Origin of the sequence: Pseudomonas sp. W22_MBD1_FP4 (assembly GCF_052113765.1) — a bacterium.
Lineage (GTDB): Bacteria > Pseudomonadota > Gammaproteobacteria > Pseudomonadales > Pseudomonadaceae > Aquipseudomonas > Aquipseudomonas sivasensis.
The window spans coordinates 113628-170797 of record NZ_JBGQOI010000016.1; the positions used below are offsets into that span (position 1 = coordinate 113628).

General features: G+C 60.6%; 50 protein-coding genes and 1 pseudogene (2 of these 51 cut by a window edge). 28 read left to right on the plus strand and 23 right to left on the minus strand.

Features of this window, described 5'->3' with window-relative positions:
• The 8 genes from ACEN2T_RS20520 to ACEN2T_RS20555 form a co-directional block, all read right to left on the minus strand.
• A protein-coding gene (locus tag ACEN2T_RS20520; RefSeq protein WP_032885523.1) for an alpha/beta fold hydrolase crosses the window boundary here: on the minus strand, positions 1 to 677 show its 5' portion. 394 nt of this gene lie to the left of the window's left edge; only the first 677 of its 1071 coding nucleotides appear in the window; its start codon is at positions 675 to 677; its stop codon lies beyond the left edge, outside the window.
• Between the two features lie 65 nt (positions 678 to 742).
• Positions 743 to 1525 carry a 2-oxo-tetronate isomerase gene (gene otnI, locus ACEN2T_RS20525; RefSeq protein ID WP_099603318.1) on the minus strand — a complete coding sequence of 261 codons (783 nt, stop codon included), beginning with the start codon at positions 1523 to 1525 and terminating at the stop codon, positions 743 to 745.
• A 22-nt stretch (positions 1526 to 1547) separates the two neighbouring features.
• A complete protein-coding gene (locus tag ACEN2T_RS20530) occupies positions 1548 to 3008 on the minus strand; it encodes a GntT/GntP/DsdX family permease (RefSeq protein WP_442117432.1) in 1461 nt (486 codons plus the stop codon).
• A 131-nt stretch (positions 3009 to 3139) separates the two neighbouring features.
• On the minus strand, positions 3140 to 3778 hold the full coding sequence (gene otnC / locus ACEN2T_RS20535) for a 3-oxo-tetronate 4-phosphate decarboxylase (RefSeq protein ID WP_032885517.1): 639 nt from the start codon (positions 3776 to 3778) through the stop codon (positions 3140 to 3142).
• Entirely contained in the window at positions 3775 to 5067 is a 1293-nt protein-coding gene (gene otnK / locus ACEN2T_RS20540) for a 3-oxo-tetronate kinase (protein WP_442117433.1), read from the minus strand. The genes otnC and otnK overlap by 4 nt, the downstream gene beginning before the upstream one ends.
• Positions 5068 to 5076: 9 nt before the next feature.
• Entirely contained in the window at positions 5077 to 6036 is a 960-nt protein-coding gene (gene ltnD / locus ACEN2T_RS20545; RefSeq protein WP_256997329.1) for an L-threonate dehydrogenase, read from the minus strand.
• 1051 nt (positions 6037 to 7087) lie between these two features.
• On the minus strand, positions 7088 to 7951 hold the full coding sequence (locus ACEN2T_RS20550) for a sensor domain-containing diguanylate cyclase (RefSeq protein ID WP_032885553.1): 864 nt from the start codon (positions 7949 to 7951) through the stop codon (positions 7088 to 7090).
• A 103-nt stretch (positions 7952 to 8054) separates the two neighbouring features.
• Positions 8055 to 8600 (minus strand): TetR/AcrR family transcriptional regulator, encoded by a 546-nt coding sequence (locus ACEN2T_RS20555; RefSeq protein ID WP_442117434.1) that lies wholly within the window; start codon positions 8598 to 8600, stop codon positions 8055 to 8057.
• Between the two features lie 144 nt (positions 8601 to 8744).
• Here ACEN2T_RS20555 and ACEN2T_RS20560 point away from each other — a divergent pair, with 144 nt between their 5' ends.
• Positions 8745 to 9530, plus strand: a complete 786-nt coding sequence (locus tag ACEN2T_RS20560) for an SDR family NAD(P)-dependent oxidoreductase (protein WP_442117435.1) — start codon at positions 8745 to 8747, stop codon at positions 9528 to 9530.
• A 130-nt stretch (positions 9531 to 9660) separates the two neighbouring features.
• Positions 9661 to 10440 carry a FadR/GntR family transcriptional regulator gene (locus ACEN2T_RS20565; RefSeq protein WP_442117436.1) on the plus strand — a complete coding sequence of 260 codons (780 nt, stop codon included), beginning with the start codon at positions 9661 to 9663 and terminating at the stop codon, positions 10438 to 10440.
• Here the strand turns inward: ACEN2T_RS20565 and ACEN2T_RS20570 are convergent.
• Positions 10380 to 11213 carry an NAD-dependent epimerase/dehydratase family protein gene (locus tag ACEN2T_RS20570; protein WP_095186447.1) on the minus strand — a complete coding sequence of 278 codons (834 nt, stop codon included), beginning with the start codon at positions 11211 to 11213 and terminating at the stop codon, positions 10380 to 10382. The two genes, ACEN2T_RS20565 and ACEN2T_RS20570, sit on opposite strands and share 61 nt — an antisense overlap.
• Positions 11214 to 11299: 86 nt before the next feature.
• On the minus strand, positions 11300 to 12025 hold the full coding sequence (locus tag ACEN2T_RS20575; RefSeq protein ID WP_032885482.1) for an oligogalacturonate-specific porin KdgM family protein: 726 nt from the start codon (positions 12023 to 12025) through the stop codon (positions 11300 to 11302).
• A 359-nt stretch (positions 12026 to 12384) separates the two neighbouring features.
• Between ACEN2T_RS20575 and ACEN2T_RS20580 the strand changes: the two genes are divergently transcribed.
• The 17 genes from ACEN2T_RS20580 (at position 12385) to ACEN2T_RS20660 (ending at position 29893) form a co-directional block, all read left to right on the plus strand.
• On the plus strand, positions 12385 to 13539 hold the full coding sequence (locus ACEN2T_RS20580; protein WP_095186416.1) for a mandelate racemase family protein: 1155 nt from the start codon (positions 12385 to 12387) through the stop codon (positions 13537 to 13539).
• Positions 13540 to 13611: 72 nt separating this feature from the next.
• A complete protein-coding gene (locus ACEN2T_RS20585; RefSeq protein WP_442117437.1) occupies positions 13612 to 15222 on the plus strand; it encodes an ABC transporter substrate-binding protein in 1611 nt (536 codons plus the stop codon).
• Between the two features lie 45 nt (positions 15223 to 15267).
• The gene (locus tag ACEN2T_RS20590) at positions 15268 to 16281 is read left to right on the plus strand and encodes an ABC transporter permease (RefSeq protein WP_371260689.1); all 1014 of its coding nucleotides are present in this window, start codon (positions 15268 to 15270) and stop codon (positions 16279 to 16281) included.
• 45 nt (positions 16282 to 16326) lie between these two features.
• Positions 16327 to 17931, plus strand: coding sequence for an ABC transporter substrate-binding protein (locus ACEN2T_RS20595; protein ID WP_095186417.1), 1605 nt, complete (start codon positions 16327 to 16329; stop codon positions 17929 to 17931).
• Between the two features lie 32 nt (positions 17932 to 17963).
• Positions 17964 to 18881 carry an ABC transporter permease gene (locus ACEN2T_RS20600; RefSeq protein WP_122764069.1) on the plus strand — a complete coding sequence of 306 codons (918 nt, stop codon included), beginning with the start codon at positions 17964 to 17966 and terminating at the stop codon, positions 18879 to 18881.
• Positions 18882 to 18896: 15 nt separating this feature from the next.
• On the plus strand, positions 18897 to 19736 hold the full coding sequence (locus ACEN2T_RS20605; protein ID WP_032885474.1) for an ABC transporter ATP-binding protein: 840 nt from the start codon (positions 18897 to 18899) through the stop codon (positions 19734 to 19736).
• A gap of 11 nt (positions 19737 to 19747) precedes the next feature.
• Positions 19748 to 20524 (plus strand): ABC transporter ATP-binding protein, encoded by a 777-nt coding sequence (locus ACEN2T_RS20610; protein WP_032885473.1) that lies wholly within the window; start codon positions 19748 to 19750, stop codon positions 20522 to 20524.
• Between the two features lie 189 nt (positions 20525 to 20713).
• Complete coding sequence (gene kdgD, locus ACEN2T_RS20615; RefSeq protein WP_032885472.1) at positions 20714 to 21625, plus strand: 5-dehydro-4-deoxyglucarate dehydratase; 912 nt, start codon at positions 20714 to 20716, stop codon at positions 21623 to 21625.
• Between the two features lie 60 nt (positions 21626 to 21685).
• A complete protein-coding gene (locus tag ACEN2T_RS20620; RefSeq protein WP_442117438.1) occupies positions 21686 to 22054 on the plus strand; it encodes a 5-carboxymethyl-2-hydroxymuconate Delta-isomerase in 369 nt (122 codons plus the stop codon).
• A 38-nt stretch (positions 22055 to 22092) separates the two neighbouring features.
• Positions 22093 to 23892, plus strand: coding sequence for a glycosyl hydrolase family 28 protein (locus tag ACEN2T_RS20625; RefSeq protein WP_442117439.1), 1800 nt, complete (start codon positions 22093 to 22095; stop codon positions 23890 to 23892).
• 392 nt (positions 23893 to 24284) lie between these two features.
• On the plus strand, positions 24285 to 24572 hold the full coding sequence (locus tag ACEN2T_RS20630; RefSeq protein ID WP_375803678.1) for a hypothetical protein: 288 nt from the start codon (positions 24285 to 24287) through the stop codon (positions 24570 to 24572).
• A 128-nt stretch (positions 24573 to 24700) separates the two neighbouring features.
• Positions 24701 to 25729, plus strand: coding sequence for a phosphate ABC transporter substrate-binding protein PstS (pstS, locus tag ACEN2T_RS20635; protein WP_032885469.1), 1029 nt, complete (start codon positions 24701 to 24703; stop codon positions 25727 to 25729).
• A 74-nt stretch (positions 25730 to 25803) separates the two neighbouring features.
• On the plus strand, positions 25804 to 26769 hold the full coding sequence (gene pstC, locus ACEN2T_RS20640) for a phosphate ABC transporter permease subunit PstC (protein WP_032885468.1): 966 nt from the start codon (positions 25804 to 25806) through the stop codon (positions 26767 to 26769).
• Complete coding sequence (gene pstA, locus ACEN2T_RS20645) at positions 26769 to 27680, plus strand: phosphate ABC transporter permease PstA (protein WP_032885467.1); 912 nt, start codon at positions 26769 to 26771, stop codon at positions 27678 to 27680. Before pstC ends, pstA begins: the two co-directional genes overlap by 1 nt.
• A gap of 76 nt (positions 27681 to 27756) precedes the next feature.
• Complete coding sequence (pstB, locus tag ACEN2T_RS20650; RefSeq protein ID WP_050442813.1) at positions 27757 to 28518, plus strand: phosphate ABC transporter ATP-binding protein PstB; 762 nt, start codon at positions 27757 to 27759, stop codon at positions 28516 to 28518.
• Between the two features lie 53 nt (positions 28519 to 28571).
• A complete protein-coding gene (locus ACEN2T_RS20655; RefSeq protein WP_122681340.1) occupies positions 28572 to 29270 on the plus strand; it encodes a hypothetical protein in 699 nt (232 codons plus the stop codon).
• Positions 29270 to 29893, plus strand: coding sequence for a hypothetical protein (locus ACEN2T_RS20660; RefSeq protein ID WP_442117440.1), 624 nt, complete (start codon positions 29270 to 29272; stop codon positions 29891 to 29893). Before ACEN2T_RS20655 ends, ACEN2T_RS20660 begins: the two co-directional genes overlap by 1 nt.
• A 21-nt stretch (positions 29894 to 29914) precedes the next feature.
• Here ACEN2T_RS20660 and ACEN2T_RS20665 read toward each other — a convergent pair whose 3' ends face one another.
• From ACEN2T_RS20665 to ACEN2T_RS20680, 4 genes are all read right to left on the minus strand, one after another.
• Positions 29915 to 31255, minus strand: a complete 1341-nt coding sequence (locus ACEN2T_RS20665) for a c-type cytochrome (protein WP_442117441.1) — start codon at positions 31253 to 31255, stop codon at positions 29915 to 29917.
• A gap of 16 nt (positions 31256 to 31271) precedes the next feature.
• A complete protein-coding gene (locus ACEN2T_RS20670) occupies positions 31272 to 33509 on the minus strand; it encodes a xanthine dehydrogenase family protein molybdopterin-binding subunit (protein ID WP_122681338.1) in 2238 nt (745 codons plus the stop codon).
• On the minus strand, positions 33509 to 33967 hold the full coding sequence (locus tag ACEN2T_RS20675; RefSeq protein ID WP_032885461.1) for a (2Fe-2S)-binding protein: 459 nt from the start codon (positions 33965 to 33967) through the stop codon (positions 33509 to 33511). Before ACEN2T_RS20675 ends, ACEN2T_RS20670 begins: the two co-directional genes overlap by 1 nt.
• A 635-nt stretch (positions 33968 to 34602) precedes the next feature.
• Positions 34603 to 35502, minus strand: a complete 900-nt coding sequence (locus ACEN2T_RS20680) for a LysR family transcriptional regulator (RefSeq protein ID WP_032885460.1) — start codon at positions 35500 to 35502, stop codon at positions 34603 to 34605.
• 106 nt (positions 35503 to 35608) lie between these two features.
• Here ACEN2T_RS20680 and ACEN2T_RS20685 point away from each other — a divergent pair, with 106 nt between their 5' ends.
• From ACEN2T_RS20685 to ACEN2T_RS20695, 3 genes are all read left to right on the plus strand, one after another.
• Positions 35609 to 36976, plus strand: a complete 1368-nt coding sequence (locus tag ACEN2T_RS20685; protein WP_095186448.1) for an MFS transporter — start codon at positions 35609 to 35611, stop codon at positions 36974 to 36976.
• Positions 36973 to 38247 carry a glucarate dehydratase family protein gene (locus tag ACEN2T_RS20690; protein WP_095186425.1) on the plus strand — a complete coding sequence of 425 codons (1275 nt, stop codon included), beginning with the start codon at positions 36973 to 36975 and terminating at the stop codon, positions 38245 to 38247. The genes ACEN2T_RS20685 and ACEN2T_RS20690 overlap by 4 nt, the downstream gene beginning before the upstream one ends.
• 233 nt (positions 38248 to 38480) lie before the next feature.
• Entirely contained in the window at positions 38481 to 40535 is a 2055-nt protein-coding gene (locus tag ACEN2T_RS20695; protein ID WP_442117442.1) for a TonB-dependent receptor, read from the plus strand.
• A 45-nt stretch (positions 40536 to 40580) separates the two neighbouring features.
• On the opposite strand, the gene ACEN2T_RS20700 is transcribed toward ACEN2T_RS20695, so the two are convergent.
• Positions 40581 to 42263 carry an AMP-binding protein gene (locus tag ACEN2T_RS20700; RefSeq protein ID WP_032885456.1) on the minus strand — a complete coding sequence of 561 codons (1683 nt, stop codon included), beginning with the start codon at positions 42261 to 42263 and terminating at the stop codon, positions 40581 to 40583.
• A gap of 266 nt (positions 42264 to 42529) precedes the next feature.
• Here ACEN2T_RS20700 and ACEN2T_RS20705 point away from each other — a divergent pair, with 266 nt between their 5' ends.
• Complete coding sequence (locus ACEN2T_RS20705) at positions 42530 to 43300, plus strand: ABC transporter substrate-binding protein (RefSeq protein WP_095186427.1); 771 nt, start codon at positions 42530 to 42532, stop codon at positions 43298 to 43300.
• Between the two features lie 313 nt (positions 43301 to 43613).
• Positions 43614 to 43715, plus strand: a pseudogene (locus tag ACEN2T_RS20710) (ABC transporter substrate-binding protein); the annotation flags it as partial.
• 311 nt (positions 43716 to 44026) lie between these two features.
• Here the strand turns inward: ACEN2T_RS20710 and ACEN2T_RS20715 are convergent.
• From ACEN2T_RS20715 to ACEN2T_RS20730, 4 genes are all read right to left on the minus strand, one after another.
• Positions 44027 to 44653: a helix-turn-helix transcriptional regulator gene (locus ACEN2T_RS20715; protein WP_032885454.1), complete on the minus strand. Its 627-nt coding sequence runs from the start codon at positions 44651 to 44653 to the stop codon at positions 44027 to 44029.
• Positions 44653 to 45786, minus strand: a complete 1134-nt coding sequence (locus ACEN2T_RS20720; RefSeq protein WP_032885453.1) for an NAD(P)/FAD-dependent oxidoreductase — start codon at positions 45784 to 45786, stop codon at positions 44653 to 44655. Before ACEN2T_RS20720 ends, ACEN2T_RS20715 begins: the two co-directional genes overlap by 1 nt.
• Positions 45783 to 46715: an ornithine cyclodeaminase family protein gene (locus ACEN2T_RS20725; protein ID WP_442117443.1), complete on the minus strand. Its 933-nt coding sequence runs from the start codon at positions 46713 to 46715 to the stop codon at positions 45783 to 45785. The genes ACEN2T_RS20720 and ACEN2T_RS20725 overlap by 4 nt, the downstream gene beginning before the upstream one ends.
• 68 nt (positions 46716 to 46783) lie before the next feature.
• Positions 46784 to 47722: a LysR family transcriptional regulator gene (locus tag ACEN2T_RS20730; RefSeq protein WP_032885451.1), complete on the minus strand. Its 939-nt coding sequence runs from the start codon at positions 47720 to 47722 to the stop codon at positions 46784 to 46786.
• Positions 47723 to 47830: 108 nt separating this feature from the next.
• Between ACEN2T_RS20730 and ACEN2T_RS20735 the strand changes: the two genes are divergently transcribed.
• The 3 genes from ACEN2T_RS20735 (at position 47831) to ACEN2T_RS20745 (ending at position 52077) form a co-directional block, all read left to right on the plus strand.
• A complete protein-coding gene (locus tag ACEN2T_RS20735) occupies positions 47831 to 49330 on the plus strand; it encodes a CoA-acylating methylmalonate-semialdehyde dehydrogenase (protein WP_442117444.1) in 1500 nt (499 codons plus the stop codon).
• A 306-nt stretch (positions 49331 to 49636) separates the two neighbouring features.
• Entirely contained in the window at positions 49637 to 50575 is a 939-nt protein-coding gene (locus tag ACEN2T_RS20740) for a pectate lyase family protein (RefSeq protein ID WP_032885448.1), read from the plus strand.
• 251 nt (positions 50576 to 50826) lie between these two features.
• Positions 50827 to 52077 carry a glycoside hydrolase family 68 protein gene (locus ACEN2T_RS20745; RefSeq protein ID WP_095186431.1) on the plus strand — a complete coding sequence of 417 codons (1251 nt, stop codon included), beginning with the start codon at positions 50827 to 50829 and terminating at the stop codon, positions 52075 to 52077.
• Between the two features lie 214 nt (positions 52078 to 52291).
• On the opposite strand, the gene ACEN2T_RS20750 is transcribed toward ACEN2T_RS20745, so the two are convergent.
• Positions 52292 to 53707: an MFS transporter gene (locus tag ACEN2T_RS20750; RefSeq protein WP_442117445.1), complete on the minus strand. Its 1416-nt coding sequence runs from the start codon at positions 53705 to 53707 to the stop codon at positions 52292 to 52294.
• Between the two features lie 88 nt (positions 53708 to 53795).
• Between ACEN2T_RS20750 and soxR the strand changes: the two genes are divergently transcribed.
• On the plus strand, positions 53796 to 54248 hold the full coding sequence (soxR, locus tag ACEN2T_RS20755; protein ID WP_442117446.1) for a redox-sensitive transcriptional activator SoxR: 453 nt from the start codon (positions 53796 to 53798) through the stop codon (positions 54246 to 54248).
• A gap of 51 nt (positions 54249 to 54299) precedes the next feature.
• On the opposite strand, the gene ACEN2T_RS20760 is transcribed toward soxR, so the two are convergent.
• The 3 genes in view from ACEN2T_RS20760 to xylF are tightly spaced (at most 5 nt apart) and all read right to left on the minus strand, a layout consistent with a single transcriptional unit that may run on beyond the window.
• Positions 54300 to 55436, minus strand: a complete 1137-nt coding sequence (locus tag ACEN2T_RS20760; protein WP_095186434.1) for a sugar ABC transporter permease — start codon at positions 55434 to 55436, stop codon at positions 54300 to 54302.
• Entirely contained in the window at positions 55437 to 56984 is a 1548-nt protein-coding gene (gene xylG / locus ACEN2T_RS20765) for a D-xylose ABC transporter ATP-binding protein (RefSeq protein ID WP_177326417.1), read from the minus strand.
• A 5-nt stretch (positions 56985 to 56989) separates the two neighbouring features.
• On the minus strand, positions 56990 to 57170 hold the 3' portion of the coding sequence (gene xylF, locus ACEN2T_RS20770) for a D-xylose ABC transporter substrate-binding protein (protein ID WP_442117447.1). Its footprint extends 821 nt past the window's final position; only the last 181 of its 1002 coding nucleotides appear in the window; the start codon falls outside the window, past its right edge; its stop codon occupies positions 56990 to 56992.

Consider the following 57170-nt stretch of genomic DNA (forward strand, 5'->3'; position numbering starts at 1 on the left):
ATCGCGTTTGCCAGGCGCAGGGACGGCGGTTGCGCGCTGTAGTTACCGTTGTTCCAGGCCGGGTCTTGCTTGATCGACTCCACCAGCAAGCGGCGCATCATCCAGTTGCGCGATGACATCTCGGTGGGTTGGGACGCCATGGGCACCAGCGCGTCCATCATCTGCGGCCAGGTCTGGCCCCACATCCAGGTTTGCATGCCGCCCATGGAGTTGCCGATGATCAGCCGCAGGTGCTTGATCCCCAGGCCTTCGGTAACCAATCGATACTGGGCTTGAACCAGGTCGGTGTAGTTGTACTCGGGAAACTTTGCGCGCAGGCCGTCGGAGGGTTTGCTGGACTGGCCCACGCCGATGCCGTCGGTGGAGATGATGTAGTACTTGCTGGCGTCCAGCGGCTGCCCTGGGCCGAACAGTTCGCCGCCAAAATCCTTGCTCAGCACATCGCTGCCGGGCCGGTAGGTGCCATGCAGGTAGAGGATGGCGGGGTTCTTGGGGTTGCCGAGGGTGATGTAGTGCAGTTTGAGGTTGGCGAGTTTTTCACCGGTGTGAAAGGTGAACTGCGGGGCGATCCAATCGCCCTCGGTCGCGGCCGGTAACGACGCGGCGCCGACGGCGGAACTGATCAACGCCAGGGACAACAACAGCCCGACCGCGGGGCGTGGACTGAATCTGTGCATGGGTATTTCCTATTGTTTTTGTTTTAGGAGCCCGTGCGCACCAAGGTATGCAGGGGCTTGATCACTTAGCGCGCTTTCCAGTCCCGCAACCATTGCAGCCCTGCCGAGGTATCGCTCTTGGGGCGGTATTCGCAACCGACCCAGCCGTCGTAGCCCAACTCGTCAATCAGCTCGAACAGGTAGGGGTAGTTCAATTCACCCAGGTTCGGTTCGTGTCGGTCGGGTACGCCGGCAATCTGAATATGGCCAATGCCGTTGATGTCGCGAAGCAGTTTGACCGCCAAATCACCTTCGACGATCTGGCAGTGATAGCAGTCAAACTGCACCTTCAAATTGCTTGCGCCGACCTCCTTGCAGATCGCGTGTGCCTGGTCCTGTCGGTTGAGGAAAAACCCCGGCATGTCGCGAGTGTTGATCGGTTCCAGCAACACCGTCACGCCAGCCTGACGTGCTTGGGCGGTGGCGTAAGCCAGGTTCTCGAGGTACACCGCGTGATGGCGCTCACGTTGCTGCTCCGAGGGCAGCAGGCCGGCCATCACGTGGATGCGGGTATTGCCTAGCACGGCGGCGTATTCCAGGGCACGGTCGAAGCCGGCGCGAAATTCGCTTTCGCGGCCCGGTAGGGTGGCGATGCCGCGTTCGCCCGCCGCCCAGTCGCCGGGCGGCGCGTTGAACAGGGCTTGAACCAGGCCGTTGTCGCTCAGGTGCTGTTTGAGTACCTGGGCGCTGTATTCGTAGGGGAACAGATACTCCACGGCATCAAAACCATCGGCCGCAGCCGCTGCGAAGCGCTCCAGAAAAGCGTGTTCGGGGTAAAGCATGCTTAGGTTGGCAGCAAAGCGAGGCATGTGAACTCCTGATGAAAAACGATCAGACAAAAGGCCAGATCAACAGGGTGATAAGGAAGCCGAGCGTGCCGAGGAGGGTGGTGATCACCGTCCAGGTCCGCAGGCCGTCTGCCACGTTGAGGCCGGCCAGCTTGGTGAAAATCCAGTAGCCGGCGTCGTTGATGTGCGACATCGCCAGCCCGCCACCGCCCATAGCCAGGCACAGCAGGGCCATTTGGTTGGGCGTCAGGTTAAGCGTGGCGATCAACGGACTGATGATACCTGCGGTGGTTACCAGCGCCACGGTGGTGGAGCCTTGCACGGCGCGCAGCAACATGGTCAGCAAAAAGCCCAGGGCCAGCACCGGCAGCCCGGTGGTACGCAGCAGGTCGGAGACCACTGCGCCGATGCCGGTATCCACCAGTACCTTGCCGAATACGCCACCGGCACCCGCAATCAAAATCACCATGGCCACACCCGGCAGCGCCGAGCCAATCACATCGGAGACCTGGGTACGGCTCCAGCCGCGACGGGAACCGAGCAGCCAGGCACACAGCAAGGTGTCGAGCAGCAGCGCCACCAGGGGCGCACCGAGCACGGTCATGATGCCGCGCAGGGTTGATTCGACAGGCAGCAGTGACGTCGCCAGCGTACCCAGCAAAATCAACACGATCGGCAACAGGATCAAACTGACGATCAAGCCGAAACCCGGCGCAGGGGCGGGTGGCAGCTTGGCCACGATACTGCTGGTGGATTCCTCCAGGCCCATGTGCGAGACGGTCTCTGCACCTTGTTGCGCCTCTTGGGTTTTGCCGTCTTGCCAGGCGCGCAGGTCGTCGTTGGTGACGTGCGGGCCGTAGACTTCGGCGCGGATATCATCGGACATCGGGTAGAAGCGGCGCGTCATGCGCCCCGCCACGCGATAGCCGACGTAGCACAGGAACGCCGTCAGCGGCAGCCCGAACATCAGCACCCGGCCCAGGTCCGCACCCAGTTGGCTGGCGGCGGCGACCGCACCTGGGTGCGGTGGCAGAAATGCATGCACCGTAAGCAGCGCTGCGCACATCGGCAACGCGAACATCAGCAACGGCTTGCGAGCGCGACGAGCCACACCGTAGGCCAGCGGCATGAGGATGATCACCCCCACCTCGAAGAACACCGGCACGCCGATAATGAAACCGGCAATCGTCAAGGCAAGGGGTGTGCGTCGATTACCGAAGCGTTCAATCAGGGTCTTGGCCAGCGCCTCGGCACCGCCCGACAACTCAATGATGCGGCCGATCATCGCGCCCAAGGCAATGATGATCGCAATGTGGCCGAGGGTCTTGCCCATGCCGCCTTCAATGGTGGCGACCAGATCGGCAGGTTTAACTCCCGCCACCAAGGCCACCATAATGCTGACCAACATCAGCGCCACGAACGGCTGGAATTTGTATTTGAGCACTAGGAACAGCAGCAAGGCGATGCCTAGGCCTGCGGTCGCCATCAGGATAAGCGGGCTCATGAGCGCGGCCCTTCATGGAAAACGCAGGATGGTTTTTTGTCGCTGCAAACATCAACACGAAACTTGATAGTGGTCATGCTGGAAGGTCCTGTTGTTTTTATTGTTAAGGGTGTTGCGGTTGGGAACGGTGCCTACCAGTGCGCGCCGAAAACGCTTTTAAGCTCGGCCAGCGCTGCAGCATCCAGCGGCGCCGGACGCGGGTTGCTCATCAGCCACAGGCGTGCGGTTTCTTCGAGTTCTTCGAGGGCGTAACTGGCCTTGGAAACTGAGCTTTCCCAGACCACCGGGCCCAAGCGCTCGAGCATTACGCCACGCACACTGTTGGCGAGGCGCGCGACCTGGTCCGCCACATCGGGCGCGCCGGGGCGTTGATAGTTGATCAGCGGGATATGCCCGACCTTCATCACCTGGTACGGCGTCAGTGGGGGGAGGATGTCATCCTGGCGCCAAACACCGGCAAGCGTCAGGGCCACCAAATGTGTGGAATGGGTATGCACCACACCACCGACGCCAGGGTTGCGATCGTAAACCTGGCGATGCAAGGCCAGGGTTTTTGACGGTTTGTCGCCAGAGACCCATTTGCCCGTAAGGTCGACCTTGGCGATCAACGCAGGGTCAAGGCGGCCCAGGCACGCATCGGTTGGCGTGATCAGCCAGCCGTCATCCAGGCGCGCGCTGATGTTGCCGGCGCTGCCGACTGTGTACCCTCGCTGATAAAGACTGTGACCGACGATGCAGATCTCTTCGCGCAAGGCGTTTTCGTTGCTCATTGCGCACCTCCTGCCAGTTGCTTAAGTGCTTTGTCGAAAAAGTCTCTACCGCCGAAATTGCCCGACTTGAGGGCCAGCGCCAGCGGTTCGGCAGTGTTGCTGAGGGTCGCGGGAACACCGGGGTCAATCTGCGTGCCAATCTGCAGTAGGCGCACGCCCAGGGCGGTGACTACGGCGCCAGAGGTTTCACCGCCAGCGACAACGAAGCGTCTTACGCCGGCCTGACGTAGGGCTTGGGCAATTTCTCCCAGGGCGTTCTCTACCAATTCGCCTGCGCGTTCGGCGCCCAGTTGCTGTTGCACCGCCTTGAGCTCATCCGCAGGGCTGGTGGCATAGATCAGTACGGTGTGTGGGTTGCTCAGGGCAAACGCCACGGCATCCGCCACTACCGACTCACCCGCCGCCAGGGCTAGAGGGTCGATGCGCAGCGCCGGTCGTCCGGCTTCGATCCACGCGGCGACTTGGCCGTTGGTGGCAATCGACGCGCTCCCTGCCAGCACCACCTCGCCACCGGGTACGGTAGGTAAGGAGGCTGGATCGAAGTCACGAAGTTTGCCGGCCCGGCGGAAGTTGTCGGGAAGGCCCAAGGCCAGACCGGAACCGCCGGTTAACAGCGGCAGATCACTGCAGGCGCTGCCGAGGGTGTACAGGTCTTGGTCACTGAGGGCATCCGCGATGGCCATGCCTATGCCTTGGGCGCGCAGCTCTGCAATCCGTTCGCGCACGTGTGACACACCTTGGGCGATGGTGTCGTAGCGCAGCAGGCCAACCTTTTGTGTGGTTTGTGATTGCAGTACGCGGACCAGGTTGGCGTCGGTCATCGCGGTCAGCGGGTGATGCTGCATGCCTGACTCATTGAGCAGTTGATCCTGCACAAACAAATGACCGCGGAAAATGGTCCGGCCATTTTCCGGAAACGCCGGGCAGGCCAGGGTGAAATCACTGTCCAGCGCCTTGAGCAGGGCCTCGCTGACCTGGCCGATATTGCCGGCGGCCGTCGAGTCGAAGGTGGAGCAATACTTGAAGAAAATCTGCTCGCACCCTTGTGCGCGCAGCCATTCAAGGGCTGCCAGGGAGTCGGCTACCGCCTGCGCCGCCGGGACAGTACGCGACTTCAGCGCAATCACGATCGCATCGGCATCCAGTGTCGCAGCGACTTCATCGCTGGGGATACCGATGCTCTGCACAGTACGCATGCCGCCGCGCACCAGCATATTGGCCAGGTCTGTGGCCCCAGTGAAGTCGTCGGCGATGCAGCCCAGCAACGGGCGTGCGCTAGGTAGGTTCATGGGCAATCCTTATTCGGTTTCGGTCTTGGCAGTCGGGAGCTCAATGCCAGGGAAAATCTTGATCACCGCCGAATCGTCCTCACGCCCGAACCCGGCACTGGAGGCCTGCATGAACATCTGGTGAGCGGTGGCTGACAATGGCAGCGGAAACTTGCTGGCCCGTGCGGTATCCAGCACCAGGCCCAGGTCCTTGACGAAAATATCGACGGCCGAGAGCGGCGTGTAATCAGCCTTGAGAATGTGTGGCACGCGGTTCTCGAACATCCAGGAATTGCCCGCGCTGTGGGTGATCACTTCATACAGTGCATCGGCCTCGACGCCTTCACGCAGCCCCAGTGCCATGGCTTCTGCGGCAGCAGCGATATGCACGCCGGCCAGCAGTTGGTTGATGATCTTTACCTTTGAGCCCAGGCCATGGGCATCGCCCAGACGATAGACCTTGCCGGCCATGCCCGTGAGCACGTCATCGGCTTTTGCATAAGCCTCGGCTGGGCCGGAAGTCATCATGGTCATCTCACCGGCCGCCGCTTTGGCTGCACCACCGGAGATCGGTGCATCCAGGTACAGCAACCCTGCGTTGATCAAGCGCTGGCCCAGGTCTACCGCGTAGGTAGGGGCCACCGTGGCGCAACCAATCACCAGGCTGCCAGGGCGCAAGGCGGCGACGGCGCCATGTTCACCAAACAGGACCGTCTCGGTTTGTTCGGCATTGACCACGACGGTGATGATCACATCGCACGCGGCGGCCATCTGGACAGGCGAGCTGCAGGCAACGCCCCCTTCACTGGCGAACTGCTGCGTGACGGTTTCTCGCACATCACAGGCATGCACGTTGAAGCCGCTGCGCAACAACGAGCGGGCAATGCCCAGCCCCATCGCGCCTAAGCCGATAACACCAACATTCTTGTTATTCATGGAGGCTCCGTAGCAAGGCTGTGGGTACGTGGGCGCCGCAGAGGTGCAGGCGATCGTCCAGATACAGGTAAGGGGCGGGAAGCTTATTCGGGGAGGTGTCGATCATCGTTGCCATCCTGTTTTGTTTTTTTGTCAGGGTGTCATGCGGGTTGAATAGATAATCCACCAATGATCAGATTATGTGAAGTTATTTTTTGATTTAACAATATTTAACATCGCCGCGGGTCGCTGCCAGGCTTCAGCGTTGAGAACACAGGCGTTGAAACGCAAAGTGAGCACGGCTTTTGGCGGTGCTCACTGGAAGGCTGTGCGGTGCTACGCCAGGAATTAACGCGAGTAGGTGACTTCTGCGGTCCAGTTTGACGTTTTCTGGTTGTGCAGGTCCCAGAACGCCTTTGCAATGCCAATCGCCTCCTCGGATTCCGGTTCGACGAACGCGCCACAGTGACCGTGGCCACATGCACGTTGTGGGTTTTGGCCGACTCGAAGAGGCCTGCCGTCAATGCACGAATACCGGCCTTACCCAGACTCAACGAAAGATAATCTGCATTCGGTTCGATGCCGAAGAAGCCACCCGTCAGCAGAAGTGTGCCGCTCTGGTGCGCGTACATAAGAATGACTAAATCACAAATTGCACGTCTCGCTTCCCGCGCCAAGCATTTAAAAGCCACTCAAGTGAGTGGCTTTTTTTGCCTGTGATTTAGGGAGTGGACGCTGCGGTGTCTTTTTTATGTGGGGTCAATGTTAGCGACGTGCTGAGTACCCGCAGCTTCATCCCGTCTCTGTCATACCAGCGTCGACGCTTGTATGGAGCCGCCGCTGTTGAGCAATGCGTTGCAATGGCCGAGCGACTGCGCCAACTCGGCGAATGTGCGCTTGGAGGCATTCAAAGAGGGAATGCGCTTCTACTTTGAAACCCTGGTTTCCCGGTTGAGGCTCAGTGCAACGAATTCGTCCTTCCGGTTGATGGGCACCAGAACAGGTCGCATGGGTGGGTCAAAGCTGCGCGTGAGGTGAGCCAATAAGCGCGGATAACGATACGCGCGGACTGATTTACTCGACGGGGGCACGCCAGGGCGTGCGACAACGACCCTAACTACCGATGTCACTCAGTGGCAAACCGCTGCCTTTTTATCCGGTACATATCACCGTCTGCATGGCTGAGCAGCGTATCGGCGTCCTCTCCGTCCGCCGGATAGCACGCCACGCCGACACTGCAGGACGGCATTTGTACCCCGTCAAATTCAGCGCTCAACGGCTCGGCCATGACCGCGAGGATTTGCGCCACCCTCTCCGCGATAGCGTCCTTCGACGGCACATCGGTCAGCAGTACGGTGAATTCATCACCGCCCATCCGTGCCACCAAGTCACTCTCGCGTACGCAACGTTCCAACCGTCGAGCAATCACACACAGCACGCGATCGCCCATGGCATGGCCATGCACATCGTTGATGCCCTTGAAGTCATTGATATCCAGAAACAGCAGCGCCAGGGTGCTGTTGTGAGTCTGTGCGGCGTGCAGGGCCTGGTTCAGTTGATCATTGAACAACGACCGGTTGGTCAGCGCTGTCAGTGGGTCATGATGGGCGAGGAAGCGTAGTTCCTCTTCGGCTTTGGTAAGGGCTGTCACGTCCCTGGCGACCCCGATCCGTGCGCCCACCTCCTTGGACCAGAAAGCTGCCCACAGGATGTGCACGATACTGCCGTCCTTGCGGATATAGCGGTTGCGAAAGTCGACATGGGGTTTGCCATTCATCACCCGGACAATCGAGGCCCGCGTGCGTGGCAGGTCTTCAGGGTGCATGTAATGGGTGATCAGAGTGCCGGTCAGTTCTTCTGCACGGTAGCCGAGCAATGCCTCGCAGGCATCGCTCACAAACACAATCTGGTTTTCACTGTCGACGACAAACACCGTATCCAGCATCAGGTGGATAAGTTTGGGATAGAGAGCTTGCAGGTCTACGGGCATGATGCATCGGGTATCCGGTTCATATCTGCCGATCATAGCCCGATCATGAAGGGCGGCGGCGAGCAATTCTGCTAATTTTCAGTGCCCTCTGCGGCTTTTCATCTCACACGGTCATTGCCTTGCGGCACACATCCAAAATTTCATCCGCCAATGGCGAGTCATCGGGACAGGCCCGGGATAACACCACGGCGCCGACCGCATGGGCGAACCGGTTGATCATCTGTTCCCGAGCGTCCTTATCCAGCTCGGCAGCGTCCTGCTGAAGGGCGGCCAATGCGTTTTCGATGCCTTCGGCGAACGTTGCCTTTACCGTTTGCGATTGACGCGCCGCGTCCCCGCACAGGGCCGACATCGTGCAACCCTGGCCGGGGGCATCACGGTGCTCTCTGGATATGTAGCGATTGAAGAACTCATCGGCGCCCAGCCCGGCGCTGTTGGTCAGCGATTGGGACAGCCCGTTTGCGGCGGCTTCAGCCATTAAGTCGGCTTTGGACCCGAAATGCTTGTAGAACCCGCCATGGGTGAACCCGGCTTCTGCCATCAGGTCTGCCACGCCGACACCGTCATAGCCGCGCTCACGGAACAATCTGGAGGCCGTTTCGACGATGTGCGCGCGGTTTAACAGCACTTGTGCCTTGCTGACCCTCATACCTTTACCCTCGCTGGTGACGACTGTTTTCGGTGCTCACTATACATTGATGTCAATCAACATCAAAACCATTGACGGATAAGATTATGATCGACATCATAAACCCCGCCACACTCAATCATCGTTAATCCAGAGAGCACAGTCATGACGAACGCTTCTTCTATCCTGATTACCGGCGCGTCCAGCGGCATTGGCGCCACCTATGCCGAGCGCTTCGCTCAGCGCGGCCACAACCTGGTACTGGTCGCCCGCGACAAGGCGCGGCTGGAAGCGCTGGCGGCGCGCTTGCGCCAGGAGCACGGTGTGGATGTCGACGTGCTACAGGCCGACCTTACCCAGCAGGCGGACTTGGCTGTGGTCGAAGCGCGCCTGCGCGATGACACGCGCATCGGTGTGCTGATCAACAACGCCGGCGCGGCCCAGACGGGAGACTTCCTGGCGCAGACGGGCGAGAGTATCGAGCAACTGATCGCGCTGAACGTCACCTCGCTGACGCGACTCGCCCGCGCAGTCGCACCGAGGTTGGTGCAGGCCGGCGAGGGGGCAATCGTGAATATTGGCTCGGTGGTTGGTCTGGCGCCGGAGTTGGGAATGACGCTGTATGGCGCGACCAAAGCGTTCGTGCAATTCCTTTCCCAGGGCATGAGCATTGAGCTCTCTGGCAAAGGCGTTTATGTGCAAGCGGTGTTGCCGGCAGCCACCCGTACGGAAATCTGGGAGCGCTCGGGCATCGACATCAACACGCTGCCAGAGGTCATGGATGTGGGTGAGCTGGTGGATGCCGCACTGGTCGGTTTTGACCGGCGTGAACTCGTGACCATCCCGCCACTGCATGACGCCGCGCGCTGGGACGGTCTTCAGTCCGCGCGTCAGGGCTTGTTGTCGGGGCTGCGTCAGGCTCGCGCTGCTGAGCGCTATCGCCCACAGTAACGGGTGCGTGTTTGAGTCCACGGCGCAGGCTTTGGCCTATGGGGACGCGGGGCGGGCTAAAGGGAAGGTTGTCGTACAACTGAATGCGCTATGATGGGCATTCATTCGCCAACCGAGATACCTGTTCTTGATGGACAACCCGAACGTCCAGCCCACCGTTCGCCGCCGGCACCGCAGTCTGGCTGAAGAATTGGTCACCGAGCTTTCCCGGCGCATTTGCAGCGGGGAGCTCCCGCGAGCAACCAAGCTGCCTACCGAATCTGAAGTGATGGCCGAGCACGGTGTGAGTCGCACCGTGGTGCGCGAGGCCATTTCGCGTCTGCAAGCGTCTGGCCTGGTGGAAACGCGGCACGGTGTCGGCACGTTTGTGAAGGATATTCCCAGCCCCAGCGGATTTCGGATTGACCCTGACACCATCGTCACCTTGCAGGACGTGCTGGCAGTGCTGGAGTTGCGCATCTGTCTGGAAGTAGAAGCTGCCGGTCTGGCCTGCCTGGGTCGCACCGACCAGCAATTGCAGGTGATGCGCGACTCGCTGGACGCGCTGAATTCGCGGGCGGTGAGTGCCGACTACGCGGTATCGGCGGACTTCCAGTTTCACCAGCAGATCGCGCTGGCCACCGGCAATCGCTACTTCACCGACATCATGTTGCACCTGGGGGTCAACATCCTGCCGCGTACGCGCCTGCACTCAAAACGCTTGGCCAACGCCAACAAGGAACCTTACCTGGAGCGCCTGAGCCGCGAGCACGAGGATATCTACAAAGCCATCCTGCGCCGTGACGCAGACGCCGCTCGCGCCGCGATGCGCCTGCACTTGTCCAACAGTCGCGAGCGTATGCGCCAGGCCTATGAAGCCGCCGCCGCTGAATTGTCGAACGGCCCCGCTGCGGTGAACGCGCCGCCCTGAAGTCGGCCACCGGGCTCATCCGCCGACGGTTGCGGTTGCTGCTCGACCTTGGCGCGAAAGGGTTCCGAGCTGTCCTGCGGCGCAAAGCCCAGGTGCTCGGCGTGCCGATTGCTCCACCAGCGCTCCTTATTGTCCGAAACGCCATACACCACACTGTGCCCCACATCCTTGGCCAGCAGGGCGCGGGCCACCAGGTGATCGAGGTCCGCGTAACTCAGCCAGGTGTGCAGCATCCGCCGGTTGCGCGGTTCGGGGAACGACGAGCCGATGCGCAAGCTCACGGTTTCAATCCCGTATCGATGAAAGTAGAACGCCGCCAGGTCTTCGCCGTACGCCTTGGAAAGCGCGTAGTAACCATCCGGGCGGCGCTGTGCGTGCACATCCAGTTCAACGTCTTGAGGGTAAAAACCGGTGACGTGATTGGAGCTGGCGAACACAACCCGTTTGACGCCCTGTTGTCGCGCCGCCTCGTAAATGTGGAAGGTGCCGCGAATATTGGCGTCGAGAATTTCTTCGAACGGCCGCTCCACTGAAATCCCGCCCAAATGCACGATCGCGTCAACGCCATCGACCAGCGCCGCCACGGCAGCCTTGTCGGCCAGGTTGCACTGGATCACTTCGTCGTGTTCACCCGCGCTGGGCGCCATCGCACTGATGTCCGAGGCGCGCACGATGTGGGCATGGGCCTGCAAGGTTTCCCGCAGGATCTGCCCCAGGCCGCCGGCGGCGCCGGTGAGCAAAATGCGGGTGAAGGGTTTGGGTTGTGTGGTCATGGTCAGGTCTTCCATTGAGCGCTGAATGCAAAGCGATTGCCTGGCGAGCGATGCGCGTTCGCCAGGCAAGTCGCGGGGAGGGGGCTTTACATGAAGTTGTATTGAACGCCCAAGCGCCACCGCGCCTGACGGTCTTCTGAGGTGGAGTTGACCTTCACGTCACCAATCTCCATGAACGGGGCCCATTCCTTGGTGAGCTTGTATTTGACGATCAGGTTCTGTTCGTAATCGCTCTTCTTGTTGTCGTAGCGGATGTAGTCAGTCTTGAAATAGATGAACTGATATTCGTACGCCCACTTACTGGCCGGTGTGTAGCCGAGCCAGCCCTCGAAACGATGGGTGGTCTGGTCATCCTTGATGTGATCGGGCAAATCCTCGTTGACCTGATCGCGGTCCAGCTTCTTGGTGTCCAGGCGATAGCGCGTGGCGGCGTAGAAGGCGTCGTTGATCTTGTAGTTGTACTTGAGGCCCAGCTTGTAGGTGGTCGAGTCCTTCGAGCTGTCCATCTGGAACGCGGGGGTCAACGTCGATTGCGGGCTGAGCTTGTAGTTGTAGCTGACGGTGAACTCATGCCCGTTGTTGACCATGTTGTCGTACGCGACATCTTCACGGTCCCCGGCTGTGCGGTATTTCATCTCCGCTTCAAATCCCAGGCCACTGTCCAGACGGTAGTTGAGCTTGATTCGATCAGCGTGGGCGCTGTCTTCCTCGGTGAACTGGTGGCGGTAGTTGATGCTGGCAGAGTCAGCGCTGACGTAGAGCGGCAGGCTGAAGGTCAGGGCAGTAACGAGCGTGCGTAGGGTGGTGTTCATACGGTCTTCTTTTTTGTTTTTGTTAGGGTCGTTTGACGGTTGCTACGGCAATACGTTGTTGCGTGTGGCTCTCATCTAAGGTGCCGATATACGTTATCGTACGACAAGATGACTCGTCTACCGCCCATCGATCGTTTTGAAACACTTTGAAACATATGTCCCCGTCGAATAGGGCTTTACAGCAATCTTCGTTATTCCTTAGTTGTCTTTAAAAATAGGGGTTTTACGGCGTTTCACGTGAAAAGCAGTGAATGGCGGGGCAGGTTATTGGGTCTTTTCAAGTGTTGTACGATGACCTATGATCGGTCGCAACAGACGACATTCCTGTCTCAAATCCAATAAGAAGGCTTAAGACGTCCATGAGAATCACAGCAGTCAACGTCCAGGTATTTTCCTACCCGACCCGCCGCGCAGTGGACAGCGCCGGCCATGCTCACCCCGGTGATGTCACCCAGGCGCAGATGGCTTTGCTGCGCATCCAGACTGAAGACGGCCAGGAGGGTTTTGCATTCGGCGCCCCTGAATTGATCCGCCCTTATGTGTTGGATGGGTTCGTGCGCAAAGTGCTGGTGGGGCAGAACGCCTTTGATCGCGAAAAGATCTGGCAAGACCTCGCCCATTGGCAGCGTGGCAGCGCCAGCCAACTGACCGACCGCGCCTTGGCCTTGGTTGAGCAGGCTCTGTGGGATTGGGCAGGACGCAAACTCGGCGTGCCAGTGCACAAGTTGATCGGTGGTTTCCGCGACAAGGTGCCGGCCTACGGCTCGACCATGTGTGGCGACGAACTGCCCGGCGGCCTCGCAACCCCCGAAGACTACGGCCGCTTTGCCGAGACCCTGGTGCAGCGTGGCTACAAGGCAATCAAGCTGCACACCTGGATGCCGCCGGTGTCCTTCGCGCCAAGCCCGCGCATCGACGTCAAGGCTTGCGCTGCTGTGCGTGAGGCGGTGGGCCCGGACATCGCGTTGATGCTCGACGGTTACCACTGGTACAGCCGCACCGAGGCGCTGTACATCGGTCGCGAGCTGGAGAAACTCGACTTCGCCTGGTTTGAAGAACCGATGATGGAAGAGTCAGCCGAGTCCTATGCCTGGCTCGCGGGGCAGCTGGATATTCCGGTGCTCGGCCCGGAAACCCTGTCCGGCAAACACCTCGCCCGCGCCAGTTGGGTCAAGCACGATGTGTGCGATATCTTGCGTGCCGGTGTCGCGGGCGTCGGTGGTATTGCGCCGTGCCTGAAGGTCGCGCACCTGGCCGAATCGTTTGGCATGGACTGCGAAATTCACGGCAACGGCGCCGCTAACCTGGCGGTGGTCGGTGCGATCAAGAACTGCACCTGGTACGAGCGTGGCCTGCTCCACCCGTACCTGGATTACGACGAAGTACCGGCCTACCTCAATCGCTTGGTGGACCCGATGGACAACGACGGTTTTGTGCACCTGTCCGACTTGCCGGGCCTGGGCGAAGACATCGATTTCAACTACATCGAGACCAATACGCTTAAAAGCTTCTGACGTTTACACGGTCAGTCCGGCATGCGTCGGGCTGATCAAGAGCCCTATAAATATAAAAAAGGCACTCTTGTTATGAGCATTTTCCCTTCGCTGTGGGCGCGGGTGTTCGTCGCCGCGCTGGCCGTTACCGCCGTACCGGCAAGCTTTGCCAAAACGCCGGCCGATCAACTGATCGTCGGCATGAGCATGATCAACCTGTTGTCCCTCGACCCAGCTGCCGCCACGGGTCTGGATGTGTCGGAAATCAACGCCAACCTGTATGACATGTTGCTGGTGCAGGACGTCGCCCAACCAGACCGACTGGTGCCAGCGCTGGCCGAGCGCTGGCAGGTCAGTGAGGACCGCAAGACCCTGACCTTTAACCTGCGCACCGGGGTGAAGTTCCAGTCCGGCAATGACTTGAGCGCCGAAGACGTTGCCTGGTCGCTGCACCGGGTGCTCAAACTTAACCTCGCACTCGCTTCCACCTGGAAGGCCTACGGCTTCACCGCCGAAAACGTCGAGCGCTACATGCGCGCCACGGACCCCACCACCTTCGTGATCGAACTGCCAAGGCCGACCGATCCGCTGCTGGTGCTCAACACCCTGGCGACCTCGCCCAGTGCGTTCATCCTCGACCGCAAAAAAGTCCTCGAACACCAGAAGGGCAGCGACATGGGCGCCGCCTGGCTGGTGACTCACGCGGCCGGCAGTGGCGCATTCGTGCTCAATGACTGGCGTGCCAACGACGTGATCCTGATGACGCGCTTCGATGGTTACTGGGGCGGCCCGGCCAAGCTCAAGCGCATCGTGATGCGCAACATGACCGAGTCGCAGTCATTGCGACTGATGATCGAGCGCGGTGACCTGGATATCGCCAAAGGCATGTCCGCGCCGGACATCGAAGCCCTGCAGAAAAGCGAAAAAGTACGCACCCAGACCCTGCAACGCGGCACCTTGTATTACGTGGCCCTGAGTGTGAAGCAGCCAATGTTCGCCGACGCCCGTGTGCGCAAGGCCGTGCGCTCGCTGATCGATTACCAGGGCATCAACCAGACGGTCATGCCCCATTACGGCGTGCTCAACCAGCGGCCGCTGCCATTGGGCCTGGCCGCGCGCCTGCCGGACCCTGGCTACAAGCTCAACGTCGAGCAGGCCAAAGCCTTACTGGCTGAAGCCGGTTACCCGAACGGCTTCAAGACCACCATCCGCGTGCTGGCCGAACCGCCGTTTATCAACATCGCCTCCAACCTGCAATCGACCCTGGCCCAGGCCGGCATCGAAGCCAGCATCATCACCGGCACTGGTAACCAGATCTACGGCGCCATGCGCGAGCGCACGTTCGACATCATCGTCGGTCGCGGCGGTGGCGGGGCGGAGCGGCATCCCCATTCCAGCCTGCGCACCCTGGTGTACAACCCGGATAACCGCGATGAAGCCAAGCTCACCAACTTCCAGGGCTGGCGCACATCGTTCTACAGCCCTGAGTTGAACCAGTTGATTGAGAGCGCGGAAGTCGAGCCGGATGCCGGTAAGCAACTGACTCAGTACCGCGAGATTCAGGAGCAGGTCGATCAACAGGTCGGAGCCATTTTGCCGGTCTCGCAGATGACCGACACCGTGGTGGTGTACACCGACGTGGCCGACTTCCAGGGCCATACCGCTGCGACCACGCGCTACAAAGACGTCTACAAAAAGCGCTGATCGATTTACCAGGAGCTCACTATGTTTGTTATGACTGCCTCTGTCATGGGCGCTCGCGCTTCCAATACCCTGCGGCGCGCCAGCACCGTGTTGGTGACGTTGCTCGGCCTGTTGGCGCTGACCTTTATCATCGGCCGGGTCATGCCGCTTGACCCCGTGCTGGCGGTAGTCGGGCCGGATGCCGACAGCTCCACCTACGACCAGGTGTACCGGTCGATGGGCCTGGACAAGCCGATCTGGACCCAATTCGGCCTTTACCTCAATGACCTGCTCCACGGTGATTTCGGCAACGCGTTGCTGACGGGTCACCCGGTGCTGGATGACATCCTGCGCGTGTTCCCGGCGACCATCGAACTGGCCACTCTGGCGATTCTGTTCGGCGTGTTGATCGGCTTGCCGCTGGGCGTGTGTGCGGCGAGCAACCAAGGGCGGCTCGGCGATCATGTGGCGCGGGTAATCACCTTGTTCGGTTACTCCACGCCGATTTTCTGGCTAGGCATGATGGGCCTGCTCGTGTTCTACGCCTGGCTCGGCTGGGCGGGCGGCGCGGGGCGCATCGACCTGGCCTACGACGGCATGGTGCCCGAAGTCACCGGCCTGTTGCTGATCGACACATCGCTCGCCCGCGACTGGGAAGCCTTCGCCAGCGCCCTGCGGCATATCGTGTTGCCGGCGCTGATTTTGGGCCTGAACTCGGTGGCGTACATCAGCCGCATGACCCGCAGCTTCATGCTGGAGCAGTTGTCCCAGGAGTACATCATCACTGCGCGGGTCAAGGGTTTGTCCCGTCGCCAAGTGGTGTGGGGGCATGCGTTTCGCAACATCCTCGTGCAGTTGCTCACCGTCGTTGCACTGGCCTATGGCTCGCTGCTGGAAGGCGCAGTGCTGATCGAAACCGTATTCGCCTGGCCGGGGTTCGGCCAATACCTCACCAGCAGCCTGATGCTTGGCGACATGAATGCGGTGATGGGCTGCGTGCTGGTGATCGGCTTGATTTTTGTCGCGCTCAACCTGATCAGCGATGCCTTGTACAAGGTGTTTGATCCGCGCACCCGTTAATGCGTCGCGCAGTACCGATAAAACTATAAGAAGAAGGAATTTTTCATGACATTTTCGAAACTGCACCTTGGCCTGCTGACCGCTGTGCTCGCGCTTGGCCCGATGACCCTGGCCAACGCCAAGACCCCGGCCGATCAACTGATCGTCGGCATGAGCATGGTCAACCTGTTTTCCATCGACCCGGCCAACGCGCCCGGCCTGGATGCGTCCGGCGTCAACGCCAATCTTTACGACACACTGATCAAGCGTGACCAGGGTAACCCGGAAAAACACCTGCCACAGTTGGCCGAACGTTGGGACATCAGCGAGGACGGCAAGCAGGTAACGTTTCATCTGCGCCAGGACGTGAAGTTCCATTCGGGCAACCCGCTGACCGCCGAAGACGTGGCGTGGTCGCTGTACCGCGTGATGAAGCTCAACTTCGGCCTGGCCACCACCTGGAAGGCCTACGGCTACAGCGTTGAGAATATCCAATCGCTGATCCGCGCCACGGACGCTCACACCCTGGTCATCGACCTGCCGCAGACCATGGACCCGCTGCTGCTGGTGGACTCTCTGGCGATCTCCCCGAGCGCTGTGGTAGTGGACCGCAAGACCGCCCTGGCCCATGAAAAAAACGGCGACCTCGGCGCCGGTTGGTTGGTGACGAACGAGGCGGGCAGTGGCCCCTTCGTGCTGACCAAATGGAGCGCCAACGATTCCCTGTTGCTGACCCGTTTCGACGGCTACTGGGGCGGCGCGGCGAAGCTTAAGCGCGTGGTGGTGCGGCACATGACCGAATCCCAGTCCCTGCGCCTGATGCTCGAACGCGGTGACCTCGACCTGGCCTACGGCATGGCCGCGCCGGACATTCGCGCCATCGACGGCTCGGACAAGATCCAAGTGCAGTCGCTGCCGCGCGGCACCATGTACTACGTCGCCATGAGTATGAAACAACCGGAATTCGCCAAGCCCAAGGTGCGTGAAGCGGTGCGCAACCTGATCGACTACAAGGGCCTGGACCAACAAGTGATGCCGTATTACGGAACGCTCAACCAGCAGCCGATGCAACTGGGTCTGGAAGCACGCCTGCCGGATCCGGGCTATCACATGGACGTGGCCAAGGCGAAAGCCCTGCTGACTGAGGCGGGTTACCCCGAGGGGTTCAACACCACCATCCGCACGCTGTCGGAACCGCCGTTCATTGATATCGCTGCGCGCCTGCAAGCGACCCTGGCCGAAGGCGGGATCAAGGCCAGCATCGTCACCGGCACGGGTAACCAGGTGTACGGCGCGATGCGCGCGCGCAATTTCGAGATCATCGTGGCCAGGGGCGCCGAGCGTTACCCGCACCCGTATTTCAGCCTGCGCACCTTTGCCTACAACCCCAACAACAGCGACGACGCCGGCCTACCGAACTTCCAGGGCTGGCGCGCCTCGTTCTTCAGCCCGCAGATCAACACCCTGATCGACCAGGCCGGCGTGACGCGTGATTCGGCGCAGCGGGTCAGCCTGTATCACCAGGCGCAAACCCTCTACGACCAGCAAGTGGGGCCGATCCTGATGATTTCGCAGATGACCGACACCGTGGTCAGCGCTGCCGACGTCAAGGGCTTCACCGGTGACGATGCCGAGGCCACCCGCTACCTGGGTGTCTACAAGCAGCGTTGAGTGCTTCCAGAATTCACACAGAGAAGATGCTTATGAATGCCAATCTGTCTTCCATCGAATCGGCGACGAAGCGCCCGGTGGACCGCTCGCCAGGCTCCAGCTTTGATGCCTTTTGCAAGAGTGGCCTGCGCGTGCTGCGTCACCTGCTGCGTAACCCTATGACCCTGGCGGGCCTGCTGGTGGCGCTGCTGTTGGTGGTGGTCGCGGCCTTTGCACCGTGGATCGCTACCCATGATCCGGTGGTGCAGAACCTCGCCGGCGCGTTGCAGGCACCGGGTTCGGCGCATTGGTTCGGCACCGATGAATATGGCCGGGATATTTTCAGCCGGCTGGTCTACGGCTCGCGGATCACGCTGTACATCATCGCCCTGGTCACAGTGATCGTCGGGCCTATCGGGCTGTTTATCGGCACCGTGTCGGGCTACTTCGGCGGTGCGGTCGATACCGTGTTCATGCGCCTGACCGATATCTTCATCTCCTTCCCCAGCCTGGTCCTGGCACTGGCGTTTATCGCGGCCCTCGGCCCTGGCCTGGAGCACGCGGTGGTGGCGATTGCATTGACCTCCTGGCCGCCGATTGCGCGGCTGGCGCGGGCCGAAACCTTGTCCCTGCGCAACGCTGATTTCGTCGTCGCAGTGGAGCTGCAAGGCGCGTCGCCGGCGCGGATTATCCTGCGCCATATCGTGCCGATGTGCCTGTCCTCGGTGATCATCCGCCTGACCATGAATATGGCCGGGATCATCCTCACCGCTGCCGCTTTGGGCTTTCTCGGCCTGGGTGCCCAGGCGCCGCTGCCGGAGTGGGGCGCCATGATTTCGACCGGCCGCCGCTACATGCTCGAATGCTGGTGGCTGGTGGCGGTTCCAGGGGCAGCGATCATGCTGGTCAGCCTGGCCTTCAACCTGCTGGGCGATGGCCTGCGGGACATCCTTGATCCGCGCAGCGAATAATCGGAGGAACACCTGATGTCCGCCATCAAACTGAATGTCGAAGGGCTTAATGTGCGCTTCGTCAGTGGCCAGAAAGAAACCCACGCCGTGCGCGATGTGTCCTTTACCTTGGGCCGGGAAAAACTCGCGATTGTCGGTGAGTCCGGCTCCGGCAAGTCCACCGTGGGTCGCAGCCTGCTGAAGCTGCATCCGCCCAGCGCCAAAATCACCGCCAAGGCCATGGCGTTTGGCGAGGTCGACCTGTTGTCGGCCAGTGAAAAAGCCATGCAGAAGATCCGCGGCCAGCGCATCTCGATGATCATGCAAGACCCCAAGTACTCGCTGAACCCGGTGGTCAAGGTCGGCGATCAGATCGCCGAAGCCTACCTGGCCCACCACAAGGCCAGCCGCAGCGATGCGCGAGAGCGCGTGTTGCAAATGCTGGAGCAGGTGCATATCCGCGACCCGCAGCGCGTCTATAACCTGTATCCCCATGAAGTCTCCGGCGGCATGGGGCAGCGCATCATGATCGCGATGATGGTGATCACCCGTCCGGAAGTGATCATCGCCGACGAGCCCACCTCGGCGCTGGATGTCTCGGTGCGCCAGCAAGTGCTCAACGTGCTGGAAGAGTTGGTGGACCAGCAGCAGATGGGGCTGATCTTCGTCAGTCACGACCTCAACCTGGTGCGCAACTACTGCGACCGCGTGCTGGTGATGTACGCCGGGCGCGTCGTCGAATCCCTGGCCGCCTGCGACCTGCAGTACGCCGAACATCCCTACACCCGTGGCCTGCTAGCCGCGCTGCCGAGCATGGACAACCGCCGCGTGCACTTGCCGGTGCTCAAGCGCGATCCTCTCTGGCTGACTCAATAAGGAACCTGACCATGCCCATGATCCAAGCGCACGCCTTGAACCTGAGCTTCGGCACAGGCGCTGCCATCAACCAAGTGCTGCACGATGTGAGCCTGAGTGTCGCCGACGGTGAATCGTTCGGTCTGGTGGGGGAGTCCGGCTCGGGCAAGACCACCGTGCTGCGCTGCCTGGCCGGGCAATACCGGCATTGGAGCGGCGAGCTGAGCATTGCCGGCGCGCCGCTGCAGCACAAGATTCCCAAGGAGCATTTTCGCAAAGTGCAGATGGTCTTCCAGGACCCCTACGGCTCCCTGCATCCCCGGCACACCATCGACACCGCGTTGCGCGAGCCGCTGATTATCCATGGGGTAGGGGACAAGGACGACCGCATCAACGAGATCCTGCTCAAGGTCGGTCTGAACGACAGTTTTCGCTTTCGCTATCCGCACCAGCTCTCCGGCGGCCAGCGCCAGCGTGTGGCGATCGCGCGCGCTTTGATTCTGGAGCCGCGGGTACTGCTGCTGGATGAGCCGACCTCGGCGCTGGATGTCTCGGTCCAGGCCGAGATCCTCAACCTGCTGGCGGACCTGCGCCAGCGCGAGAAACTCACCTACCTACTGGTCACCCATGACCTGGGTGTAGTCACTCACTTGTGCGATCGGGTGGCGGTGATGCAGCACGGCAAGATCGTCGAGTTGCTCGACTGCCAGGCCCTGAGCCAGGATCAAGCGGCGCACGATTACACGCGCATGCTGGTGCAGGCCAGCCGCGACTTCAGTCAGGAGTCTGAGCGGCGGCGTGTGGGATAAACGCTTAGTCATCGTACAACATGGCTTTTCTCGATTGATGTGATTTTTCAGATAAGTGTCTATTTCATTGGGTTAAATGGCAATTTTCTCAAGATAGGCACTTATAGGGTAGCTTTACTATTTTTGTAGTTGTACGATGACTTACCTCTTAAGGTATTCCATCCAAATTTCGAACAAAGGTTTGTGAACATGACGCCACAAGAACTAAAAACAGTCCTGTCTTCCGGCTTGCTCTCCTTCCCGGTTACCGACTTTGATGCCGCTGGCGACTTCCGCGCCGACACCTACGCACGCCGCCTGGAATGGCTGGCACCTTACGGCGCCAGTGCGCTGTTCGCGGCAGGGGGTACCGGGGAGTTCTTCTCTCTGGAGCCCAAGGAATACACGCAGATCATCAAGACCGCCGTGGACACTTGCAAAGGCCAGGTGCCGATCCTCGCCGGTGCCGGTGGCCCTACGCGCCAAGCGATTGCCTACGCCCAAGAAGCTGAGCGCCTGGGCGCTGCCGGCATCTTGCTGATGCCTCATTACCTCACCGAAGCCAGCCAGAAAGGGTTGGTGGCCCATGTTGAGCAGGTGTGCAACTCGGTGGATTTCGGTGTGGTGGTGTACAACCGCAACCTGTGCCGCCTCAACGCCGACAGCCTGGAACAACTGGCCGAACGCTGCCCGAACCTGATTGGTTTCAAGGACGGCATTGGTGAAGTCGAATCCATGGTCAGCATCCGCCGTCGTCTGGGCGACCGCCTGACCTACCTCGGTGGTCTGCCGACTGCCGAAGTCTATGCCGCCGCCTACAAAGCCCTCGGCGTGCCGGTTTACTCCTCGGCGGTGTTCAACTTCATCCCGAAAACCGCGATGGACTTCTACCGCGCCGTGGCCGCCGACGACCACGCCACCGTAGGCCGTTTGATCGATGATTTCTTTCTGCCGTACCTGGCGATTCGTAACCGCTGTGAAGGCTATGGCGTGAGCATCGTCAAGGCCGGTGCTCGCCTGGTTGGCCACGACGCCGGCCCGGTACGCGCGCCACTGACCGATCTGCTGCCCGATGAAGTGGAGCAACTGGCGGTGCTGATCAAGTCCCTCGGCGCTCAATAAAACGTTGGTCGGCGGCGCCCTGATGGCGCCGCTGTCCGGTCTGCCTGCAAGGAGTCCACCATGCCCCATTGCATCATCGACTGCCCCGCGACCCTGGCCCAACGCGTCGGCGAACAACGTCTGCTCGCCACCGTGCATGACGCCCTCGACGGGTTCGGCGTGTTCAAGCCCGGCGACATTAAAGTGCGCCTCAACGGCTTCACCCATTATCGCTGCGGCACCACTCAAGACGACTTCGTGCACGTGGCCCTGTATCTGTTCGCCGGGCGCACGGCCGAACAACAACGCAGCCTCGCCTCGGCGACACTCGCCGCCCTGGTTGAACTGCTGCCACAGGTCGAAGCACTGTCCATGGACGTGCGCGAAATGCCCCGCGAAAGATTCATCAACCGCAGCCAATACCTCGAAGAGTCCGGGCGACCGATGTAGCCCTCAACGTTAATACCGGCAAAAACAAGGAGAACAACATGCCGTATCAACCCTCGCAAAAATCCTCAGCGCGTTGCGCACTGGCCCTCATCGCCCTGGGTTGCAGCTCGCTGTCCTGGGCGCTGCAGGCACCGTCGAAAGTGCAAGTCCCGACCCTGGCTTATGACGACCAGCACATCATCCTGGTCTGGGAAAAACCCGCTGATCATGCCGGCATCAAGGATTACCGGGTGTACGCCAACGGCACCTTGCTGGGCAGTGCCAACGCCAACAACGATCAGGTGTCACCGGCCAAGCCCTACATCGACCAGTTCTACCGGCAGGACACGGCCAATTTCCACCATCGCATCGGCATTCACAGCTACACCGCCCAGGGCCTGAAGCCCGACACGGCCTACCGTTTCACCGTGCGTTCGGTGGATGGCAACGGCAAGGAGTCGGCAGACAGTGCCCCCGTGCAGCAACGCACCACCAAGGTCGCGGCCCTGTTTGACGTGAAAAAGTACGGCGCCAAGGGCGATGGCAATCAACTCGATACCCTGGCCATCCAGAGCGCCATTGATGCCTGCACCCCGGGCTGTAAAGTCCTGCTGCCCAAAGGCACCTACAAAAGCGGTGCGCTCTACCTCAAGAGCAACATGACCCTGGAGATCGCCGAAGGGGCGACCCTGCTCGGCTCAGAGCGCGCCGAAGATTACCCGTTGGCTGGTTACATCCAATACCCGTATTCCACCACCGTACGCCCGGCCTCGCTGATCAACGCGTTGCCCCGCGATCCGCGCCAGCATCAGTCATTTGAAAACATCCGCATCGTCGGTAAGGGAACCCTCGACGGCAATGGCTGGAAGCGCAACGCCGATGTCGTCGATGAGCGTGGCCAGGCACTGCCGTTTTACCTGCCCAGCGACAACACCCGCTATGCCCAGGACGGCCTGCTTGCCAAGGCCCAGGTGGAGCAAGCCGTCGCTCGCGGCATGAATGTGAAGGACGCGTATGGGCAAATGCGCTCCTCGCTGATCACCCTGCGTAACGTCAAGAACGTGTTCTACGGCGGCTTCACCGTGGTGAACCCGGCGTTCCACGGCATCATGAACCTGGAGACCGAAAACGTGGTGCTGGCCAACACCACCCACAAGACCTACGACGCCAACAACGGCGACGGCATCGAATTCGCCAACAGTAAGGGCGCGATGGTCTTCAACAACTTCTTTGACACCGGCGACGACTGCGTCAACTTCGCCGCCGGCACTGGTGCGAATGCCGTGCACCAGCCGCCCCAGGAAGATGCGTGGATTTTCAACAACTACTTCCGCAAGGGCCACGGCATGGTGGTGGCCGGCAGTCATACCGGTGCGTGGATCCAGAACATCCTGGCTGAAGACAACGTCTCCGACGGCACTGATGCCGGGTTGCGTATGAAGAGCACCAACTTCATGGGCGGGGGCGCGCGCAACGTTATCTTCCGGGATTCGGCGATTCGCAACACGGTCAAGCAGGCGTTCATCTTCACCCTCGACTACAACGACCCGAACGCCAAACTCGATTATCAGCGCTCCACGATTGCCGGGCAGTTCAGGGACATCCGCGTGACTGACGTCAGTGTGGAAAATGCCCAGGGCGCGGCGATCGAGGTCAAGGGCGATGCCGCGCACAATGCCTATCATCAGGGGTTGGTGTTCGAGCGTGTGCGCTTCAGCGGCGCGGCCAAGGCGCGTATTGATGGGCTGAAAGATTCACGCTTCGAGCGTGTGGTGTTCAGTCAGACCGGTGGGGGCAATCCGTGGCAGGTGAGTGGTAGCCACGGGCTGGTGTTCAAGGACGTGGTGCCGACGCCCTAAGCGTAAGTAGCAACGTGGTTAACGGGGCGACTCCAGATCAAAAGCAAGAGCTCGGCGGCCTTGGCGCCGACCGGGTTCTTAAACTGAACTCCGTCCAAATGTGGGAGGGGGCTTGCCCCCGATGGCAGTGTGTCAGTCACCGATGATTAGCTGACACTCACTCATCGGGGGCAAGCCCCCTCCCACATTTTGATTTCCGTAGATCAGATAGACCTCGCTTTGCTCAGGCTTTGGCGCGCGGGAGACGAAGAACGAAGCTCGGCTGCATGCATGAGAAAGCTGCGTTAATCGCCAGCGGCTGTGCTCAAAGATTGATAGCATTGGGCCACTTATTTCGAGTATTCCTAATGTCTCCTGGCCTTATCCGCGTACTTGTCCTGGGCTTTATTTTGATGCTGTCGAGCCTGTCCGTCCTGGCGGCCAATACGCCGTGTTCAGGTCGTAAAGGAGGTATCGCTGGTTGTGATGGGGATGTATTCCTGTGCAACGACGGCTCCATAAGCGCTTCTAAAAAAAGCTGCACCGCCTACACGGGCAACCGCCTGGCACGCCCCGCCGTGCAGCCGCTGCAAGGTCGCTCGCAGAGTTGCAGCTGCGGTAGCGGTGCGTACTGTACCGGGCCACGGGGCGGGGTGTTTTGCCTTACGCCTTCCGGGCAGAAAAGTTACCGGCGCCACTAAACAACAGCGAAATGCGTAGCTGTGGCGCAAAAGGGGGACAAAATAGCGGCTTGCCATTCAATTTTCATAAAAGCGTAACAATGCTGATGCAGAGTTCCGGGAGCCCGTAATCACAAGGATTTCCCTGAATGAAACGTCTGATGAAGTCTGCTGCACTCGCCGTTGCGGTTTCTCTAAGTGCCACCTCGGTATTTGCCGCCGAAAACGTCCGTCTGACAGGTTCTGGCGCCAGTTTCCCAGCGCCGATCTATCTCACCTGGTTCAAGGATTTCAGCAAGAAGACCGATGGCGTCACGGTTGACTACCAATCCAAGGGGAGCGGGGCGGGTGTTCAGGACTTCCTGAACAAAACCGTGGACTTCGCCGCCAGTGACTCGGCCATGAAAGATGAAGACATTGCCAAGGTCGCCGAAGGCGTGCAGTTGCTGCCGATGACCGCGGGCGAAATCGTGCTGGCGTTCAACCTGCCAGGCAATCCTAAAGAGCTGAAGTTGCCACGCGATGTGTACTCCAACATCTTCCTGGGCAAGATCACCAAGTGGAACGATCCGCAGATCGTCGCTGCCAACCCTGGCTTGAAACTGCCGGATATGCCGATCACCGTGGTCGTGCGTGCAGACTCCAGCGGTACCACTGCCGTCTTCACCAAGCACTTGGCGGCCATCAACCCACAGTTCCAGAAGGACTTGGGTGAAGGCAACACCGTCAACTGGCCTTCCAGCGACAAATTCATCAAATCGCCGAAGAACGATGGCGTGACCGCCACCGTACGCCAGACCCCAGGCGCGATTGGCTACATCGAATACGGCTTCGCCAAATTGGCCAAGGTTGACTTTGCCCAGCTGCAAAACAAGGCCGGCAAGTACGTGGTTCCTAACGCCGAAAGCGGTGCCGAAGCACTGGCTGCGGTGAAGATGCCGGAAAGCCTGGTGGCCTGGCTGCCGGACCCGGACGGTGCCAAGTCCTACCCGATCACCTCCTACACCTGGATGATCTTCCGCAAAGACAACGGCAACCCGGCCAAGGCCAAGGCCATGCGTGAAATGGTCGAATACAGCCTGACCGAAGGCCAGAAAATCGCTGACTCGATGGGCTATATCCCACTGCCGCCATCGGTAGTCGATCAGGTTCGCAAAGCATCCGCCAACATCCAGTAACGCCCGTGAGGCCTCTCTCGGCGGGTGCTGTCAGCCTTGCCGGGAGAGTTACCCCCCTGTTCCGGAATTAGCCAATGAACACACCTTTTGTCGTACCGGGTAACCCGGACTCTGCCTGCCAGCCACCTTCTACGAAGGACTTCCTGGTTGATCGCACCTTCCGTGCGCTTGCGCGGATAGGTGTGGTTCTGGTGCTGGCGTTGGTGTTTGCCCTGGTGTTTGAAGTCGGGCGCAAGGCCCTTCCAGGCATGGAAAAGCACGGTTTTGACGTGATTTTCGGAAGCGTCTGGGACGTTAACCAAGGCAAGTACGGCATTCTGCCGGCCATCTGGGGCACGCTTTACAGTGCCTTCATCGCGTTACTGATCGCAGGTGTTTTCGGCGTCAGCATGGCGATTTTCCTTACCCAAGATTTTTTGCCGGCGAAGCTGGCGGCGGTGTTTCGCACTATCGTCGAACTGCTCGCGGCCATTCCTAGCGTCGTTTATGGCCTGTGGGGCATTTACGTGGTGATTCCGGCGATCCGGCCTTTGACCGCTTGGTTGAACACCGAACTCGGCTGGATCCCTTTTTTCGGCACCTCCTTGAGCGGTCCGGGGCTGCTCCCGGCCGCGCTGGTGTTGGCGATCATGATTCTGCCGACCATCGCTGCCGTGTCCCAGGACGCCCTCACCGCCGTGCCGATGAAAACCAAGCAAGCGGCCTACGGTATGGGCACCACTCACTGGGAAGCGATTCTCAAGGTGATGGTGCCGTCCGCCGCTACCGGCATCTTCGGTTCCCTGGTGCTGGGCCTGGGCCGCGCACTCGGTGAAACCATGGCCCTGGCCATGCTGGTGGGCAATGCCAACAACATCTCTCTGTCGCTGTTCGCACCGGCCAATACCCTGGCGGCCTTGCTGGCGCTGAACTTCCCGGAAGCCGGGCCGAACGAGATCGAGGTGCTGATGTACGCCGCACTGGTGCTGATGTTGATCACGCTGATCGTCAATATCTTCGGCTCCATGATCATGATGTACGCCCAACGGGGTAATAAGTGATGACTGATCTCACTGCTGCAACCGACCTGACGTCCCCCGCCGGTGCAATGCCCAGCCTGCAGCGCCGGTTCGAAGGCCGCGCCCTGCGCAGCCTGGTATTGACCACCCTGGTCTGGACAGGCGCGCTACTGGCCAGTGTGCCGCTGATTTCCGTGCTCTACATGCTGATCATGCGTGGCGGCGCGCGCCTGAGCCTTGAAGTGTTCACCGAGCTGCCGCCGACTGGTTTCGAGACCGGCGGTGGTTTCGGCAACGCGATGGCCGGTACCTTCGTGATGGTCGGCATCGCCGCTGCCATCGCCGTGCCGGTCGGCATCATGGCGGCGATCTTCCTCGCCGAACTGGGCCCAGACAGCAAGCTGGCGAACGCCGCGCGTTTTGCCGCGAAGATGCTCACCGGCCTGCCTTCCATCCTGGCCGGTGTATTCGCCTACGCCTTGGTAGTCATGACCACCGGCACCTACTCGGCTCCGGCCGGTGGTGTGGCACTGGCGGTACTGATGCTGCCGATCGTGGTCCTGACTGCTGAAGAATCGATGCGCATGGTGCCCAAGATCATGAAGGACGCCGCCTACGGCATGGGCTGCACCCGCTCCCAAGTGATCTGGAAAATCGTCCTGCCCACCGGCCTGCCGGCAATCCTCACCGGCGTGATGCTTGCCGTGGCTCGCGCCGCAGGCGAAACCGCGCCGCTGTTGTTTACCGCACTGTTCAGCAACTACTGGATCTACCACGACGGCAGCCTGGCGGTGATGAACCCGACGGCCTCGCTGGCCGTGCTGATTTACAACTTCTCCGGCATGCCCTTCGACAACCAGCTTGAACTCGCCTGGGCGGCGTCGCTGGTACTGGTAATGATCGTGCTGGTCGTGAATATCGTGAGCCGTATTTTCGGCAAGCCAAAGTATTGAAAACGGGAGCATCTGAATCTTGAACGTCTCAACTGCGCAAATAGCCGCTCCGTTTGTCACCCAGGCGCCTGTGGTCATGGACTGCAAGCTGGATAAGATCTTCTACGGCAACTTCCTGGCCGTACGTGACAGCCATGTGCCGATCGAAAAGAACAAGATCACTGGCTTCATCGGTCCTTCCGGCTGCGGCAAAAGTACCGTGTTGCGTAGCCTCAACCGCATGAACGACCTGGTCAAAGGTTTCCGCTTTGAGGGCCACGTGCACTTCCTCGGGCAGGACGTCTACGGCAAGGGCGTGGATCCAGTGGTCGTGCGCCGCTATATCGGCATGGTGTTCCAGCAGCCGAACCCGTTCTCGATGAGCATCTTTGACAACGTCGCTTTCGGCCTGCGCCTGAACCGCTACAAAGGCGACCTGGGTGACCGCGTCAAACACGCCCTGCAAGGTGCGGCGTTGTGGGATGAGGTCAAGGACAAACTCAAGGTCAGCGGCCTGTCGCTGTCTGGTGGTCAGCAGCAACGCCTGTGTATCGCCCGTGCCATCGCCACCGAGCCAGAAGTGCTGTTGCTCGATGAGCCCTGCTCGGCACTCGACCCGATTGCCACGCGCCGTGTCGAGGAGTTGATGGTTGAGCTGAAGAAGGACTACACCATTGCCCTGGTGACCCACAACATGCAGCAAGCCATTCGTGTGGCTGACACCACGGCGTTTTTCTCGGTGGATATTTCCCAAGGCACGCGTACCGGCTATCTGGTTGAGATGGGCCCTACGGAGCAGATTTTCCAGAACCCGCGCGAGCAAATGACCGGTGACTACATCACCGGTAAGTTCAGCTGAACCCTGCGCGAGCTCGGACGCTCGCGCATTTTCACCTGTTTATAGGAATGCCAATGCCAGCAACACGACGCCTTGATTTGCCCGCGATTGAACGTGCACTGCGTGAGGTACAGCAGCGCTTTGCCGAGCTCAGTCGGGACTTTACCGAGCCGCGCGATCCGTTGACTGACGAAGTGCTGCATAACGTGCTTGAAGGCTATGCGCTGATTGACGACTACGTGGCGCGGGGCGTCGACCTGTTTGACCTTCAGCAACTGAACCTGATGCTGGAGATCAACGCCACCGTACTCTGTGGCAGCGACCCGACCCGCCGACTGGAATACGCCCAGCACCTGGCGGCGACCGAAGAACACTTCTTCAACAACGTCGAGGGCGGCATCAAGGACTTGTACAACTGGTACTGCGCGTACCGCAGTGAATCGGTCTGGAAGCGTGCAGCCGGGGTGTATGTACGCATCCTCAGCAAGCCGCAGTTGTTCATCGAAGGCAACAACCGCAGCGGCTCGCTGATTGTCAGCTATTTGCTGATGCGTGCAGGATTGCCGCCGTTCGTGCTGTCGCTGGAGAACGCCGAAGGCTACTTCAACCCCTCATCAGTCATCCGCAACTCAGCCAAACATGGCGTCAAGGCGTTGTACGAATTGCCCAAGATCAAGAAAAAATACGCAGCCTTCCTCGAACAACAGGCACCGGATCCAATGAAGTTTTTTCTTAAAGACCAGGCCGTGCCCGTCGCCCAAGGGGGCCATTGATGAGCGATTCTCTCCTGTTCGCCAGGGCAGGGCAGGCCCTCCAGCGCCTTCTCCCGATGCAACTGCTTAAGCGCCCGCGCATCCGCATTTCGTTCGACATAGACGACACCCTGGCCTGCCAGCTCCACCACTGCGACGTCGAGCCGAGCCGGCTGCCGGCCTGCGTGCACCGTTGGCTGGGTGAACCGCTGCGAATCGGCACGCGCTCCCTGACCCGCGAACTCCGCCGCCAGGGCTGCAGCATCTGGGTCTATACCTCGTCCGGTCGCACGCCGTCCTATATCCGACGGTGGCTGATGCTGTACGGCATCCGTGTCGACGGCGTGGTCAACAGCGTGCTGCATAACCAGGCACTGACGGCGCACGGGCTGTCGAATTCACCGTCGAAATTCCCACCGGCCTTCGACATCGACCTGCATGTGGATGACTCCGAAGGTGTGCGCATTGAAGGCCATGACCACGGTTTTCGCGTGGTGGTGGTGGACCCTCAGGACGAGCACTGGGCGCAGCGGGTGTTGGAGGCCGTCGCGCAGGTTCAGGCGCAACTCGCCCGTCAGCAACCCCTCAGGCACGCACCAACAACACAGAGCGCGCGCAGGTTTTTTCTGCCTGAGGCGCTCTGAAAATCCTTGGGTTGGCCCGCCTCAACGCATATGCAAAATAATCGGACTGCTGCTCGCAGGGTCCGTATGCCCACGCAGTTTACCCACTGCCTTGGCGTCCACCGCGCCCCCCTGATTACCCCAAGTACCGCGCACATACGTCAGCACGTCGGCGATTTCCTGATCAGACAACTGTTCACGAAACGCCGGCATGCGATACGCATCCGGCACGCCAGCGGCGACCACGCGTTGTGCGCCATTGAGGGTGATGTTGATCGCTGACGCCGTCTCCTTGACCAGCGCCGAGGTGGCGCCGGCCAGGGGCGGCATCCACTCGGGCTGGCCTTTGCCATCAGCGCCGTGGCACGAGGCGCACCGGGTTGCGTAGGTGTGGGCGCCGGGTGCGTCCGGGCGCGCGTCGGCGGTCACGTACTGCCAGGGCGTGCCGTCGCGCTGCGGGTCGCCGGGCAGCGACTTGAGGTAGCGGGCGATGGCCGCCAGGTCGTCGTCGGCCATGAACTGGGTGGAGTTGTTGAACGCTTCGGTCATCGAGCCGTAGACCACCGCGTGCTGGTTGCGGCCGGTCTTGAGGAACTGCACGATCTCAGGCTCGCTCCAGCGGCCCAAGCCGCTGTTGGGGTCCTGGCGCAAGCTGGGTGCGTACCAGCCATCGAGCAGGGCGCCAGCGAGAAACGGCTTGCCGGAGTCATCCAGGGCCTTTTCGTTGAAGGCCAGACCACGCGGCGTGTGACAACTGCCGCAATGGCCAGGCCCTTGGACGATGTAGGCGCCGCGATTCCACAGCGCGTCCTGGTTGGGGTTGGCGGCGTAGGTGGCTGTGGGTGCGAACAGGCCGTTCCACAGTGCGATGGGCCAGCGCATGTTCAGCGGCCAGGGAATATCGCTGGGGATATTCGGCTGGTTGGCCGGTTGCACGCCTTTCATGAAAAACGCGTACATCGCCTGTATATCGTCGTCGCTGAGCTTGGCATACGACGGGTAGGGCATGGCCGGGTACAACCGTCGGCCGCCCGGTGCCACGCCGTGGCGTACCGCTCGGTCGAAGTCGGCGAGGCTGTAAGTGCCGATCCCGTGGGTAGGGTCCGGGGTGATGTTGGTGGCGTGAATTGCACCCAGCGGCGTGGCCATTTCCAGGCCACCGGCGAACGGTGCCTTGTCGGGCAGGCTGTGGCAGGCCACGCAGTCGCTGAGGCGGGCGACGTACTCGCCGCGACTGACCAGGGCCGGGTCGAAACTGGCGGCCTGTGCCGGTTCAAACGGTGTGGCCGGTTGGCGGGTGACATACCAGGCCATCAGGCCGGCGGCGATGACGCAGGGCAGCGCGAGCCAGCCTACGGTTCTTGCGAATCGACGGTTGTTCATGGGCGGTCTCGCTCGGTTAGCTGAAGGTGTGTCGGCTTAATGGCAGGCTGCGAACACGCTGGCCGGTCAATTGCGCCACCGCGTTGACCACGGCCGGCGCCACAGCGGGGAGCGGAGGCTCACCGATGCCGCCCATCTTTTCACCACTCTCGATGATCTTTACGTGCACCTGCGCCATGCGTGACGGCGGCAGGATCGGGTAAAGGTCGTAATTGCGCGCCCGTGGCTTGCCGTCCACGTACACCGCTTCCTCCAGCAAAGTCTGCGATAAGCCCAGGGCTACCGCGCCGTTGACCTGAGCTTCGACAATCGCCGGGTTGACGATGCTGCCAGGGTCGATGGCTTCCCAGATGTGGTGCACCTTGACCTGGCCGTGTTCAATCGACACCTCGGCGATCACCGCCGCGTGAGAACCGAACGGCGAGGCCATGGCCACGCCACGCGCTCGTCGTGTGCCGTCTTCGGCGGTGTAAGGGCCACGCTTCCAGCCGCCGGACAACTCGGCCACCGCTTTGAGTAAAGTCGTCAACCGAGGGTTGTCCCGCAGCAAATGCAGGCGCAACTCATACGGGTCGCGTTTGCCTTGGTCGGCCAGTTCATCGAGGAACGCTTCGTAGAAGAAGTCATTGAGCGAGTTACCCACCGACCGCCAGTAGCCGAGCATGGCCGGGCCTTTGACATAGATCTGTGCGATGCGTTTGTTGGGGATGGCGTAGCTCTTGCCAGTCAGGCCTTCGAGGGCCGTGGGGTCGAGTTTTTCGCCCTGTTTGCCGGCGATGGCTTCGCTGGGGCCTTCGGTGGCACTGACGGCTTCGATGGCAACGGGCAGGCCGTCGGCATCCAGCGCGGCCCGGAACTTGACCACCGCAACCGGGCGCAGTACATCGCGCAGGAACTCTTCTTCACGGCTCCAGATCAGCTTGACCGGTCGGCCCACCGCCTTGGCCAGCGCAATGGCCTGCGGGTAAGGGCTGGCCGAGTCATAGAGGAAATGCCGGCCAAAAAAACCGCCCAGTAGCGGTGAGTGCAGATTGATTTGTGCAGGCGCCAGGCCGGTGCGCTTGGCGATGTCAGCGCGGAACATGTCCGGCGCCTGGTTGGGCAGCCAGATGTCCAGGGAACCGTCGGGGTTGAAACGCGCCAGGGCTGAAGGCGGCTCCAACTGGGCGTGATTGACGTACTGGTTGTGGTAGGTGGCCTCGATCTGGGTCTTGGCGTTTTTCAGTGCGCCGGCCACATCGCCTTCGTTTTCATCGTCACGGGCCGGGCCTTGCTGGGTGGCGAGGAAATCGCGGAAGCCATCGCTGGAAAAGTCGGCGGGCATCGCGCGGACTTTGGCGTCAGCGGCCGCTTCCAACCAGTCGACCTGGATGGCTTCTACCGCGCGCTTGGCATGCCACCAGCGTTCGGCGACGACCGCCACTGCGCCAGGCAGTTGATGCACCGAGTGCACGCCTGGCATGGCTTCGACCTGCGCCTGGTTACGCAGGCTGCCCACGGTCATGCCCAGGCGCGGCGCGTGTTGCACGGCGGCGTGGAGCATGTCGTCGACTTTCAGGTCGATGCTGTACAGCGCCTTGCCAGTGGATTTGTCGTAGGCGTCCACACGCTTGACCGGTTTACCGATCCAGCGGAATTGACTCGGGTCGCGCAGGGTAATGCTCGCGGCGTCAGGCACCGGCATGTCCAGGGCGCGGCTGGCCAACTCGCCATAGCCCAGGGAACGACCGGACGCAGCGTGAACCACGCGGCCGGGTTGAGTGGTCAATTGGGCCACTGGCACACCTAGCTGCTCGGCGCCGGCCTGCAGCAGCATGGCGCGGGCGAGGGCGCCCAGGCGACGCATGGTGGGATAGCTCATGCGCACCGACATGCTGCCGCCGGTGATGCGCATACCGTTGTCCATCACCACATAAGCCTCACCGGGCGGCGCAGCTTCAACGATGAACGTGGCCGGGTCGGCGTCGAGTTCTTCGCCGACAATCTGCGCCATGGCGGTGTGGGTGCCCTGACCGCCTTCCATAAAGGGGCTGAGCAGGCGAACAGTGCCGTCCGGGCGAATCTCCAGAAAGGCCGGCACTTGGGTGCCACGTTCTGTCGTCGCGCCGGTGGCAGCCTGCACCCGGCCCGAGCCGAGCGGCAGGCCGAAACCGATGACCAGCGCCCCCACGGCCGTACTAGCCAGGAAGCGTCGGCGGGACAGGTTGACCGGCTCGTCCAGGGAGAGGCCGGGGATGAGTCCTGGCATATTCATCAGGCAGTCTCCTTCCCGGCGGCCAGGTCGTACATGGCGGTATGGATGGCGTTGTAGGTACCGCAGCGGCACAGGTTGACCATCGCTGCGTCGATCTGCTCTTTGGTGGGAGCGGGGGTGTGCTTGAGCAGCGCGGTGGCTGCCATCACTTGTCCGGACTGGCAGTAACCGCACTGCGCTACCTGGTGCTCGACCCAGGCACTCACGACACGTTTGCCCACGTCATCGGCTTCGATGGCTTCGATGGTGGTGATCTCGCGGCCAACGACCCCGGCTACCGGGGTGACGCATGAACGCACTACATTGCCGTCCACCAGCACCGAGCACGCGCCGCATTGGGCCAGGCCGCAGCCGTATTTGGTACCGGTCATGCCCAGATTGTCGCGGATTACCCACAGCAATGGCGTGTCGGCTTCGGCCTCGACCTGATAGGCCTTTTGGTTGATACGTAATTCCATGGCTGGCTCACCTGCTGATCATCGGTTGGTGGTGCTGATTTCTTATAGGAGTGGTGCGACGAGAAGTCGCCCATCGTCGAACTCTAGACCACCGCGCAAGGGGTATCTATCTGCTGGCCGCCATATTCAGAGGATCAGGCAAGGATTTAACAGGATTGGGTGACTGACAGCGGTGAAGCCCGGTGGTGGAGTCTGGCCTTTGCGTGGTGATCAGGCTTTCTGTCATGAACAGGTTTCTGTGATGAACGGTCTTTTTGTGGTTGTTAGGGTTTCTGTGGTGCGCGGTCTTTTTGTGGTTGTGAGGGTTTCTGTGGTGCACGGTCTTTTTTGTGGTTGTGAGGGTTTCTGTGGTGCACGGTCTTTTTGTGGTTGTGAGGGTTTCTGTGATGCACGGTCTTTTTGTGGTGAGCGGGCTTGCCCCGCGCTGGGCTGCGGAACAGCCCCAAAACTGCCACCGAGATTTACCGGAAGAAATGCGGTGTTCTTGATGGGGCCGCTTCGCAGCCCAGCGCGGGGCAAGCCCGCTCACCACAGGACATCCGTTCACCACAACAAATCCATTCACCCCATAACATCCATTCACCACAAAAAATCCGCTCACCCCAACAGCAAGAGCACCCCATATCTATCGCTATTCAGGCCCACCCCTCACGCACTGCATTGCGAATCCCTTCCAGCAACATGGCAAACGCCGGGTTGTCGTTGTTTTCACGCCAGATCAGGTGCAATTCGCTCTGCGCGCCTTCGCCCAGGTCGATGTCGCGGAACACCACGTTCTTGAACACTACGCTGCTGGCGCAACGAGGTACAAGGGCCAGGCCCATGCCGGCGTTGACCAGCGCGAGGATGGTCAGGGACGAGCCGAGCCACTGCACATAATCTGGCGCGACGCGGGCCGAGCGCAGCAGGCCGGTGAGCAGTTCGTTGAAGGGCGGGTAGGCGGCGTGGGCGTACATGAGGAAGGGTTGGGCGTCGAGGTCGTGCACGCTGACCGTCTCGGCGTTGGCCAGGCGATGGCTGCTCGGCACCGCCAGCACGAAGGGCTCGCGGACCAGGCATTCGGTGGCGTAGCCCGGTTCCAGCAGGGGCGCGCGGACGATGCCCAGGTCGATGCGTCGGGCGCGCAGGGCTTCGTATTGTTGGTAGGTGTTCATCTCGGCCAGGTCGATCTTGACGTGAGGCTGCTTGAGACGCGCCTCGGCGATCACCTTGGGCAGAAACTCATACACCGCGCTGCCGACGAAGCTGATATTGACCGTGCCGATATCGCCTTCTGCAAACCGTCGCGCGGTCACGGCCGCTTGCTGGGCAAGCTCCAGCAGGTTCTGGGCTTCGATGAAAAACGCGCGGCCAGCAGCGGTGAGCGCGACGCTGCGAGTGGTGCGGGTGAACAGCTCTACGCCCAAGTGGTGTTCGAGCAATTGGATCTGCCGGCTCAGCGGCGGCTGGGTCATGTTCAGCCGTTCCGCAGCGCGGCGGAAATTCAGCTCAGTGGCTACGGTGGTGAAGCAGCGCAGTTGCGTCAGCTCGAACATTGATCTAATCCCGGTATCAATCGGATGCCAAGTTAGATTAGACGGGAACAATTCACGGCGTCCATCATTGTTCTGCCCCTAAAAAAACAATGAATGGGAGTTGCCCGTGGAAACCCTCCAGAATCCGCCAGACCCGACCGTGCTTGCCCGCGCGGCCGCCAAGGTCAAGCGTCATGTACTGCCGCTGTTCGTGGTGATGTTCATCGTCAATTACATCGACCGGGTCAATATCGGCTTTGTGCGCAGCCATATGGAGACCGACCTGGGCATTGGCGCAGCGGCCTATGGTTTGGGCGCCGGGTTGTTTTTCATCGGTTACGCGATCTTCGAAGTGCCGTCCAACCTGCTCTTGCAGCGCTACGGCGCTCGGGCCTGGTTGACGCGCATCATGTTCACCTGGGGCGCGGCGGCGATGGCCATGGCCTTTGTTCAGGGCGAAACCAGCTTCTACATCCTGCGCTTTATCCTCGGCGCCGCCGAAGCCGGGTTTTTCCCGGGGATCATCTACTACTTCACTCAATGGCTGCCGGCCGCCGAGCGTGGCAAGGCGATGGCGATCTTCCTCAGTGGCTCGGCGATCGCCTCGGTCATCTCCGGGCCGGTGTCGGGGGCACTGCTCAACGTCAGCGGCCTGAGCCTGCATGGTTGGCAGTGGATGTTCCTGATCGAAGGCTTTGCCTCCATCGTGCTCTGCGGGTTCGTGTGGTTCTGGTTGCAGTCCCATCCCCATCAGGCCAAGTGGCTCAGCGACGACGAAAAACACGCGTTGGCCGCTGCCATTGCGCTGGAGCAGCAAGCCCGTGAGGCGAGCCAGAGCGTGCGGCCGTCGATGTTCAAATTGCTTGCCGACAAACAGATCGCACTGTTCTGTTTCATCTACTTCTCCATCGCCCTGACCATCTACGGCGCCACGTTCTGGCTGCCGAGCATGATCAAGAAAATGGGCAACCTGGGAGACTTCCAGGTTGGTCTGTTCAACTCCATTCCCTGGTTGATTTCCATCGTCGCGATGTACGGTTTTGCGTCGTTGGCCAGCAAGTGGAAGCACCAACAGGCGTGGGTGTCACTGATGCTGGTGATCGCCGCATTCGGCATGTTCATGTCCACCACCGGAGGGCCGGTGTTTGCCTTTGTCGCCATCTGTTTTGCCGCGATCGGCTTCAAGGCCGCCTCGGCGTTGTTCTGGCCGATTCCCCAGGGTTACCTGGATGCGCGCATCGCCGCGGCGGTGATCGCCTTGATCAATTCGGTCGGCAACCTGGGCGGCTTTGTTGCGCCCACCACTTTCGGCTTGCTGGAGCAGACCACCGGCTCCATCGAGGGCGGCCTGTATGGCTTGGCGGCCACCTCGCTGGTGGCGGCGGTGGTGGTGTTTTTTGCCCGCACCGCGCCTCGGGGCACTGTGCCGCCTGCGTCCAAATCGTCCACCCATCCTCACGCCTTGCGTTCCGGTCCACAGGGAGCCGCCTCTTGAAAATTGTCCGCGTTACCGTCACCCCGATTGCCTTCCGTGACCCGCCATTGCTCAACGCCAGTGGTATTCACGAACCCTTCGCGCTGCGCTCGATCATCGAGATCGAGAGCGACACCGGCTACATCGGCCTGGGCGAGAGCTACGGCGATGCCCCGGCGTTGGCGATCCAGCAGCAGGTACAGTCACAGTTGATCGGGCTCGACCCCTTCAACCTCAACCAATTGCGCGCCATCGTGCAGGCCACCGTCGCCGCCCATAAACCGGCGAGCCTGGCCGGCGCCGAACTGGCACCGGGCTCCCACGCCAGCAAGGCGGTGAGCAATGCCTATTCGGCATTCGAAGTGGCGTTTCTTGATTTGCAGGCGCACTCACTGAACGTGCCATTGGTGGACCTGCTCGGCGGCGCGATCCGTGACCAGATCCCGTTCAGCGCGTACCTGTTTTTCAAATACGCCACACACATTGATTCGCCGTATAAACCCGACAGCTGGGGCGAAGCGCTGAACGAGGAACAGATCGTCGCCCAGGCCCGGCGCATGATCGACACCTACGGCTTCAAAAGCATCAAGCTCAAGGCCGGTGCGCTGCAACCCGAGCACGAGGTGTCATGCATCAAGGCGCTGAAAAGGGCCTTCCCCGGCGTGCCGCTGCGCATTGACCCGAACGGCAACTGGTCCCTGGAAACCTCGATCCGCATGGCCGAGTTGCTCGGCGATGACCTGCAATATTACGAAGACCCGACCCCCGGCCTGGACGGCATGGCCGAGCTGCACAAACGCACCGGCTTGCCCCTGGCGACCAATATGGTGGTCACCGACTTTGACGAGTTTCGCCGCAGCGTGGCGCTTAACAGTGTGCAGATCGTACTTGCCGACCACCACTACTGGGGCGGCCTGCGCGACACCCAGGCGCTGGCGAAGATGTGCCAGACCTTCGGCCTGGGCGTGTCGATGCACTCCAATTCGCACTTGGGCATCAGCCTGATGGCCATGGCCCACGTGGCCGCGTCGGTGCCCAACCTCGACTACGCCTGCGACACCCATTACCCGTGGCAAGAGCCGGATGAGGAGGTGATCAAGGGCGGCAAGCTGCCGATTGTCGACGGCTGCGTAAAAATCACCCGCGCACCGGGGCTGGGCCTGGAGCTGGACCATGACCAATTGGGCAAGCTGCATGATCAATACCTTACCTGTGGCATCCGCCAGCGCGACGACGTGAAACAGATGCAGCGCTATCAACCGGAGTGGAAAACCGTCAAACCGCGTTATTGAAGCTGGTCGCTTCGTTTTGCCCGGTGGTGCGCCACCGGGCCTTTTTTTTCGCGGAACGCTGTACCGCGCTATGTATTCAAGCTGATACGTGAATGCGTAGTTATCTCAAATGAGATTTCTTATCAATTAAATTCACTTTGGTTTTTTTATCCCTTAGACTCAGCCCCGCTGGCGTTTGGCTGCCTTCAGCCCGCCACAAAAAACAATAACGAAGGGTGCTAGGGGAGCTGGGCGTGAATTTCAAAAAGAACACAATTGCGTTGGCGGTCGGGTCGGTTTGCCTGGCTTCAGGGGCTTGGGCTGCCGAACCCAACACGATGGAAATCGCGCTGATTACGGTGAGTGGCGAGAAAATCAACCGCTCCCTTGAGCAGACCCAATCCAGCGTCGTGGTCGTGACCGAACAACAACTGCGGGACAAGGCCGATCACAGCCTGGTCGATGTGTTCGCGCGCACGCCGGGTGTGTACAGCCAGGCTGGTAACGAAAACTGGGGCATTCGCGGTGTACCGGTGTCCGGATTCGATGACCAGGGCCCCGCGACCCTCAATGGCGCCGTTTCGGTGTATGTCGATGGTGCCGTGCAACCCAATCGCACCCTGACCCTGAGCCCTACCGGCTTGTGGGATGTGGAACAGGTAGAAGTCTTCCTCGGCCCGCAATCCACCACCCAGGGACGTAACTCCCTGGCCGGCGCCGTAGTAATCCAGACCCGCAACCCGACGTTCCAACCGACGTTCTCGGCGCAAACCAACGTGGGCAACTACGGAGAAAAAGGCGCAGCGGTGGCCGGTGGCGGCAGCATTGTCGATGACAAGATCGCAGGTCGCATCGCCCTGGATTATCAAGATGGCGATGGTTACATCGACAACATCGCCCTCGGCAAGGATGCCAACCCGCACCGCACGAGCAACGCGCGCGGCAAGCTGTTGATCCTGCCCAACGACGATCTCGACGTCTTGCTGACCTACGCCCATAACGAGCACCGCCAGGGTGACAACTCGATCATCCGCACCCCGGACAAGGTGCGCTATTACAAGGTGTCCTCCGATACCCAAGCGTTCGACAACCTCAACCAGGACACCGTCAGCGCCAAGGTCGACTACCGCCTCGATGACCAATGGTCGCTGACCAGCCTGACCACCAACACCCGGTCCGACTACACCAACCGCCTGGACTTCGACCAGACTGCCGACGCCAATGAAGTCATCCGACGCAAGCAGGATGGCAACCTGTTCGGCCAGGAGCTGCGCCTCAACTACAGCTCGGACACGGTGAAAAGTTTCGTCGGCGCCTATTACGGCCATAACTCCAACAATTTCCACGACCGACTGCTGTTCGATGACGTATTGGCGGTCACGGTGAAAGGCGACACAGTCATCGAAAACAAGGCGCTGTTTGGTGAAGTCGACTGGACCTTCGCACCGCGCTGGACTCTGGTCACCGGCCTGCGCTACGACCACGAAACCAACGACACCGACATCAAGCAGGACGACCTGTCCGACGCGGCGAAGGTCAAAAAGTCGTTCGCGGCCGTGCTGCCAAAACTGGGCATCAACTACGAAATCGCCACCGGCCAGTACCTGGGCTTCATGGTGCAGAAAGGTTATCGCGGCGGTGGCGTGAACGTGCGCTCCGGCAGCGGTCACGAGGCATATGACCCGGAATACACCACCAACTATGAGCTGTCGTACCGCGGTTCATTTCTCGAAGACACCCTGCGTGCACGCGCCAACCTGTATTACACCGACTGGAAAGACCAGCAGGTCAGCGTGCGGCAAGCCAACAGCAATGTCATCAACGTGTACAACGCCGGTCGTAGCGATATCAAGGGCCTGGAAGTGTTCATCGAGAAAGACCTGAGCGAGCAACTGACCCTGACCCTCGGTGGCGCGATCACCGATGGCAAGTACAAGGACTTCATCGTCGGCAACGGCCAGGACCGCAGCGGCGAAGCGTTCTACTACTCGCCCAAGTACAAGGCTTCAGTGGGCGGCATCTATCGCTTCAACGAGCGCCTGACCTTCAACACCGACGTGACGTACCAGAGCAGCGCGCCTTCGGCGTACGAGTTCGATTCAGCGGGCAAGGTCGACGGCGAGCGCAGGAGCGACAACTACGTGTTGGCCAACTTCAGCAGCGAATTCAAAGTCACCAAGAACGTGGCTGTCTCGGGCTTCGTGAAAAACGCCTTCGACAAGCGCTACGTCACCAACAACCGCGATGACGAAATCATCGACGCCGGCGCGCCGCGCACCTTTGGCATGGCGCTGCGTTACGACCTGTAAGCTGTATTCCTGCGTGCCCCGGCGCTGCGGCGCCGGGTTCTGCGTTCAGGAAAAATCCTCCTCGAAATGCTCGTGCTCACCCCGCGCATCCCCTTGGCGACGCACCACCTCCATCTGCCGCAGCTCTACCCGCCGGATCTTGCCGGAAATGGTTTTGGGCAGTTCGCTGACAAATTCGATGCGCCGCACCCGTTTGTACGGGGCGAGGTGTTCGCGGGCGAAGGCGAGGATGTGGCGGGCCAGCTCGGCGCTGCCGGGGGCGTCGTGGGCCAGGATCAGGAAGGCTTTGGGCACCGCCAGGCGCAGTGGGTCTGGGCTGGGCACTACGGCCACTTCCATCACCGCCGGGTGTTCGATCAGCGCACTTTCCAGTTCGAACGGGCTGATGCGGTAGTCGGAGGCCTTGAACACGTCATCGGCGCGACCGACGAAGGTGATGTAGCCGTCGCTGTCGATCTGCGCGGTATCGCCGGTGCGGTAGTAACCGTCGCGCATCACTTCGGCGGTTTTTTCCGGGCTGTCCTCGTAGCACACCATTAAACCGAGAGGGCGTACATCCAGCGGCAGCGCGACTTCCCCTTCGTTGCCCGGTAGGCCGTCGGCGTCCAACAGCACGACACGATAGCCCGGCAGTGGACGGCCCATGGATCCTGGCTTGAGCACCTGGCCGGGGGTGTTGCCGACCAGGGCGGTGGTCTCCGATTGGCCGAAACCATCGCGCAGCGGCAATCCCCAGGCCTGCTGGATTTGCTCGATGATTTCCGGGTTCAGGGGTTCGCCCGCACCCACCAATTCACGCAGATTCAGGCGCGCCTTGTGACTGGCCAGGTCTTCCTGGATCAGCATGCGCCACACGGTCGGCGGGGCGCACAGGCTGGTCACGCGGTATTGTTCCAACGCTGTCAGCAAGGCCGGCGCGCTGAACCGCGCGACGTTATGGATGAAGATGCACGCGCCAGCATTCCACGGCGCGAACAGGCAGCTCCAGGCGTGCTTGGCCCAGCCTGGAGACGAGATATTCAGGTGCAGGTCGCCGGGTTGCAGGCCGATCCAGTACATCGTCGACAGGTGGCCCACCGGGTAGCTTTGGTGGCTGTGCAGCACCATCTTAGGTTTGGAGGTGGTGCCGGAAGTGAAGTACAGCAGCATGGGGTCGGTGGCCAGGGTGCGGCCTTCGGCTTCGAACTGCTCGGGGTATTCAAATGCGGCGTTGTGCGCGACCCAGCCGCTGGGCGCAGCTCCCACGCAGATGCGGCTACAGCCATCGCCCAGGCCGTCGAACTTGCCGACATGCGCCTCGCCGACCACCAGATGGCGAACCTGGCCACGCTCGATACGGTCGCGCAGATCATCCGGGTTGAGCAGGGCGGTGGCCGGGATCACCACCGCGCCTAGTTTGAAGGCGGCGAGCATGGTGTCCCACAACGCCACGTCGTTGCCGAGCATCAACAGCACTCGGTCGCCGCGTCGCACGCCGAGGGCACGCAGATGGTTGGCCACCTGGTTTGAGCGCGTCGCCAGTTGCTGGAAGCTGTAGCGCTGCTCGCTGCCGTCTTCTTCGACGATCCACAGCGCGTTGGCCGCATTGCCCTCGGCCATGGCATCGAAGTAGTCCAAGGCCCAGTTGAACGCATCCAGCTGCGGCCAGCGGAAGTCGCGAACGGCGGTGGCGTAATCGGTGCGATGGGCGAGCAGAAAATCCCGCGCGGCCAGGAAGGGATGCGTCATGGTCGGTGTCCTTGATTATTGTTGTAGGGACATTTCTGTGCTGCGGTGACCCACGGTTCAACCGAGAGGCTGAACCGAGTATAGGCACGCATAAATCCAGAGATGAACGCTCAAAAACACCGGTGTGTTGTGCAAAAAAGTCATGGGTGCAGGGGCTGGATTGACGATCAATACATAAAAGTCCAGTATGGAATTATAAGTACAAAAGCTCTTGCTGGATTTTTTCTTCTCTCTTGCCAAACCAACAACAACTTGCGAGATCCCCCATGAAGAAACGCTTGCTTATCACCGCCCTGGCCTTGATCGCTTCCAGCCACGTATGGGCCGCCGAGAAAACACTGCGCATCGGCATCGAGGCGGCCTACCCGCCGTTTGCCTCCAAGACCCAGGAAGGCACCATCGTCGGCTTCGACTACGACATCGGCAACGCGCTGTGCGCGCAGATGAAGGTCAAGTGCGTGTGGGTTGAAGGTGAGTTCGATGGTCTGATTCCTTCCCTCAAGGTGAAGAAAATCGACATGGCCCTGTCGTCCATGACCATCAACGAAGACCGCAAGAAGTCAGTAGATTTCACCCACAAGTACTACTTCACCTCATCGCGTCTTGTGATGAAAGACGGCGCGGTGGTGGATGACCAGTACGCCAGCCTGAAGGGCAAGACCGTCGGTGTGCAGCGTGCGACCACCACCGACCGTTACGCCACCGAGGTATTTGAGCCCAAGGGCATTAACGTCAAGCGCTACAGCAATAACGAAGAGATCTACATGGACCTGGCGGCAGGGCGCCTGGATGCGATTTTTGCCGACACCATCCCCTTGAATGACTTCCTGCAAATGCCACGGGGCAAGGGCTACGCTTTTGTCGGGCCGGAGCTCAAGGACCCGAAATACGTAGGCGAAGGCGCGGGGATTGCGGTGCGCAAGGGCAACGAGGCGCTGGTCAGCGAATTGAACACGGCCATCGACGGCATTCGTGCCAGTGGTGAGTACCAGAAGATTTCGCAGCAGTACTTCAAGGCTGACATTTACGGTGATTGATGCAGCGGGGCTGCTGCTGTTGCGGTGAGTAGCCTTGCTTTTTTGATGAGCAGTCCTGCAGTTGTAATGAGCGGGCTTGCTTTTGTGGTGAGCTGGCTTGCTTTTGTGGTGAGCAGTTCTGCTTTTGTGGTGAGCGGGCTTGCCCCGCGCTGGGTGGCGAAGCCGCCCCATTACTGACAGTGCATACCTTCAGTTGGAACTGAGGCGTCTGAATTTGGGGCGGCTCCGCCACCCAGCGCGGGGCAAGCCCGCTCACTACAAAATCCTGCTCAGCACATAAGACCTGCTCAAGACAAAGAGCCTGCGCACCACGCTGGTCAGCGAATTGAACACGGCCATCGACGGCATTCTTGCCAGTGGTGAGTACCAGAAGATTTCGCTGCAGTACTTCAAGGCTGACATTTACGGTGATTGATGCAGCGGGGCTGCTGTTGTGGTGAGTAGCCTTGCTTTTTTGATGAGCAGTCCTGCAGTTGTAATGAGCGGGCTTGCTTTTGTGGTGAGCAGTTCTGCTGTTGTGGTGAGCGGGCTTGCCCCGCGCTGGGTGGCGCAGCCGCCCCATTATTGACAGTGCATACCTTCAGTTGGAACTGAGGCGTCTGAATTTGGGGCGGCTTCGCCACCCAGCGCGGGGCAAGCCCGCTCACTACAAAATCCTGTTCACCACATAAGGCCTGCTCAAGACAAAAAGCCTGCTCACCAAAAAATTCATCCAGGGTTGAAGGTTCAGCCCTTTAATTCCTTCAGGTGCTTGTAAACCGTTGCCCGCCCCATACCCAGAACGTTGGCCACATAGTTCGAGGCGCTCTTGCCCTTGAACGCGCCTTCGGCATGCAGTGCCAGCACCAGTTCGCGTTTGTGGTCGCGGGTCAGCAGGTTCAGGCTTAACTGGCGCTCGCGCATCCAGGCATGCAGGAAGGTGTTGATGCGTTCCTGCCAGTCATCGCGAAACAGCGCGTCCGGCTGTGGGATCAGCTTGCTTGGCGACAGGAACAGGTCCAATGCCGCCTTGGCATTTTCGAACAGTGAAATATTCAGGTTGATGCACAGCACCGCCAGGGGCCGACCATTGGCGTCGCGCAGTACGGTGCTCAGGCTGCGAATTTTCTGACCGTCCCAGTTGAGTTTTTCGTAGGGGCCGATATTCACTTCGCTGACGTCATCGCTGAGCATGTCCTCCAGCGCCGAGTCGTCGCCAATCGCGCGTTTCGACAGGTTATTGGCGATGTAATCGACTTTTTGCGTGCGCAGGTCATGCAGCACCGCTTCGGCGTGGGGGAAGAACAGCGTGGCGATGGCATCGGCGATCGCGCGAAAGTTCTGCAAGACGTTGTCGGGTTCGACGGTGTTCATCAATGGGGCTCCAGGCGGGCGGGGGAGAGCATACCAGCGTCGAGGCCGAACCGGGTCAGTGCCTCCGGCAGCGGTGCGCCGCGCACCAGTGCCGCACTGGCCTGGCCCATGGCCGGTGAGGTTTGGATGCCGTAACCGCCTTGCGCCGCTACCCAGAACAGCCCTGGGACTCGCGGGTCGAAGCCCGAAAGCAAGTCACCGTCGTGCACAAAGCTGCGCAGTCCGGCCCAGGTTCGCGTGGGGCGGCGGATGGTCAGGGTGGTGGCTTCTTCGATCTGGTAGATGCCCATGGCGATGTCCAATTCTTCGGGCTGGATGTCCTGGGGCTCGACCGGGTCTGCGTTGGCCGGTGAACCGAGGAACATGCCGGCGTCTGGCTTCATGTAGAACGCTTCGTCGAGCGCCACCAGCATTGGCCACGCATGGCTGTCCACGCCTTCGGGGCCGGCGAAGATAAACGCCGAGCGGCGCTTGGGTTGCAGGCCAATGGATGCGGCACCGGCCAGCCCACCGATGTGGTCGGCCCAGGCGCCAGCGGCGTTGATAATGATCGGCGCGGTGAAGGTTTCGTGTTGGGTGGTGACGTGCCAAAGACCACCGCTGTCACGGCTCAAGCCCAGCACATGGCTGTCGGTATGCACGTCGCCGCCCTTGCGACGAATACCGCGCAAATAGCCTTGGTGCAGGGCGTCGGTGTCGATGTCGCTTGCAGTGGGATCATAGATCGCACCGTGAACCTTTTCCCGACGCAGGATCGGCAACTTCGCACAGGCCTCGTCGACACTCAGCTGTTCAACCTGCGGCACGGTGGCCTTGGCGCTGAGGTACTGCGCGTTCAACTCGGCCGCATCGCCGGTGAAGTCCACCGTCATCTCGCCGCGCGGTGTGAGCAAGGGATGCTCGCAGAACCCTGCCGGCGGGTGGTCGAAAAACTCCCGGCTGGCCAGGGTCAACGCCCGCACCTGCGGAGTGCCGTAGGCGGCGGTGTAGAGCGCAGCCGAACGCCCGGTGGAGTGATAGGCCGGGTGAGATTCACGTTCCAGCACTCTCACTTTGCCGTGTTGCGACAACCAGAAACCCGTGGACGCACCGGCAATGCCGCCGCCGATGATGATGAAATCTGCGTGGTTCATAGAAGTCTCCAGAGGGCATTGGCTAGTGCGATGTCTTCCAGGCCTAGGCCGATGGAACGGAAGAATACGTGACGGTTGTAGGACGGGCGCTGCACCTGGTCGCTGAGCAGTTCGGGCAGGTCGCCCATGACTGCGCTTGGGTTCCAGCCATGTTGTTCGGCGGCGATCAGCATCTCGCCCGCCGAGCCTGGCGTGGTTTGGCGGTAGTCGCAGAACACGTCCATTTCGTTCAGTGATTGGGGTGGGACTTCGTGAGCGCGCGGTGCGTTGGTGCTGATGGAGGTGATCAGCGCCGGTTTGCTCAGGCGCGAAGGGTCAATCACCGGGCCCGCGGATGACGTGCACAGTAGGATCACGTCGGCGTCTTCCAGGGCGGCTTCGCAGGTTGGAGCGATGCTCACGCGTGGGTCAAGGCGTTGAAGCGTGGAGTCAGTAGCGGTCAGGCTGGGCGAGAAGAAGTTGATGCTTTGCCAATCCCGCAGGTTTTTCACGTAGTGCAGGTGAGCCTGGGCCACCTTGCCGCTGCCGATGATCGCCAGTCGCCGAGCCGCCTGTGGCGCCAGCGCATCCACCGCCAGCGCAGTGGTCGCGGCGGTGCGTGCGGTGGTCAGTTCTGCGGCATCACACAACAGCAGCGGCTGGCCGGTGTGCGTGGACATCAAGAGCGTCCAGGCGGTTACCAATGGCCCTTGCTCACGCACGATATACGGCGAGGTTTTCATGCCATACACGCCGTCCTGCGCCAGCACGCCCAGGTAGTTGATGAAGTCACCGGCGCCCTGGGGGAATTCCACCCATTGCTGGGGCGGCTGCACCGCATGCCCGGCCGCCAGGTCGCGGAACAGTGCGCGCAGGATCTGCAGCACATCGACTTGGCCCAGCAGTTCACGGGCCTGGGTTTGGTTGATCACATGCGGGGTGCTGGACATGAATGCCTCTTTTGTTGAACTTATTTGTCCATTATGGACTTTTAGTTCCGTCGAGCAAGAGGCAAACCTTATCCGAGATAACGAAAGCCCCCCGACAGCTTCTCCTTCAGATAACCCACCAACACACTCACCGACTTCGGCACATGGGGCGAATACGGCCGAATCAAGTAGATCTCATTGGCAAATGCGCCCTTGAGCGTCCAGTCCTTGAGCACCTGCACCAGCTTGCCGCTGGTCAGCGCGGCATGGGCGCTGAAGTCTGGGAGCAGGGCGATGCCCAGGTGGTTGAGAGCGGAGTCGCGCAGCGCCTCACTGTTATTGGTGGCGAAGCTGCCGGCGATGGGCACGGTCAGGCGTTCAACGTTTTTACTGCCGCGTTCGAAGGTCCAGGCGGGCTGGTCGGTGCCCCGTGGGTAAAACAGGCAGTTGTGTGCCGACAGCTCGCCGGGTTCGCGGGGCTCTCCGTGGCGTTGCAGGTAATCCTGGGTGGCTACCAGCACCGACCCAGTGTCGCAGAGCTTCCAGGCGACGTGGGTTTCCGGCACCTGGAAACCGTGGCGCACGGCCAGGTCGTAACCTTCGGCTGCCAGGGAACTCAGCGCATCGGACACATCCAGCTGGATGCGCACTTGCGGGTAACGCTGCAGGAATTCCGACAGATGCGGCACCAGTTGCTGTCGAGCAAATGCCACCGGCGCGGTAAGGCGCACCAGCCCGCGAATCTCCCCCACAGAGTCACGCACTGACGAGAAGCTGCGGGCGATCTGCGCATAGGCGCTGCGCACTTCACGGGTCAGCGACAGCCCCGCATCGGTCAGCCGCACACTGCGCGTGGTGCGCGTGACCAACTGGGTGCCGGTGGCCTTTTCCAGGTCGGCAATACGCTGGCTGACCGCAGACTTGCTCACGCCCAGGCGCGCAGCGGCAGCCGTGTAAGTGCCTTGCTCTTCCAATATGGAAAGCCAGTGGATATGGGTCCATAGGCCTTCGATCTCAGATTTTTCCATGGGTGGATTGTTCGCGTATGTGGACAATAAGTTCAGGATTCTGCTCTGGTTTGGAACAAAGCGAAAGCCTATCGTGTGTTCCAACGCTACCCACCTGGATCGACTGCCATGACAACCACCATCGAGCACTACATCAACGACCAGCGCGTGTCCCGCGATGATCGCTATCAGGACGTCTACAACCCCGCCACCGGCGAAAAAACCGGGCGCGTCGCGCTGGCCAGCCGCCAGACCGTATCCGAAGCCGTTGCTGCTGCCCAAGCCGCTTTCGACAGCTGGGCAGATACCCCGCCCATCCGCCGCGCCCGCGTGCTGTTCCAGTACCTGCACCTGTTGCGTGAGCGCAAGGACGACCTGGCGCGCATCATCGTCGCCGAGCACGGCAAGGTCTTCACCGACGCCCAGGGCGAAGTGGACCGTGGTATCGATATTCTGGAATTCGCGTGCGGCATACCCAACCTGCTCAAAGGCGAACACTCTGACCAAGTTTCCCGAGGCATGGACAACTGGACCCTGCGCCAACCGTTGGGCGTAGTGGCCGGCGTCACGCCGTTCAATTTCCCAGTAATGGTGCCGATGTGGATGTACCCGATCGCCATCGCGGCGGGCAACACCTTCATCCTCAAGCCAAGCCCGACCGATCCGAGCGCCTCGTTGTTCATGGCCGAGCTGCTGCGTGAAGCCGGCCTGCCCAAAGGCGTCTTCAACGTGGTGCAGGGCGATAAGGAATCGGTGGATGCACTGATCGAACACCCGGACGTCAAGGCCGTGAGCTTCGTCGGCTCCACACCGATTGCCCAATACATCTACGAAACTGGCGCGCGTAACGGCAAGCGTGTGCAGGGGCTGGGCGGAGCTAAAAACCACATGGTGGTGATGCCTGATGCGGACATCGAAAAAACCGTCGACGCCCTGATGGGCGCTGCTTATGGCAGTGCCGGCGAGCGCTGCATGGCGATCTCCGTCGCCGTGCTGGTTGGTGACATCGGTGACAAAGTCATCGCTGCCTTGACCGAGCGCGCCAAGCAACTGCGCATCACCGACGGCCGCGACCTCAAGGCCGAGATGGGCCCGATTGTGTCCCGCGCTGCACTGGAACGCATCAGCGGCTACATCGAACAAGGCGTGCAGGCCGGCGCGCAACTGCTGCTGGACGGGCGTGATTACGTGCCCACCGAAGCGGGCCTGGAAAACGGCTTCTGGCTCGGCGCGACCCTGTTCGATCATGTGACCCGAGAGATGAGCATCTACCGCGAAGAAATCTTCGGCCCGGTCCTGGCGTGTGTGCGGGTGAACGACTTTGGCGAGGCGATCAAGCTGGTCAACGACCACGAGTTCGGCAACGGCGTCAGTTGTTTCACCCGCGACGGCAACATCGCCCGCGAATTTGCGCGGCGTATTCAGGTGGGCATGGTGGGCATCAACGTACCGATCCCGGTGCCGATGGCGTGGCACGGTTTTGGGGGGTGGAAGAAGAGTCTGTTTGGCGACATGCATGCGTACGGCACTGAGGGTGTTCGGTTCTATACCAAGCAGAAATCGATTATGCAGCGCTGGTCGGAGAGCATCGAGCAAGGCGCGGAGTTTGCGATGCCGGTGTCCAAATAACGCTTGGAAGAACATCGCAGGGCAAATGTGGGAGGGGGCTTGCCCCCGATGGCGGAATGACAGTCACTGTATATGTGCCTGATACACCACCATCGGGGGCAAGCCCCCTCCCACTTTTGGTTGTTTTTCACTTGAGGGTTGACGGCCAGGCGAATGACGAATACTGTACATAAACACAGTGTTTAGGCACTGGCCAACCAACCCTTGGCAACCTCAGCCATGCCAAACACTGTGTGAAAGTTAATGGATTAACTTACCCCACAGGCTCGTTACATCGAGCCGTTTTTATAGAGAGAGAGGGAACTCATGTCGTATCCAGAAAGCAAACTCACCGGCCTGACCGGTTTCGCCCTTGCGGCAAAAGTCACCGGCGGCTGGTCTGGCCAAGTGGTCAGTATCACCACGCTGGATCAACTCAAGGCCAACATTGGCGACACCACCCCACGGGTGTTGGTGATCAACAGCAATATCTCGGCGTCGAGCCTGACCAAGGTCAATATGGGTGCCAACAAGACCCTGATCGGTTCATTCCAGAACCGTACCTTGGAGAATATTCACCTGCGTGCAACCGCGCAGTCCCAGAACATTATTCTGCAGAATATTATCTTCAAACATTCGGCGAGCATTAAGGCCAATGACGATATTCAGGTGTACTTGAACTACGGCAGCAAGTACTGGATCGATCATTGCTCTTTTGTCGGGCACACCTGGTCAACCACGGACGGCAGCGAAGACAAACTGCTGTATATCGGTGAAAAAGCCGATTATGCCACCATCAGCAACTGCTTCTTTGGCAGCCACAAGTACGGGCTGATCTTCGGGCACCCGGCGGATGATAATAAGGCAGAGTTCAACGGTTATCCGCGCCTGACGTTGTGCCACAACCGCTTCGACAACATGGAAGTACGCGCGCCTGGCTTGATGCGTTACGGTTATTTCCATGTGTATAACAACTACGTCAATAACTTCCATCTCGGTTTTACCCTCGCACAGAACGCCAATATCCTCTCTGAAAGCAACTATTTTGGCGAAGGCAGCCAAAATAAAGGCATGTTGGATGACAAAGGTACCGGGACGTTCACTGATACAAACAGTGTGCCGCCGATCACCAACCAGAAGTCACCCAAAGCACAATGGACGGCAAGTTCCAACTACGCCTATACCTTGAAGACGGCGGCGCAAGCCAAGGACTTCACACAGAAGAATGCCGGCGCCCAGGCTGGGACGCTGGTATTCGGTAGTTGAGTAGCTAGCTTTCTACTTAGCTGTCATTTATTGCAAGTGCCACTGTATTTATATCAAGGATATAAATACAGTGATGGCCTTTGTAATATGAATAATTCTTAATGTTGCTATAAGCAAGTGCCCATGTTAAACCTTGGTGCGCACTTGCAGGGCCAACTATCTCTTGCTCTTTCAGTCAGTATTAAGTTGCTGACTGCCAGGTGCTATTTAATCTTCGCTTGTCACTTAAGCGTTAGCAAAAGGACATCATCATGAAACATGCGAATCACACACCCACTCGCTGGACACGGGCCGATGCGCTGAAAGTTAATGAGAATGACCCGACGACGACACAGCCGTTAGTGAGTCCTGACTTTCCTGTCATGAGTGACACGGTCTTTATTTGGGACACCATGCCATTGCGTGAACTGGATGGCACGGTGGTATCGGTGAATGGCTGGTCGGTGATCTTCACCTTGACCGCCGACCGTCGCCCCCATGATCCACAATTCATCAATGCCGATGGCCGTTACGACATCAAGCGCGATTGGGAAGACCGCCATGGTCATGCGCGTATCTGCTACTGGTATTCGCGCACCGGCAAAGACTGGATCTTCGGCGGCCGTGTCATGGCCGAAGGGGTTTCGCCGACCACCCGTGAATGGGCGGGCACGCCGATTCTGTTGAATAACAACGGTGACATCGACCTGTACTACACCTGCGTCACGCCGGGTGCCACGATTGCCAAAGTCAGGGGCCAGGTTGTCACGTCGGACACCGGTGTCACGCTCCAGGGCTTTGATCAGGTCAAGTCGTTGTTCGATGCCGACGGCACCTACTACCAAACCGAAGCGCAGAATGCGACCTGGAACTTTCGCGATCCCAGCCCCTTTATCGATCCCGTCGATGGCAAGTTGTACATGGTGTTCGAAGGCAATGTGGCCGGCGAGCGCGGGACTCACGAAGTGGGCCCGAATGAAATAGGTCTGGTGCCGCCAGGGCATGAAGATGTGGGGGGCGCGCGTTATCAGGTGGGGTGCATCGGCATTGCCGTGGCCAAGGACCTCAACGGTGACGAGTGGGAAATCCTGCCGCCATTGGTCACGGCCGTTGGCGTGAACGACCAGACCGAACGGCCGCACTATGTGTTCCAGGACAACAAGTACTACCTGTTCACCATCAGCCACAAGTTCACCTATGCGGATGGCGTGACGGGGCCGGATGGCGTCTATGGGTTCGTCAGTGATCATCTGTTCGGCCCCTATACGCTGATGAATGCGTCGGGGCTGGTACTTGGCAACCCGCCTTCGCAGCCGTTCCAGACGTACTCTCACTGCGTGATGCCCAACGGCCTGGTGACGTCGTTTATCGACAGCGTGCCCACCACCGGCGATGACTATCGCATCGGCGGCACCGAGGCACCGACGGTCAGGATCGTGTTGAAGGGTGATCGTTCGTTTGTGCAGGAGGCTTATGACTACGGCTACATTCCGGCGATGCGGGATGTGGTGTTGAGCCAGTGATCGCAGTGCAAAACCCAGCCTGATTCATCAGGTGTAAACCGATCCAAATAGTGTGGGATGGGGCTTGCCCCCGATGGCGGTGTCTCAGCCAAGAAGGTGTCGACTGGTCCACCGCTATCGGGGCAAGCCCCCTCCCACCTTTGACCCCGTTCAAGCAGTGATTTTTGAGCCGTTCATAATCCACGGTGGTCTTGGCAATCTCCAGAAATGGCCACTAACCGATCATGCGAACCACCCGCCTGGCAATCAGAACACCCACCACAGGCGCCAGCGTAAACACCCCAAACAGCCACACCGCAGCGCTCGCGGTGCCTTCGACACCGCCGGGTTCAGTGAGGCCGGCGACGTTCGCGACCATGCCCGCCAGTGCCGCGCCAAACGCGGTAGCGAACAGTTGCACGGTGGTAATCGACGCGCTGGCAAGGTCCTGCTCACCGGCCGGCGCCACCTGGAACACCCGGGTCAGCAAGTGCGGCCACGCCAGCCCCACGCCCAACCCAATCAGGATAAGCGCCAGGCAGATCGGTGTGAGCGTCTGCCCGCTGCCGTTGCTTTCGACGGGCATCAAGATGGCCAGCGCCACCATGCCCACCACGCCCAGGATCGGCCCGGCCAGGATCGCTCGTCGAATGTTGCCGCCCGTCACACCCGCGCTGGCGATTGACCCCAGCGTCCAGCCGGCCGCCATCAGTGCCGCCAGATAACCGGCCACCAACGGCGACTGGTGGTGCAGGACTTGAAGAAACAGCGGCACGAAGATTTCGCCACTGGTCACGGCCACCGCCAGCAATGACATCGTCGCGTACAGCGCGCCGAGTGCAGTGGTGATCCGAAACGCTCCGGCGGGCAACAGTCGATGGTGGGCGCGGCTTTCCGTGACGATCAGCAGCGCGGTGAACACCGCTGCCACGGCCAGCCCCAGCAGGTTCAGGGGCAGGGTGGACGAGACGCTGCCGGCCGACACCGCCAGTACCGCAGCCGTCAGCAGCACCAGTTGGGCGAGTGGCAGCGGTGTCGGCTCAACGCTATCGGTGCTGCGCTTGGGCAGGACCGCCGCCGCCAGCACCGCGAATAACCCGGCCACCGGAATCAACGACCAGAACGCCGCGCGCCATATGCCCAGCTCGGCAAACACCCCGCCCACCGCTGGCCCGACCAGCGTCGCCACGCCCCACATCCCCGACACCAACGCCATCGCGCGCGGCCACAGGCTTTCATCGAACACCAACCGAATCATCGCGTAGGACAGCGCGAACAAGAACCCACCACCCAGCCCCTGCACCAACCGCCCCACGAGCATCACCGGCATGGACGGCGCAAACGCACAGGCCAAGGCCCCGCCGGCAAACACCAGGCTGGCGACCAGGTACGCCGCACGCGGCCCGAGGCTGCCGAGCAGGCGCGCCGACAACGCCGAACCGAGGATCGAGGCGGCGACAAATAACGTGGTGTTCCAGGCGTAGTAGTCGATGCCGCCGATGTCCTGGACCACTGACGGCAGAATCGTGGTGGCGATGTACACGTTGATCGCATGCAGCACCACGCCGCCTGCCAGTGCGAGCGAACGTACGCCGTTGGCACCGGACAACAGCGCGGCCCAGTTGGAAGGGGAGGGTTGAGGTGTGTCCATGTAGGCTCCGATTCAAAGGACTGAAGGCTTGCCAAGGCAAGCCGACACCCTTTATAAAACCTCATGTTTAGATGAGGTCAAGAGCTGGATGGAAGCGAAAATCGATGTGCGCATCCCCCTCGGCGTGGGCGAATTGGCCCGCCGCAGCGGCGTGACCGTGGCCACGGTGCATTTCTACGAAGCCAAGGGGTTGATCCACGCACAACGCAGCGCGGGCAATCAGCGTCGCTATCAGCGTGACGTACTGCGCCGGATCGCGGTGATCAAGGTCGCGCAGCGCGCGGGCATTCCGTTGGCGACCATCAAGGACGCGTTGGACGAACTGCCTTCAGGACGGCCGTTGACGGCGAAAGACTGGACCCAACTCTCCACCCGCTGGCGCGACCTGTTGAGTGAGCGCATCAACAGCCTCACTCAACTGCGCGACCAACTCGATGGCTGTATCGGCTGTGGTTGCCTGTCCCTGGATGATTGCCCGCTGCGCAATCCGGGGGATCGCGTGGGGCAGTTGGGGGATGGGGCCGTGTTGCTCGGAAAGTGAGACGACCACCGCCCCTCCCACACGGGATTTGTGGTGTTTGTGAGGGTGGCGTCAGCGCCGACCCGTGCGCGTACTCACATCCACCCACACCGCCAACACCAGGATGCTGCCCTTCACAATCATCTGCCAGTAACTGTCCACGTCCAGCATCGACATGCCGTTATCCAGGCTGGTAATCACCAACGCCCCGAGCAACGCGCCATACACCGTGCCCGAGCCGCCGCGCATCGACGTACCACCAATAAAGCACGCAGCGATGGCATCCAACTCGCCCATATTGCCCGCCGACGGTGAGCCCGCCGCGAGCCGCGCGGTGTTGACCAGGCCGGCGAGGGCGCACATCACGCCCATGATGCCGAAGATCCACAGTTTCACCGCCTGCACGTTGATGCCCGACAGGCGCGTGGCTTCCATATTGCTGCCCACCGCATACACGCGGCGGCCGAACACGGTCTGGCTGGTGACGTAGCTGAACACGCCGAGCAGCACCAGCAACAGCAGCACTGGTACGGGGATGCCGTCGTAGCTGTTGAGGGTGGTGACGAACCCGGCGAGTACCGCGCCGATCACCGCCACGCGCAGCACGTCGCGCACCAGGGCGTGCGGCGCCAAGCCATGCAGCGCGCGGTTGCGCCGTTGTTTCCAGGTCAACAACAGGGTCAGGGCAAACAGCAAGACCCCAAGGCCAATCCCCACCGAATGCGGCAAATACCCCTGGCCTACGTACACCAACGACGGTGATACCGGCGCAATGGTTGTGCCGCCGGTGATTCCCAGCAGAATCCCGCGAAACGCCAGCATGCCGCCCAGGCCAACGATAAAAGAGGGGATGCGCAGGTAGGCCGTCATGTAACCGTTGGCCAAACCGATCATCAGCCCACACAGCGCCACCAGGCTGAGATTGGCCAGCAGCGGAATGTGATAAACCACATCCAGGATCGCCGCCAACCCGCCCAACAACCCCAGCAACGAACCCACCGACAAATCAATCTCGCCGCTAATAATCACCAGCACCATGCCGCACGCCAGAATTCCGGTGATTGCCATCTGCCGCAGCAGGTTCGACAGGTTGCGTGGCGTGAGGAAACCGCCCTCGGTCTGCCAACTGAAAAACAGCCAGATCACCGCCACGGCGATCACCAGCGCAAGCATTTTGTAGCGGGTAAACAGCTGTTTGACCTGATTCATCTACGCGGTCTTCCGATCATTATTGTTGTTTTGGCTGAGCGCAGCGGCGAGCACCTGTTCCTGGGTGAGCCCTTCATTGATGAAATCGCCGCGCAACTGGCCGTCGCCGATCACCAGCACGCGGTTGGACACGCCGAGCACTTCGGCCAGTTCCGAGGAGACCATGATGATCGACACGCCTTCGGCCGCCAGGGCGCCCATCAGTTTGTAGATCTCATACTTGGCGCCCACGTCCACCCCGCGCGTGGGTTCGTCGAGGATCAGCACTTTGGGCTTGGCCATCAGCATTTTCGCCAGCACGGCTTTTTGCTGATTGCCGCCGGACAAGCTGGTGATCGGCAAAAACGGGCTGGCCGTCTTGAGGTGCATGCGTGCGATCTGCTGGTCGATGCTGCCCAGTTCAGCTTCGGCGTCGATGCGGGTCATATGCGCATAGGTATCGAGGACCGCCAGGGTGATGTTCTGACCCACGCCCAGGTCGGGAATGATGCCTTGGCGCTTGCGGTCCTCGGGCACCATGCACAGCCCGGCGCGGATCGATTTGAGCGGCGTGCGCGTGTCGATTACCTGGCCGTCGAGCCACACCTCGGCGCTGTAGCGGCCGGGGTAGGCGCCGAAGAGCGCTGACACTAACTCCGTGCGTCCGGCGCCCACCAGCCCGGCAATACCGAGGATCTCGCCGCGCTTGAGCACGAAGGAAATATCATCGACACGCTTGCGCCTGGGGTTGTCCACGTCATAGCAGGTAACGTTGCGCGCCTCGAAAATCACCTCGCCGATGGCATGGGGCTCGGTAGGGTAGAGGTTGCTCATCTCGCGGCCGACCATCTGCGTGATGATCCGGGGAATGTCCATGTCGGCCATGGCCGTGGTCGCGATGTGTTTGCCGTCGCGGATCACCGCAATGGTGTCGCACACCGCCGCCACTTCATCGAGCTTGTGGGAGATGTACACGCAGGCCACACCCTTGGCTTTGAGGTCACGGATGATGTCGAGCAGTACCTCGATTTCCGAGCGGGTCAGGGCCGAAGAGGGCTCGTCGAGGATCAGCAGGCGCGCTTTTTTATTGAGCGCCTTGGCGATTTCTACCAGTTGCTGGTAGCCGCCGCCGTACTGCGACACCGGCAAGGCGACGTTCATGTCCGGCACCTTGAGTTCACGCATCAACGCTTCGGCGCGGTGGATCATCGCCGGGTAGTTCATGCGCCCGCCGGGCAATGTCAGTTCGTGGCCCATAAAGATGTTTTCGGCCACCGACAGGTCGGGCACCAGGGTCAGTTCCTGGTGAATGATCACGATACCGGCGGCCTCGGTTTCGCTGATGGACTGAGCCTTGAGCGGTTGCCCATCCCAGAGGATTTCACCCTCCCAGGTGCCGTATGGGTAGACCGCCGACAGCACCTTCATCAGTGTGGATTTACCCGCGCCGTTCTCACCGCACAGGCCGACACATTCCCCCGGCCGCACAGTGATGTCGATGCCGTTCAGCGCGTTGACACCGCCAAAGCTTTTGACGATGCCGTTCATTTGCAGCAGATAGTCAGCCATGGCGGTCACTGCCCGCCGATCTGCTCTTTGGTATAGAACCCGTCCTTCTCCAACAGATCGATATTGGCCTTGGTCAGCGGAGTCGGGGTGAGCAGGATGGTGTCGACTTTCTTGCTGCCGTTATCGTACTGCGAGCTGTAGGAGGGCTTCTCGTTACGTGCCAGTTGCACCGAGAGCTTGGCGGCT

Excerpts from the sequence above, each read along its gene's own strand:
- otnK (WP_442117433.1), bottom strand. The coding sequence starts at position 5,067 with ATGAACCTACCTAGCGCACGCCCGTTGCTGGGCTGCATCGCCGACGAC.
- ACEN2T_RS20675 (WP_032885461.1), bottom strand. The coding sequence starts at position 33,967 with ATGGAATTACGTATCAACCAAAAGGCCTATCAGGTCGAGGCCGAAGCC.
- pstB (WP_050442813.1), top strand. The coding sequence starts at position 27,757 with ATGGACTGCAAGCTGGATAAGATCTTCTACGGCAACTTCCTGGCCGTA.
- ACEN2T_RS20660 (WP_442117440.1), top strand. The coding sequence starts at position 29,270 with ATGAGCGATTCTCTCCTGTTCGCCAGGGCAGGGCAGGCCCTCCAGCGC.
- ACEN2T_RS20665 (WP_442117441.1), bottom strand. The coding sequence starts at position 31,255 with ATGAACAACCGTCGATTCGCAAGAACCGTAGGCTGGCTCGCGCTGCCC.
- ACEN2T_RS20570 (WP_095186447.1), bottom strand. The coding sequence starts at position 11,213 with ATGACCACACAACCCAAACCCTTCACCCGCATTTTGCTCACCGGCGCC.
- ACEN2T_RS20725 (WP_442117443.1), bottom strand. The coding sequence starts at position 46,715 with ATGTCCAGCACCCCGCATGTGATCAACCAAACCCAGGCCCGTGAACTG.
- pstC (WP_032885468.1), top strand. The coding sequence starts at position 25,804 with ATGAACACACCTTTTGTCGTACCGGGTAACCCGGACTCTGCCTGCCAG.
- ACEN2T_RS20530 (WP_442117432.1), bottom strand. The coding sequence starts at position 3,008 with ATGAGCCCGCTTATCCTGATGGCGACCGCAGGCCTAGGCATCGCCTTG.
- ACEN2T_RS20625 (WP_442117439.1), top strand. The coding sequence starts at position 22,093 with ATGCCGTATCAACCCTCGCAAAAATCCTCAGCGCGTTGCGCACTGGCC.
- ACEN2T_RS20720 (WP_032885453.1), bottom strand. The coding sequence starts at position 45,786 with ATGAACCACGCAGATTTCATCATCATCGGCGGCGGCATTGCCGGTGCG.
- ACEN2T_RS20585 (WP_442117437.1), top strand. The coding sequence starts at position 13,612 with ATGAGCATTTTCCCTTCGCTGTGGGCGCGGGTGTTCGTCGCCGCGCTG.
- ACEN2T_RS20555 (WP_442117434.1), bottom strand. The coding sequence starts at position 8,600 with ATGAGGGTCAGCAAGGCACAAGTGCTGTTAAACCGCGCGCACATCGTC.
- kdgD (WP_032885472.1), top strand. The coding sequence starts at position 20,714 with ATGACGCCACAAGAACTAAAAACAGTCCTGTCTTCCGGCTTGCTCTCC.
- ACEN2T_RS20670 (WP_122681338.1), bottom strand. The coding sequence starts at position 33,509 with ATGAATATGCCAGGACTCATCCCCGGCCTCTCCCTGGACGAGCCGGTC.
- ACEN2T_RS20680 (WP_032885460.1), bottom strand. The coding sequence starts at position 35,502 with ATGTTCGAGCTGACGCAACTGCGCTGCTTCACCACCGTAGCCACTGAG.
- ACEN2T_RS20760 (WP_095186434.1), bottom strand. The coding sequence starts at position 55,436 with ATGAATCAGGTCAAACAGCTGTTTACCCGCTACAAAATGCTTGCGCTG.
- ACEN2T_RS20730 (WP_032885451.1), bottom strand. The coding sequence starts at position 47,722 with ATGGAAAAATCTGAGATCGAAGGCCTATGGACCCATATCCACTGGCTT.
- ACEN2T_RS20550 (WP_032885553.1), bottom strand. The coding sequence starts at position 7,951 with ATGCCCGTAGACCTGCAAGCTCTCTATCCCAAACTTATCCACCTGATG.
- ACEN2T_RS20745 (WP_095186431.1), top strand. The coding sequence starts at position 50,827 with ATGAAACATGCGAATCACACACCCACTCGCTGGACACGGGCCGATGCG.
- ACEN2T_RS20630 (WP_375803678.1), top strand. The coding sequence starts at position 24,285 with ATGCTGTCGAGCCTGTCCGTCCTGGCGGCCAATACGCCGTGTTCAGGT.
- pstA (WP_032885467.1), top strand. The coding sequence starts at position 26,769 with ATGACTGATCTCACTGCTGCAACCGACCTGACGTCCCCCGCCGGTGCA.
- ACEN2T_RS20575 (WP_032885482.1), bottom strand. The coding sequence starts at position 12,025 with ATGAACACCACCCTACGCACGCTCGTTACTGCCCTGACCTTCAGCCTG.
- ACEN2T_RS20595 (WP_095186417.1), top strand. The coding sequence starts at position 16,327 with ATGACATTTTCGAAACTGCACCTTGGCCTGCTGACCGCTGTGCTCGCG.
- ACEN2T_RS20705 (WP_095186427.1), top strand. The coding sequence starts at position 42,530 with ATGAAGAAACGCTTGCTTATCACCGCCCTGGCCTTGATCGCTTCCAGC.
- ACEN2T_RS20620 (WP_442117438.1), top strand. The coding sequence starts at position 21,686 with ATGCCCCATTGCATCATCGACTGCCCCGCGACCCTGGCCCAACGCGTC.
- xylG (WP_177326417.1), bottom strand. The coding sequence starts at position 56,984 with ATGGCTGACTATCTGCTGCAAATGAACGGCATCGTCAAAAGCTTTGGC.
- ACEN2T_RS20565 (WP_442117436.1), top strand. The coding sequence starts at position 9,661 with ATGGACAACCCGAACGTCCAGCCCACCGTTCGCCGCCGGCACCGCAGT.
- otnC (WP_032885517.1), bottom strand. The coding sequence starts at position 3,778 with ATGAGCAACGAAAACGCCTTGCGCGAAGAGATCTGCATCGTCGGTCAC.
- ACEN2T_RS20740 (WP_032885448.1), top strand. The coding sequence starts at position 49,637 with ATGTCGTATCCAGAAAGCAAACTCACCGGCCTGACCGGTTTCGCCCTT.
- ACEN2T_RS20700 (WP_032885456.1), bottom strand. The coding sequence starts at position 42,263 with ATGACGCATCCCTTCCTGGCCGCGCGGGATTTTCTGCTCGCCCATCGC.
- ACEN2T_RS20655 (WP_122681340.1), top strand. The coding sequence starts at position 28,572 with ATGCCAGCAACACGACGCCTTGATTTGCCCGCGATTGAACGTGCACTG.
- ACEN2T_RS20605 (WP_032885474.1), top strand. The coding sequence starts at position 18,897 with ATGTCCGCCATCAAACTGAATGTCGAAGGGCTTAATGTGCGCTTCGTC.
- ACEN2T_RS20715 (WP_032885454.1), bottom strand. The coding sequence starts at position 44,653 with ATGAACACCGTCGAACCCGACAACGTCTTGCAGAACTTTCGCGCGATC.
- soxR (WP_442117446.1), top strand. The coding sequence starts at position 53,796 with ATGGAAGCGAAAATCGATGTGCGCATCCCCCTCGGCGTGGGCGAATTG.
- ACEN2T_RS20610 (WP_032885473.1), top strand. The coding sequence starts at position 19,748 with ATGCCCATGATCCAAGCGCACGCCTTGAACCTGAGCTTCGGCACAGGC.
- pstS (WP_032885469.1), top strand. The coding sequence starts at position 24,701 with ATGAAACGTCTGATGAAGTCTGCTGCACTCGCCGTTGCGGTTTCTCTA.
- ACEN2T_RS20580 (WP_095186416.1), top strand. The coding sequence starts at position 12,385 with ATGAGAATCACAGCAGTCAACGTCCAGGTATTTTCCTACCCGACCCGC.
- ACEN2T_RS20735 (WP_442117444.1), top strand. The coding sequence starts at position 47,831 with ATGACAACCACCATCGAGCACTACATCAACGACCAGCGCGTGTCCCGC.
- otnI (WP_099603318.1), bottom strand. The coding sequence starts at position 1,525 with ATGCCTCGCTTTGCTGCCAACCTAAGCATGCTTTACCCCGAACACGCT.
- ACEN2T_RS20600 (WP_122764069.1), top strand. The coding sequence starts at position 17,964 with ATGAATGCCAATCTGTCTTCCATCGAATCGGCGACGAAGCGCCCGGTG.
- ACEN2T_RS20560 (WP_442117435.1), top strand. The coding sequence starts at position 8,745 with ATGACGAACGCTTCTTCTATCCTGATTACCGGCGCGTCCAGCGGCATT.
- ACEN2T_RS20750 (WP_442117445.1), bottom strand. The coding sequence starts at position 53,707 with ATGGACACACCTCAACCCTCCCCTTCCAACTGGGCCGCGCTGTTGTCC.
- ACEN2T_RS20590 (WP_371260689.1), top strand. The coding sequence starts at position 15,268 with ATGGGCGCTCGCGCTTCCAATACCCTGCGGCGCGCCAGCACCGTGTTG.